A 47,443-nucleotide genomic window follows, 5' to 3' on the forward strand; every position below is an offset into this window, starting at 1 on the left:
GCCGCCGCAGCTCCGCCCGGGACAGCGCGAACACGTCCTGGTCCTCGAAGCGCACGGAGCCGGAGGTGGGGCGTTCGAGGGCCATGAGCAGCTTGGCGAGCGTGCTCTTGCCGCAGCCGGACTCCCCGACCAGGCCGAGCGTCTCGCCCCTGCGCAGCCCGAAGGACACGCCGTCGACCGCCTTGACCTGGCCCACCTGGCGCTTGAACACGACCCCCTGGGTGAGCGGGAAGTGCTTGACCAGGTTCTCGACCTGAAGGATCTCCTCAGCCACCGAGCACCTCCTCCGCGTAGTGACAGGCGCTCCAGTGCGCGGTACCGGTCACGTCGCGCAGCGCGGGCACCTCGTTCGGGCAGCGCTCCTCCCGCGCCCTCGGGCAGCGCGGGTGGAACGGGCAGCCGTCCGGAATCGCCGCGAGGTTCGGCGGCGACCCCTTGATCGGGGTCAGCGCCCGGTCCCGTACGTCGACGCGCGGCACCGACGCCAGCAGACCCTCGGTGTACGGGTGCGCGGGCCGGGCGTACAGCTCCTTCACCTCGGCCTGCTCGACGACGCGGCCGGCGTACATCACGACGATGCGGTCGGCGACGTCGGCGACGACGCCGAGGTCGTGGGTGATGAGGATCAGCCCCATCGCCATCTCGTCCTGCAGGTCCCGCAGCAGCTTCATGATCTGCGCCTGCACGGTGACGTCGAGGGCCGTCGTGGGCTCGTCGGCGATCAGCACGTCCGGCTCCAGGGCCAGCGCCATCGCGATCATCACGCGCTGGCGCATGCCACCGGAGAACTGGTGCGGATAGTCGCCCGCCCGCGCGGCGGCCGAGGGGATCCGCACCCGGTCCATGAGCTCGACCGCCCGCTTGCGCGCGTCGCCGCGGGACATCCCCCGGTGCACGATCAGCATCTCGGCGATCTGGTCGCCGACCCGGTGCACCGGGTTCAGCGCCGACAGGGCGTCCTGGAAGATCATCGCGATCTTCGCGCCGCGGTAGATCCGGCGCCTCTTCTCCGGCAGGCCGAGCAGCTCCGTGCCCCGGAACCGTACGGCGCCCCCCGTGACGTACGCCGGCGGGCTGTCGAGGATGCCCATCACGGCCTGCGCGCTGACGCTCTTGCCGGACCCGGACTCGCCCAGGATCGCGAGGGTCTCGCCCTCGGCGAGCGTGTAGGAGAGCCCGTTGACGGCGTTCACCGTCGAGCCGCGCATGCGGAACTCGACGTGCAGGTCCTCGACCTGGAGCAGCGGTGTCCCCGGAGCGGGGTCGGGTGTGTTCATCAGCGCAGTTTCGGGTCCAGGGCGTCGCGTACGGCGTCGCCGAGCAGCAGGAAGCTCAGCACGGTCGCCGTCAGGAGCACCGCGGGATAGATCAGGAGGTACGGGTAGTCGGTGAAGACGTCCTGAGCCTGGCTGAGCTGCAGCCCCCAGGAGACGGTGGGGTACCGCAGGCCGACACCGAGGTAGTCGAGCGTCGCCTCGTACCCGATCACCACGCCGACGTTCAGCATGGCGTAGACGAAGACCGGCGCGACGGCGTTCGGCAGGATGTGCCGGACCATGATCCGTACGTCGCCCGCACCGAGCATCCGGGCGGCCTGGACGTAGTCGGCGTCCCGGACCGCCAGCACCTGGCCGCGCATGAGGCGGGTCATGGTCGGCCACCACAGCACGCCCAGCACCAGGGACATCGACCAGACACCGTGGTCCGGGAAGGCGGTCAGGATGACCAGCGCGCCGAGCACGAGCGGCAGCCCGAAGAAGATGTCGGTGATCCGCGAGATCAGCGCGTCCAGCCAGCGGCCGAAGTAGCCGGACAGCGAACCCAGCGTGATCGACAGGGTCAGCGCGATCCCGGTCACGACGAAGCCCACGATCATCGGGGCGCGGGCCCCGTGCACGATCTGCGCCCAGTAGTCACAGCCGTGGGTGTCGTAGCCGAACGGGTGGCCATCGGCGCTGAAGGGGTTCCACGACGACGGCTTGTGCTTGGCGAACCGCACGTCGCACCGGTCGTTGACCCCACGGCCGGTGAACAGCGCCGGGAAGACCGCCATCAGGCCCATCACGAACAGGATGGCCACCGACACCCAGAAGATCACCCGGCGGCGCAGGTCGCGCCAGGCGTCGCTCCACAGCGACGCGGACGCTCCCACGACCTCCGATCCGGTCTGGGCGACGGCGAGGGTGTCGGTGGTGGTGGTCGGCTCACTCATAGCGGATCCTCGGGTCCAGGGCGCCGTACAGGATGTCGACCACCAGGTTGGCCAGCAGGAAGATCAGCACCAGGAAGGTGGAGATGCCCACGACCGTCGGACCGTCCTTGATCTGGACCGCCTGGAAGATCTGCTGACCGATCCCGGGCAGGTTGAAGATGCCCTCGATGACGATCGCGCCGGCGAGCAGGTTGCCCAGGTCGACCCCCAGGTAGGTGACCACCGGAATGAGCGAGTTGCGCAGCGTGTGCCGGACGATGACCCGCCGCCGCGGCAGACCCTTGGCCCGCGCGGTGCGCACGTAGTCGGCGCGGGTGTTCTCCACCAGGCTGGTGCGCGTCAGCCGGGCGATGTAGGCCAGGCTCAGCGAGCCGAGGATCATCCCCGGCAGCAGGTAGCTGTACGGCCAGCCGTCGTCGGTACCGGCCGTCGGGAACCAGCCGAGCTTCAACCCGAAGATCAGCTGCGCCGAGTAGGCCAGCACGAAGGCCGGGATGGCGATGACGAAGGTCGTGCCGCTCAGCACCAGCGAGTCGATGATCCCGCCCTTGCGCAGGCCGGCGAGCACGCCGAGCCCGATGCCCACGACCAGTTCGAAGATCCAGGCGGTGAGGGCGAGCTGGACCGTCACGGTCCAGCCCGTCGCCATCAGGCCGGCGACGGACTGGCCGTTCAGGGTCTCGCCGAAGTCCCCGCGGACGATGCCGAGCAGATACCGGCCGTACTGCGTGATCAGCGGCTCGTCGAGGTGGTAGTGGTGCCGGAGCGCCTCGTAGACCGACGGCGGCATCGGCTTGTCGCCGCCCAGTGCCCGGATCGGGTCACCGGGCAGCGCGAACACCGCCACGTAGATCAGGAACGTCGTGCCGATGAGCACGGGCACCATCTGCAGCAGGCGCCGGAGGACGAAACGCCACACGCTACTTGACCGTCACCTGGTCAAGGTGGACCAGCGGCTGCACGTACGGGTCGACGTGCACGTCACCGACGTGGCTGGAGTAGCCGGCCTGGTCCTGCCAGTTCCACAGCGGGGTGAGCGGCAGGTCCTTCAGCACGAGGTCCTCGGCCTGCTGGTAGTACTTCTGGCCCTCCTCGGGCGTGCTCGCCGCGTTGCCCTTCTGGATCAGCGCCTCGCACGCCGCGCCGTCGTACCCGCTGCGGGTCGGCTTGGAGCACCGGGGCGTGAGGTAGTCCTCCGCGCTCGGGTAGTCCATCGTCCAGTTGCTGCGGTACGGGCCGGTGGCCTTGTGGTCGACCAGCTTGGAGATGTAGTCCGACGCCTGGATCTTGTCGAACGTGATGTCCTTGATGCCGAGGTTCTGCTTGAGCTGGTTGGCCACGTCGGTCATCCACTGCTCGTACGTCGGGTCGGCGTTGGAGAACAGCAGGTGCAGCGTGCCGTTGAAACCGCCGGCCTTGTCGAACAGCTGCTTGGCCGCCGTCGGGTTGTACGTGCAGGCCTCCCCGCACGCGTCGGCCCGGTAACCCGGCACGATCGGCGCCAGCAGCGAGCCGGTGGGCTTGTAGATCCCGTTGAAGACGGCGTTCACGATCGACTGCCTGTCGATCGCCATCGAGATCGCCTTGCGCAGGTCCGGGTTGCCGAACCGGCTGTCGTAGAGCGGGAACTCCAGGAAGTCCATCGTGCCGCTCGGCACGCTGAGGTACCGGTTGCCCAGCAGCCGCTTCGCCTGGGGCACCTGGGCCGCCGGGATCTGGGTGTCGAAGTCGACCCGCCCGGCCCGCAGGTCGGTGTAGGCGGCGTCGCGGCTGGCGTACGTCTTGAAGATGACGCCGCCGGACTTGGCCGGCCGCGGTCCCTTGTATCCGGCGAACTTCTTGGTCTTGATCTGCCGGTTGTGCTCCCAGGAACCGTCCATCTCGAACGGGCCGTTGCCGATCGGCTTCTCCTCGTACGCCTTCAGATCCGTGAAGGCCGCCTTGGGCATCGGCGCGGTGCCGAGGAAGGACAGGATGTACGGGAACTGGCTGAACGGCTGCGACAGCGTCACCTGCAGCGTCTGCGGGTCGACGACCTTGAGGCCCTTGAGCGTGTCGACCTTGGGCTTGCCCTTGTCGGGGTTGAGGTCGGCGTAGCCGTCAATGGTGGAGAAGTAGGCGTTGTTGCCCCAGCCGTTGGCGCCGTTCGCGGTGTGGTTCCAGGCGTCGGCGTAGCTCTGCGCGGTCACCGGCTCGCCGTTGTGGAACGTCAGGCCCGGCTTGATCTTGATCGTCCAGACCTTCTGGTCGGACGTGTCGACCGACGCCGCCTCCTGGGGCACCGGCTTGCCGTTCGCGTCCAGCGTCATCAACGTGTCGAACAGCGCGCTCTCCACGTTGAGGCCGTACGCGTCGTTGGTGTTGCCGGGGATGAGGTGCTCGGGCTCGATGTTGGCGAAGGTGAAGACCTTCGGCTTGTCACCGCCACCGCCACCGCCGCCGCAGGCGGACGCCGCGAGCGCCACCGCGGTCAGGGAGATGAGCCAGCGGCTCTTTTTCACGGTCATCAGGCCGTCCACCTCCGGGATCGTACGGGGATCGGCCCTAGCCTGGAGCAATACGGCCACGCTCCGGTAGATGTTAACGTCAACCGTTTCGATATTGAAATATACCTACCAACATGCACGGTCGGTGACCGGCAGGTCGGCCGGTGGCCGAACGCACGCCTCCTGTCCCCGGACGGAAAGCGCGCTGTGATCTTCCTCTCCGCAACACGCCGGGGCCTCCGGACAAGAAAGGGGGAAGGCATCCGCTGACGAAAGGACACCGAAGAATGCCCGGCCCTTACGAGACCGAGGGTGACGCGAGCGCCGACGTGCGCGACATCTACGCGGCGTATCACAAGCGAGGTGTCATGGCGGCGAAGACCCTCGACCGGCTGACCACCGTGTGCGCCGAACACGGCGTGAAACTCGGCGAGTTCGACCGCGACGTCCTGCGGTGGCTCGCCCGGCAGAAGCCCGAAAGAGCACAGGTGATCGTCGGCCTGGTCGAGCGGGCCACGGCCGGGAACGGTAGGTCCGGCACCGGACCGGTATGAAGAAGAGGGAGGGAGCGTCGGTGGCCCGGGAGCCCGGGCCGCCGCCCGCCCCGGCACGGGCGTCCGACCGGCTGGCGTGGCTGGACGCGCTGCGCGGGCTGGCGGTGCTGTCCGTCGTCACCGATCACCTGACCTACCACCTGCTCACCGGGCTCAGGCCCAGCGTCCTGCCCTGGTTCGACAACGGCGCCTACGGCGTGATGATCTTCTTCTTGGTCAGCGGCTACATCGTGCCGGCGTCGCTGGAACGCCGAGGAGACATCAGGGGTTTCTGGCTCGGCCGCCTCTTCCGGCTGTATCCGCTGTGGGGGCTCGCCCTCACCGCGACGTTGGGGCTGGCGGCGACCGGTGCCGGCACACTGCGCCAAGGCCTCGCCGACCGTCCGGCGCAGGCCGCCATCGCCCACCTCACGATGTTGCAGGACCTGCTGGACGTCACCAATGCGATCAACGTGTTGTGGACGCTGTCGTACGAGATGGTGTTCTACCTTCTGACCACGGCGTTGTTCGTGTTCGGGCTGCACCGCCGCAGCAGCGGTGCCGCGCTCACGTTCGTCCTGGCCGCCTGCGGGGCCGGAGGCGTGCTGTCTCCCCTGTGGCTGTCCCGATCCGTCGGCACCGGCACCGTCATCCTCCTGGCGACCGCCGCCCTGGCCGCCGGGCTGGCCGGTGTCGTCCGCCGATCACGAGCCGCCCGTGTGGTCGGGGCGGCGATTCTCACCGTCCTCTCACTCTGCCTCGTGACGGTCAACAGCCGGCTCCCGGTCTGGCACAGCCTCGTCATCCTGGCGACGATGTTCTCCGGGACCGCGCTGTACCGGTTCGAGCAGCACCGGCCCCGCCAGTGGGGACTCGTGGCCCTGGTGCCGCCGCTGTCGATCGCGTGCGGTCTCGCGCACGGGCCGCCCGCCGAGCGATGGCGGTGGGCGCTGACCGTGGCGGCGGCCTGGGCGACCTTCGCCGTCGCGATGCTTCTCCGGCATCGGCGCCTGCCGCCGATCCTGCCCTGGATCGGGGTCCTCAGCTACTCGATCTACCTGCTCCACCCGCTGCTGCTGGACCTGCTCGACGCCGCCTGCGGCGACCGCCGCGACGACACGCTGCTCCTCCAACTCGCCTGGGTCGCGCTCTTCCTCGCCGCCCTCCTCGGCGCGAGCCACCTCGCCCATCGGTACGTGGAAGTACCCGGGCAGCGACTCGGTCACCGGATGAGAGCGGCCGGTCCCGCGGCGAACCCTGCGGCCGGAACGGTCCTGCGGAGCGCGGACCGCCGGTGCCCGGGTCCTTCCCGTCCGGTCGACGCACCGTAGTCCGCGAAGATGTCCACGGCCCGGGAGGAGAAGGGGGGACGTACCTTCTCTCCCGGGCCGTGAAGCCTGTTCGGGGCGGTGATCAGCCTCGGGACGCCTTGAGCAGGTCGGCGTTGAGGCGGGAGATGGTCTCGAAGGGGATGCCCTTCGGGCAGACCGCGGTGCACTCGCCGGTGTTCGTGCAGCCGCCGAAGCCCTCGGCGTCCATCTGGTCCACCATCGCGGTCACCCGGTCGTACCGCTCGGGCTGGCCCTGCGGCAGCAGGCCGAGGTGGGTGATCTTCGCGGCGGTGAACAGCATCGCGGAGGCGTTCGGGCACGCCGCCACGCAGGCCCCGCAGCCGATGCAGGTGGCGGCGTCGAACGCGTCGTTCGCGTCGGCCTTCGGCACCGGGATGGCCGCCGCCTCGGGGGCCGAGCCGGTCGGCGCGCTGACGTAGCCGCCGGCCTGGATGATCCGGTCGAACGCCGACCGGTCCACGACCAGGTCCTTGATGACCGGGAACGCCCGCGCCCGCCACGGCTCGATCGTGATGACGTCGCCGTCCTTGAAATGCCGCATGTGCAGCTGGCAGGTGGTCGTGGCCTTCTCCGGGCCGTGCGGCGTGCCGTCGATGACCAGCGAGCACATGCCGCAGATGCCCTCGCGGCAGTCGTGGTCGAACGCGACCGGGTCCTCGCCCTCCAGGATGAGCCGCTCGTTGAGGACGTCGAGCATCTCCAGGAACGACATGTCCGGCGAGACGTCGTCGACCTCGTACGAGGCCATGCGGCCCCCGTCGGCGGCGTTCTTCTGCCGCCAGATCTTCAGCGTGAGCTTCATTACTTGTACGACCTCTGGGTCATCTTGACGTACTCGTACTCGAGGTTCTCCTTGTGGAGGACGGGCGCGTGGCCCGTGTACTCCCAGGCCGCCACGTAGGCGAACCTCTCGTCGTCACGGAGCGCCTCGCCGTCCGGGGTCTGCGACTCGGCGCGGAAGTGGCCGCCGCAGGACTCCTCGCGGTGCAGGGCGTCGATGCACATCAGCTCGGCCAGCTCGAAGAAGTCGGCGATGCGGCCGGCCTTCTCGAGGTTCTGGTTGAGCTCCTCGTTCTCACCGGGGACCTTGACGCGGGTCCAGAACTCCTCGCGCAGCTCGCGGATCCGGTCCAGCGCCTTGCGCAGGCCCGCGTCGGTCCGCTCCATCCCGCAGTACTCCCACATCACCGCGCCGAGCTCACGGTGAAAGGAGTCCGGCGTACGGTCGCCGTCGATCGACAGCAGCTTCTCGATGCGGCCCTCGACCGCCGCGCGGGCCTCGACGACGGCCTCGTGGTCCTCGCCGATCTTCGGCAGCGGGCCCTTGGCGAGGTAGTCGCTGATGGTGTTCGGCAGCACGAAGTAGCCGTCGGCCAGGCCCTGCATCAGCGCGGACGCGCCGAGCCGGTTGGCGCCGTGGTCGGAGAAGTTCGCCTCGCCGATCACGAACAGGCCCGGGATCGTGGACTGCAGGTCGTAGTCGACCCACAGACCGCCCATCGTGTAGTGCACCGCCGGGTAGATGCGCATCGGCACCTCGAACGGGTCCTCGCCGGTGATGCGCTCGTACATCTCGAAGAGGTTGCCGTACTTGGCCGCGACCGCGTCCCGGCCCAGCCGCGCGATCGCGTCGGCGAAGTCCAGGTAGACGCCCAGGCCGCCGGGGCCGACGCCGCGGCCCTCGTCACAGACGTTCTTGGCGGCGCGGGAGGCGATGTCACGCGGGACCAGGTTGCCGAAGGACGGGTAGATGCGCTCCAGGTAGTAGTCGCGCTCGTCCTCGGGGATGTCGGCCGGCCTGCGGGTGTCGCCCTTCTTGACCGGCACCCAGACCCGGCCGTCGTTGCGCAGCGACTCCGACATCAGGGTCAGCTTGGACTGGTGCTCGCCGCTCTGCGGGATGCAGGTCGGGTGGATCTGCGTGTAGCAGGGATTGGCGAACAGCGCGCCCTTGCGGTGCGCCCGCCAGGTCGCGGTGACGTTGCAGCCCTTGGCGTTGGTCGACAGGAAGAAGACGTTGCCGTACCCGCCGGAGGCCAGCACGACGGCGTCGGCGAGGTGCGTCTCGATCTCGCCGGTGACCATGTCGCGGGCCACGATGCCGCGCGCCACGCCGTCCACGACGATCAGCTCGAGCATCTCGTGCCGGGCGAACATCGTCACCGTGCCGGCCGCGATCTGCCGCTCGAGGGCCTGGTACGCGCCGAGCAGCAGCTGCTGGCCCGTCTGGCCGCGGGCGTAGAACGTCCGGGAGACCTGCACGCCGCCGAACGACCGGGTGTCGAGCAGGCCGCCGTAGTCGCGGGCGAACGGCACGCCCTGCGCCACGCACTGGTCGATGATCTCGACGCTGACCTGGGCGAGACGGTAGACGTTCGACTCGCGGGACCGGTAGTCGCCGCCCTTGACCGTGTCGTAGAACAGGCGCTGGATGCTGTCGCCGTCGTTGCGGTAGTTCTTCGCCGCGTTGATGCCGCCCTGCGCCGCGATGCTGTGCGCGCGCCGCGGGCTGTCCTGGTAGCAGAACGACTTGACCTGGTAGCCCAGCTCGCCCAGGGTCGCGGCGGCCGAGCCGCCGGCCAGGCCGGTGCCGACGACGATGACCGACAGCTTGCGCCGGTTGGCGGGGTTGACCAGCTTGCCGCCGAAGCGCCGCTTGTCCCAGCGCTCCTCGATCGGGCCGGCCGGCGCCCTGGTGTCCTCGATCGGGGCGCCCTCGGTGAACAGTTCGCTCATGGCTAGTTCAGCACTCCGATCGTGACCATGACGGGAACGGACACGAAGCCGATCACCAGCAGCGCCGCGACGACGTCGGCGACCAGCCGGACGGCGGGGTACCGGCGCTGCCGTCCCCAGCCGAGCGTCTGGACCGCGCTGAACAGGCCGTGCCGCAGGTGCAGGCCCATGAGGATGACGGCGACGACGTAGAAGAGCGTGATGTACCAGCGGGACGGGTCGAAGTCCGCGATGACCTTGTCGTACGGCTGGGCGTCGCCGCCCTTCGGGTTGACGGCGCCGAACGTCAGGTCCAGCAGGTGCCAGATGACGAACAGCAGGATGACGATTCCGCCGTACCGCATGACGTGCGTGGCGTACCGGTTCTCGTGCGCCTTCGGCCGCGCGGCGTACCGGACGGGACGCGCCTGCCGCGCCTGGCGGGCCAGGGACACCGCCGCCCAGATGTGCAGGAGCACCGCGACGGTGAGGACCACCTCCAGGGCGGTCAGGAAGACGCGGTGCGGGATCGCGGGCTCACCCACCGACCGCAGCCAGTGCGAGTAGTGGTTGAAGTCCTGGCGGCCCAGGAAGACCTTGAGGTTGCCGATCGCGTGGGCGATGAGGAACAGGACGAGGATGGCGCCGGTCACCGCCATGACGGCCTTCTTGCCGACGGAGGAGCGGTACCGCTTCAGCGGACCGGTCGCCGGCGAGGGCGTCTTGGGGCGAGGGCGGGTGGCCACCGGCGTGGATCGAGACACGGACGACACATCGCGGAAGTTATGTCCGTTTCCATGGTGGCGTCCAAGACATGATGACGCTCGTTTCCATAGCCGTAGGCTATAGAGGTGCAGTTGCAGCAGCTTTCGTACTTCGTCGCGGTGGCAGAGGTGAGGCACTTCACACAGGCGGCGGAGAAGCTCCGGGTCGCCCAGCCGTCCCTGTCCAAGCAGATCCGGACGCTGGAGGCGGAGCTGGGCGCCCCGCTGTTCAGCCGGGCCCGGGGCAACATCACGCTGACGCCGGCCGGCGAGGCGCTGCTGCCCCTCGCGCGGCGGATCCTCGCGGACGTCGAGACCGCCCGGCGGGAGATCCAGGATCTGACCGGCCTGCGGCGCGGGCGTGTACGGCTCGGCGCGACCCCGTCGCTGTTCGCCGGGCTGCTCGCCGACGCGCTGATGCGCTTCCGCACCCGCTATCCGGGCATCGAGCTGCGCGTCGAGGAGGGCGGCTCCCGGGACCTGGTCCGCGACCTGGCCCGCGGCCAGCTCGACCTGGCCCTGATCATCCTGCCGCTGCAGAGCACGGACCCCGCCCTGGAGACGACGCCGATCCTGCGGGAGGACCTCGTCGTCGTCTCCCCGCACACCGACGCGCCGGAGCGGTCCTCGCTGCGGATCGAGGACCTGCGGTCGCGGCCCCTGGTGATGTTCCGCCGGGGGTACGACCTGCGGGAGGCGACCCAGGCGGCGTGCCGGCAGGCGGGGTTCGAGCCGCGGTTCGCGGTCGAGGGCGGCGAGATGGACGCCGTGCTGCGGTTCGTCGAGGCCGGGATGGGGTCGGCCGTCGTGCCGTCGATGGTGCTCGCCGGGCGTCCCGGGCTGGTGGCCACTCCCCTGGCGCGTCCCGGGCTGCAGCGCACGATCGCGCTGGCCCACCGTAAGGACGTCGACCCGACGCACGCCGCGCGGGCGTTCCGCGAGACCCTGCTCGGGTTCCTCCGCGACGCGGAGGCCGACGCCGCGCTGCCGCCGGGCGTCACGCGGCTCGACTGAACCGGAACGTCACCTCAGCGGATCAGTTCGACGTGCGGGGCGAACTCGCGCAGCGCTCTGACCAGGCGGCGCCGGCCGATCCGCCAGCCGCCGAGGCGCGTGGAGACCAGGCGCGGCCGCTCTTCCTCCTCCGGCGGGGCGTACCCGCGCAGCGCCACGGCGCCGTGGCCGGTCGAGCCGCCCTCGGCCGCGTGGAACTCGATCGCCGCGACGTCGTCCCAGGAGAACCACTGCCCCTTGGCGCCGTCCCCGGAGGGACACCAGTAGACGCCCTTGCGCGCGACCGCGAACGCCACCCGCCCCCGTACGACACGGCGCAGGTAGACGACCGCGAGGACGAACAGCCCGAGAGCGATGAGGGGCATCAGGCAGCGGGCCGCGAAGTTCACCCAGTCGTCGATCCCCGGATGCGCGGCGGGCCGCCAGCGCGCGTTCGCCGGGCGGCGCAGCTCTCCGATGACGAAACCGGCGACGAGCACCGCGCCGACGACGGCGGGAACGAGCGGGCTCCACCAGGCGTACCGCACGACGTACGCCCCCGGGCCGAAGCTCGACCGTGACCGCTGTCCCATCTTTACACTCCTGTCCACCCTGTCCCAGGAGTCGCATCTTAGGCCGTCTCAGAAGAATGCAATCGGACACTGGCGGACCAAGCGCTCATTAGGTAGCATAGTTAGCAAATGTGGATTTCTTCCACATTAGGCACATAATTAGCGTGGTTACTCGCCAGTAAGTGGGCAGTTTCACATTCGGTGACCGCGCCTCGTATCTTGCTCGTGACAACTCCCTAATAACGTGGAGCGCCCCGCAGAGGAGAGGCTGGAGTATAGGCGGCCCTCCCAGGCGATGTGCCTTCGATGGAGACTCCGGATGACGCAGACGACGGTGGACGCGCCGGCCAAGGATCGGGCCCGGATCCCGGCGCGCACCCTACGTACGGACCGCTGGTGGAACTACCCGCTGACCACGTTCATCGTGTTCACGGCCTGGGTGATCTACGCGACCGTGCGCTCGATGATGGGCAGCAGTTTCTGGGTCGAGAAATATCACTACCTGACGCCGTTCTACTCGCCGTGCGTCAGCAAGGCGTGCCCGGCCGAGGCTGCGGACTTCGGCAGGTTCGTACCCGACCACCTGCCGTTCTTCATCCCGTACGCCCTCATCTCGCTGCCGTTCCTGCTCGGGTTCCGGCTGACCTGCTATTACTACCGCAAGGCGTACTACCGGTCGTTCTGGCTGACCCCCTCGGCGTGCGCCGTGCCGGACAAGAGCCCGGTCCGCAAGACGCCCGGCGGCTACTCCGGCGAGACGCGGTTCCCGCTCATCCTGCAGAACGCCCACCGCTACTTCTGGGTGATCGCGGGGCTCATCTCCATCGTCAACACGTGGGACGCCATCAACGCCTTCCACGGCAAGGACGGCGGCTTCGGCATCGGGCTCGGCACCATCATCCTGTGGATCAACGTGATCCTGCTGTGGGGCTACACCCTGTCCTGCCACTCGTGCCGGCACGTCATGGGCGGGCGCCTGAAGAGCTTCTCCAAGCACCCCGTCCGCTACTGGCTGTGGACGCAGATCAGCAAGCTGAACACCCGCCACGGGCAGTTCGCGCTGATCACGCTCGGCACGCTGGCGCTGACCGACGCGTACGTCGCGCTCGTCGCGCACGGCTCATTCTCCGACCTGCGGATCTTCAACTAAGGACGACCACAAGTGACTGACATCGAGAGGCTGCAGTACGACGTCGTCGTCATCGGCGCCGGCGGCGCCGGGTTGCGCGCCGCGATCGAGGCGCGGCTGCAGGGCAAGAAGACCGCGATCATCTCCAAGTCGCTGTTCGGCAAGGCCCACACGGTCATGGCCGAGGGCGGCGCGGCGGCCGCCATGGGCAACGCCAACCCGAACGACAACTGGCAGGTCCACTTCCGCGACACCATGCGCGGCGGGAAGTTCCTCAACAGCTGGCGGATGGCCGAGCTGCACGCCAAGGAGGCCCCCGACCGCATCTGGGAGCTGGAGGCCTGGGGCGCGCTCTTCGACCGCACCAAGGACGGCAAGATCAGCCAGCGCAACTTCGGCGGCCACGAGTACCCGCGCCTAGCCCACGTCGGCGACCGCACCGGCCTGGAGCTGATCCGCACCTGCCAGCAGAAGATCGTCGCCCTCCAGCAGCAGGACCACGCCGAGTTCGGCGACTACGACGCCCGGCTGAGGGTCTTCGCCGAGACGACGATCACCCGGCTCCTCAAGGACGAGCAGGGCCGGATCTGCGGCGCCTTCGGCTACATCCGGGAGACCGGGAAGTTCGTCGTCTTCGAGGCGCCCGCCATCGTGCTGGCCACCGGCGGCATCGGCAAGTCTTTCAAGGTGACCTCCAACTCCTGGGAGTACACCGGGGACGGCCACGCGCTCGCGCTGCTCGCCGGCGCGTCGCTGATCAACATGGAGTTCGTGCAGTTCCACCCGACCGGCATGGTCTGGCCGCCGTCGGTCAAGGGCATCCTCGTCACCGAGTCCGTACGCGGCGACGGCGGCGTGCTGAAGAACTCCGACGGCAAGCGCTTCATGTTCGACTACATCCCGGACGTCTTCAAGGACAAGTACGCCACGTCCGAGGAAGAGGCCGACGGCTGGTACGACGACCCGGACAACAACCGGCGTCCGCCCGAGCTCCTGCCCCGTGACGAGGTCGCCCGCGCGATCAACTCCGAGGTGAAGGCCGGCCGTGGATCCCCCCACGGGGGCGTCTTCCTCGACATCGCCTCGCGGCTCAAGCCGGAGCAGATCATCAAGCGGCTGCCGTCGATGCACCACCAGTTCAAGGAGCTGGCCGACGTCGACATCACGGCCGAGCCGATGGAGGTCGGCCCGACCTGCCACTACGTCATGGGCGGCGTCGAGGTCGACCCCGACACCGGGGCGGCGCTGGTGCCCGGCCTGTTCGCGGCCGGCGAGGTGTCCGGCGGCATGCACGGGTCGAACCGCCTCGGCGGCAACTCTCTGTCCGACCTGCTGGTCTTCGGCCGCCGGGCCGGGCTGGGCGCCGCCGAGTACGCCTCCGCGACCACCGTCTCCGTCCCGGACGCCGAGGTCGAGGCCGCGGTGGCCGAGGCCCTCGAGCCGTACGAGCGGGAGGCCGGTGAGAACCCCTACGCGGTCCACCAGGAGCTCCAGCAGACGATGAACGACCTCGTCGGCATCATCCGCCGCGAGGACGAGCTGGAGCAGGCGATCGAGGCGCTCGGCAAGCTCCGCGACCGCGTCAAGAACGTCGCGGTCGCGCCCTCGGCGGGCGCGACGGTCACGGAGGGGCAGGGGCCCGCCTACCACCCCGGCTGGCACCTCGCGCTCGACCTGCGCAACATGATGATCGTCTCGGAGTGCGTCGCGCGCGCCGCCCTCGAACGCCAGGAGAGCCGCGGCGGCCACACCCGCGACGACTACCCGAAGATGTCCGCCGACTGGCGCAAGGTCAACCTGGTGTGCTCGCTCCGCGACGGCGTCGTCGAGCTGAAGCGCCAGGAGATGGAGCCGATGCGCGATGACCTCCTCTCGCTCTTCGAACTCGACGAGCTGAAGAAGTACCTGACCGAGGGCGAGCTCCCCGCTGAGGAGAAGAACTGAGATGGGCTACAAGGCGAAGTTCCGGGTCTGGCGCGGCGACGCGGGCGAGGGCGAGCTCAAGGACTACACCGTCGAGGTCAACGAGGGCGAGGTCGTCCTCGACGTCATCCACCGGCTGCAGGCCACCGAGGCGCCCGACCTGGCCGTCCGGTGGAACTGCAAGGCCGGCAAGTGCGGCTCCTGTTCCGCGGAGATCAACGGCAGGCCGCGGCTGATGTGCATGACGCGGATGTCGACGTTCACCGAGGACGAGACCGTCACGGTCACGCCGATGCGGACGTTCCCCGTCATCCGCGACCTGGTCACCGACGTCTCCTACAACTACGAGAAGGCCCGCGAGATCCCGGCCTTCGACGGCGGCGACGTCAAGCCCGGCGAGTTCCGGATGCAGCAGGTCGACGTCGAGCGCTCGCAGGAGTTCCGCAAGTGCATCGAGTGCTTCCTGTGCAACAACACCTGCCACGTCATCCGTGACCACGAGGAGAACAAGGAGCACTTCTCCGGCCCTCGCTTCCTCATGCGGGTGGCGGAGCTGGAGATGCACCCGGCCGACGTCCACGACCGCCGGCAGATCGCCCAGGACGACTTCGGGCTCGGCTACTGCAACATCACCAAGTGCTGCACCGAGGTCTGCCCCGAGCACATCAAGATCACCGACAACGCGCTGATCCCGATGAAGGAGCGCGTGGTCGGCCGCCGCTACGACCCGCTGGTCTGGCTCGGCTCCAAGATCGGTGTGGTCAAGCGGGGCAAGGAGACCCCGAAGGCCTGACACCTCCCGTCCGCGCTGCGCCCCGGCCGTCGGCCGGGGCGCAGCCGTGTTCGGGGCCCGCGCGTGGCAGCGTCTTTCCGGGCGGCGGAGGGAGGGTCGGCGGCCGGGATGATCGGATTAAGCGGGCAAACGGGATCAGCACGGCCTGGTCATGTGAACTGAGACCCGCGGCGCTCTAGCCTTTGACGCGTGGAAGCCGAGGAGACAGAGATGTCCAACGCCCCTGACGATCCCGGGCACCGCCCCCCACCCCCGCGGCAGGGCGACCCTCAGCCGTACCAGGGCGATCCTCAGCCTTACCAGGGCGATCCTCAGCCTTACCAGGGCGATCCTCAGCCTTACCAGGGCGATCCTCAGCCGTATTCTCCGGCTTATCAGGGCGACCCTCAGGCTTATCCAGGTGGACAGCCGCCGTACGGCGGATACGCTCCCCCGCCACCGGACCAGCCACCGCCTCCGACCGGCCCCTGGCAGGGCCCCCCGCCGGGCTACGGCCCTCCTCAACCCGGCCCCCAGAGCTCACCCCCCTATACCCCCCGCCCCACCGGCAAGGGCTTCTTCGGCGCACTGCTCGACGCCAACTTCGACCACATGGTCACGGTCAAGCTGGCCCGATTCATCTACTTGGTCTTCCTGACGTTGATCAGTCTGTTCGCCCTGGTCATCCTGTGGTACGGGTACTCGATCCTCAAATGGAACACGATCCTGGGCATCATGGTGATCTTTGCGGCGCCACTGACCTGGATCTTCTACGTCCTCATCGTTCGGGTCTCCATGGAGTTCGTGATCAATCAGTTCAAGATCACGGAGCATCTGAAGGCGATCCGTGAGCGGGGAGATCTGCGCTGAGCGCTGTGGTCGGCCGGGGTGGGGGCGTTAGGCTCTCGAAGGCACCTACTGATGGGGCGAAGGACGGGTAGTGGCGGACATCGAAGGGCCGTCCGAGACGCGGCGCGAGGAGTACGAGACCCGCCGGGACACGGTCCCCTCCCAGCGTGACGCACCGGGTGTCACCCGCCGCGACGGCGGAGTGCCCGCACCCTCCCTCGTCCGCCTCCCCGCCGATCTCGCCGACCGGTTCACGGTGCTGGGGGAACTCCCCGCACAGGGCGCCGAGTCCGACCTGTTGCACGTCCAGGACGGCACCGGAGCGGAACTCGTCGTCAAGATCTTCCGACGGGGCTTCACGGCCGACCGCTCGGTCTGGCAGAAGCTGCCGACGCTGGACTCCCCTCATGTCGTACGCATCCTCGAGACGGGGCATGCGGAGGGCCGCGACTACGAGGTCATGGAGTACGTCCCCGCGGGCAACCTGCGGATCGTGGGGTCCCCGTTGCCGCCGGCCCTGGTCGCCGAGGTGGTGGCCCAGCTCGCGGCCGGTCTGGAACGGCTCCACGCGGCCGGGATCGTGCACCGCGACCTGAAGCCGGAGAACATCCTGGTCCGGAGCACCGCCCCGCTCCGCCTCGCCATCACCGACTTCGGCCTGAGCCGAGTGATCGAGCAGAGCGTCGTGTTCGCCTCCTCGTCGCGCACTCTCGCGTACGCCGCGCCGGAGTCGCTGTCCGGGCAGGTCTCTCCGGCGCGTGACTGGTGGTCGCTCGGCATCATCGTGCGGGAGCTGCTGACCGGCCGGACCCCGTTCGCGGGCATGAGCGAGACCGCGGTGGTCGACCACCTCGCGACCCGCACGATCGACTGTGACGACATCGCCGACCCACGGATGCGGCTGGTGTGTCAGGGCCTGTTGACCCGCGACCCGCGTCGGCGATGGGGGGGTGCGGAGGTCGGGCGGTGGCTCGACGGCGAGAACCCCGCGGTCGCCGCGCCGGCCCCGCCCAACGCGTCGCCGCTCACCGCCGGCGCCGCAGCGGGCGCCATCGCCTTCGGCGGCCGGACGTACGACGACCGCGCCGAGTTCGCGCGCGCGGCGGTGGCCGACTGGGAGTCCGCGGCCCGCTACTTCTTCGGGACCATGTACACCCCGGTGGGGCCGAGCGAGGCATGGCAGGCGCTGCGCGGCTGGCTGAACGGCTTCGACGACGACCCGGAAGGCCGCATCCGCCTCATCGACGAGCACCTCACCGGGGACGCTCCGCCCGACGTCAAGCTGCTGCACCTCATGCGCTGGTCGGATCCCACCCTCGAGCCCCACTTCCTCGGGCTCCGGATGCTCCCCGAGGACCTGCCCGTCCTCGCCGCCATCGTCGATGACGAGAGGCATCCGGAGCACCGCACCGCGTCGCGTGCGGTCCGTGCCCTCTGGGAGCACCGGTTGCTACCCGTTCTGGCGGGTTTCTCCGGGACGGAGGACCTCGTCGCCGTCGACCACCGCTGGCGGGGCCTGGTGACGGCGTGGAACCGGCAGGCGGAGTGGCTGCGGTCCCAACTGCCCCGATCGGCGAACCGCCTTCCCGACGCCGGCGCGGTCGGCCTGGACGAGCCCCCCGCGGTGCTGGCCACGCTGCTCGCGCTGGCCGGACGCCCGGAAGAGGCGCGGGAATCGCTGGCGGGAGCGGCCGGCCGGGCCCGGGACCCGGTGCGGGAATCCGTGCCCTGGTTCTCCTGGCTGTCCGACCAGGCGGGAGACGATCCCCTCCGGCTGCTCGCGATGGTCCGGACGGCGCCGGACGCCGCGTTGGAGGTCGAGGCCGCCGCTCGCCACCGGTTCGAGACCGAACAACGATCCGCCGAAGGCCACAGACGCTGGGAGCAGCGCGAGCGGCACCGGCTGACCGGCCGCCGGTCGGCGATGATCCGCGCCGTGCTGTGGACGCTCCCGCTGGCGGTCCTGTGGATCGGCGGGAGCCAGGTGATCCTGGGCATCGTGCGGCTGGCGTCTTCGGAGCGTGGTAGTCAGGCGGTCGACACCTCCGGGTTCACCGTGCCGTTCCTCCTGATCGGCGTCTTCGCCTGGCTGATCGACACCGGGGCCGAGGTCTTCCTCGCTTCCAGGCTCGGCGCCGACTACCTGAACTCCGGGCCATGGGCGCCCCTGGCGAAGGTCTTCGGTTCAACGAGCCGGGCGTTGTCCGGCGCTTCGCAGGCCGTGTCGCGAAGGAACCGGCGCACGAGCAATCGGGGCTGCGGAGTCGTGATCCTCATCTGTGTCCTACCGCTCCTCATGATCCTGATCCTGATCCCCGCCTTGATCGCCGTTTCGTGGCTGCTCTGGCTGGCGGCACTGGTCATGGTGCCGCTCGCGCACCTCGTGGTGACGGGAGTGCGCATGCAACGGTGGCGACAAGGACACGAGCAGGCACGACAGCAGACCGTGGGAGGACGACTGTGAGCAGCGGTGTGGAGGCGGACATCGCCCTGGACGCGGCGGTCATCGCGTCGCTCGGGCTCGTGCGTGTCATGGGAGGCGCGGCCGGGCTGGCCGCGACCGGTACCGGCGCGCTCGCCGCGCTCGCCGAGGGCCGCGCCGAGGCGCAGGCCGAACGCCTCCGCGAGGCGCAGCAGTTGGAGGAGACCGTCGGTGAGGTGCTGAACCGCACCGCTCGGATCGCCGCGCTGGCCCAGTCGGCTCGCGACCACGGCGTCGCCGTCGAGTTGCCGGTCCCCATCGAGGTCGCCGGCCGGTCCGCCGAGGAGCTCGCCGCCTGGATCACCGAGGCCGACGCGCGGCTGGCCGTCGCGGAGGAATCGCTGGCGGCGACGATCGCCGAAGCGGCCACCGGGCGCATCTTCGAGGCCGCCGCGCGGTCACTCCGGGCGACGCCGGAGAACGGCCGGTCGGCCGCCGCTCCGCGCCCCACGGCCTCCCCGGACGAGCTGACCCGCCTGCTCAGGCGGTTGGCGCCGGACGCCGCCGACGCGGACCGGCGGGCGGTCACGGAGGCCGCCGAACAGGCCGCGCACGCACCGACGGCGTCGGAGGCGGAAGGGCGGCTCACGGAGGTCCGGATCCGTATCCAGGACGCCAACGAACGCGCCCGAGAGCGCCGCGACGGCCGGGCCGCCGCCCTGCGGTTCCTGCGGGAGCTGGAGGGCCACCCCGCCGCGGATTCCGTACGGCCGCGGCTCGGCGAGGTGGCCGACGGCGCCCGCCCCTTCGACCAGGGGTTGCGCGCCGAAGCGGCGCGTCTCGTCGAGGAGGCGCAGCGGCAGGCCGAGCAGCGATACGTGGCCGAGGTCCTCCGCGCGGCGTTCGGGGAGCTGGGCTACGAGGTCGGCGAGGGTTTCGAGACGTTGACCGCCCAGGACGGAGAGGCGGTGCTGACGCGAGGCGACTGGCCGCAGCACGCGGTCAAGGTGCGCGTCGACGGGACGCGGCAGGTGCGCATGGCCCTGCTGCGGACCGAACCGGCGGAGAGCGACGAGCAGCGCCGTCTCGACGTCGAACGCGAGGAGCAGTGGTGCGCCTCTTTCGACGCCGCCAGAGAGCGCCTGGCCGAGGCGGGCGTCCACGCGGACGTACGGTGGCGGGTCGAGCCGGGCACGCAGCGACTGCCGGTGACGGAACGGCAGCGGTCGGGCCGGCAGCAGAACGAACGCCGCCGCGAGCTCGGCGGGTGAAGCGGGGCACCGGGCGGCTGCTCGGTACCCCGCCGTACGTCGTCGGGCCCGGTACTGATGACCCGGACCGGGAGGTCGGCCAAGGCCGCACCCGGTGCGGCCCCGGTCTCAGGCCTGGCCGCGCTTGGCGCGGGCCCGGGCGCGCTCCCGCTCCTTCGAGTCGAGGATGACCTTGCGCAGCCGGATCGCGTTCGGCGTCAGCTCGACGCACTCGTCGTCGGCGACGAACTCCAGCGCGGCCTCCAGGCTCAGCACGCGCGGCGGCGTGAGCCGCTCGAACGTCTCCGCCGTCGAGGACCGGATGTTCGTCTTCTGCTTCTCCTTGGTGATGTTGACGTCCATGTCGTCGGCGCGGGAGTTCTCCCCGACGATCATGCCTTCGTACACCTCGGTGCCGGGCTCGACGAAGAGCGAGCCGCGTTCCTGCAGGTTGAACATGGCGTACGCGGTGGCGGCGCCGGCGCGGTCGGACACGAGCGAACCGGTCGGCCGGGTGCGCAGCTCGCCGAACCACGGCTCGTAGCCCTCGAAGACCTGGTGCGCGATGCCCGTTCCGCGTGTCTCGGTGAGGAACTCGGTGCGGAACCCGATCAGGCCGCGGGCCGGCACGATGAACTCCATCCGGATCCAGCCGGTGCCGTGGTTCGTCATCTGCTCCATGCGGCCCTTACGGACGGCGAGCAGCTGGGTGATCGCTCCGAGATACTCCTCCGGGGCGTCGACGGTCAGGTGCTCGACGGGCTCATGCAGCTTCCCGTCGATCTCCCTCGTCACGACGCGGGGCTTGCCGATCGTCAGCTCGTACCCCTCCCGGCGCATGGTCTCGACCAGGATGGCGAGCGCCAGTTCGCCGCGCCCCTGGACCTCCCAGGAGTCCGGACGGTCGGTCGGGAGCACCCTGATGGAGACGTTGCCGACGAGCTCACGGTCCAGCCGGTCCTTGACCAGCCGCGCGGTGACCTTGGTGCCCTTCTCCCGGCCCGCCAGCGGCCCGGTGTTGACGCCGAGGGTCATCGAGATGGCCGGCTCGTCGACGGTGATGAACGGCAGCGGCCGCGGGTCCTCCGGGTCGGCGAGCGTGTCGCCGATCATGATGTCCGGGATGCCGGCGATGGCGATGATGTCGCCCGGGCCCGCCTGCTCGGCCGGCTTGCGCTCCAGCGCCTCCGTCATCATCAGCTCGGTGATCTTGACGCGCTCGATGGTGCCGTCATGCTTGCACCAGGCGACCTGCTGGCCCTTCTTGATCTGTCCGGCGTGCACGCGGCACAGGGCGATACGGCCGAGGTAGGAGCTGGCGTCGAGGTTCGTGACGTGCGCCCGCAGCGGCGTGTCCGGGTCGTAGGCCGGCGCCGGAATCGTCTCCCGGATCACCTGGAAGAGCGGTTCGAGGTCCTCGGAGTCCGGCAGGCCGCCGTCCTCCGGCTTGGTCAGGCTCGCCCGGCCGGCCTTGGCCGAGGCGTACACGATCGGGAAGTCGATCTGGTCCTCGGAGGCGTCGAGGTCCATGAACAGCTCGTAGGTCTCGTCGACCACCTCGGCGATCCGCGCGTCCGGCCGGTCGACCTTGTTGACGACGAGGATGACCGGCAGCTTGGCGGCCAGGGCCTTGCGCAGCACGAAGCGGGTCTGCGGCAGCGGCCCCTCGGAGGCGTCGACGAGCAGGACCACGCCGTCGACCATCGACAGGCCTCGCTCGACCTCGCCACCGAAGTCGGCGTGCCCGGGCGTGTCGATAATGTTGATCGTCATGCCGCCGTGCCGGACGGCGGTGTTCTTCGCGAGAATGGTGATGCCCTTCTCGCGTTCGAGGTCGTTGGAGTCCATGACCCGCTCGTCGACGTCCTGGTTCTCACGGAACGCGCCGGACTGCCAGAGCATGGCGTCGACGAGCGTTGTCTTGCCGTGGTCGACATGGGCGACGATGGCGACGTTACGGAGATCGTCCCGGGTGGCGATGGGCATACGTGCGGGTCTCGCTTCGTGGTGTGGGATTCGCCGCGGGATCCACGCGGCATCCCCCATTCTACTTGGCCCGGGGATCGACCAGCATCAGGACGAAAAGTCGCGTTAGGCGAGCGTCCGGGGCTGACGTTGGCGTGACTTCTCATTCCGAGGCGGGCGGCTGGTGAGCATCGCCTCGAGGAGCGATGGGTTTTCTACGGCACCGCGGGGCTGCGGCGTTCGATGAGGACCAGTCACGCCACCAGGGTTCGCGCGCGGGTGTGGGCGGCGAGGCGAGGGGGCGAGGTCCGTGTCGCCAGCCGCAAAGTAGAGCGTTCATCCGGGTCACGGACGTCGTTGAACCGTCTCTCAGAACGCATGGTTCTGGTCGCGAGATCCGACCGCAGTTGTTCGTGGCGAGCGACCGCGCCGTCACCTCGGCGAGCCTCATGTTCGTCAGTTCTGAGCGCACCCAGCCGCCATGCGCAAGGAAGCCGCTGACCTCGGCCGATGACCAGCTTCTCGTTGCTGCCTATCGGCCTGGGCCCGCGACTGCGGTCACGCCTCGGGGAGGGCGCCTCCGGAGCATCTGGTGCTCCGGAGGCGCGGACGGACTACTTGCCGGCCTGGCTTTCGGCCTCGTGCTTGAGGTTGTTGACCCAGTTGTGGAGGGAGTTGTCCAGGGCGGCTTGCAGGGCGGCCTGGTTGGCGGTGACGGGGTCGCCGGTCCAGGACTCCTCGGTGTGGACGAGGACGCCGTCGGAGGTCGGGGTGAAGGTCCACACGTGGATGGCGGTGATGCCCTGGGCGGGGCCGCCCCAGGCCAGGCGCTTGCCGTAGTCGACCTGCTTGACGGTGGAGGTGATGCTCAGTCCCTCGGTGGTCCAGTGAAAGATGGAGCCGGGGCGCAGGCGTCCGGGGGTGTCCTTGACGACGACGTCGACTTTGGGCTGCCAGGTGGGCCAGTTCTCGACATCGGTCTGGATCTTCCAGATGGTGTGCAGGGGGGCATCGATGAGGATGTTCTCCCGGGTGATGACGGGGGCGTCGTGGTCGATCTGCACGTCGCGGGTGTGAGCCGCGGCGCGGGCCGGGGTGGCGCAGGTGGTGGGCTTGTCATCGCTGAAGGCGTAGGCGGTACCGGTGGCGAGGAGGAGAGCGCTGGTGGTGGCGGCGGCGAACTTCGCCGCGGTGAGGATGCGCACGGGTATCGGGCCTTTCATCACTGGAATGGTGGTGTGTTGTTTCCCGGGGCCGTAGGACGGCCAGGGAAGGGAGCGGGTCAGGCGCGGGGGTCGTCGGTGTCGGGGATCCAGGAGCCGTGGATGCCGCCGGTGACGCGGCGCGGGAGGTGGACGGTGGCGATCCTGTCGAGGCCGGAGGCGTCCAAGACCAGGAGCTGTGAGACGTCCTGCTTGAGGTCGGAGATGACGGTGAGCAGGTAGCCGTCGTCCTCGCGGGTGGCGCCGGCGGCGGGGACGAAGACGGCTTCGCTGGGCAGGCGGGCGTCGCCGACCTGGTGGATGCGGCGGGCTCCGGTGGTGCGGTCGTACTTGACGACGCCGTAGCCGCCGAAGCCTTCCTGGTCGGGGAAGGCGACCGCGTACTGGTAGCGGTGCTCGGCGCCGAGGAGGTCCTCGTTGAGGGTCGGGAACTCGACGGCGAGGTCGTCGATGATCTGCTCGTCGACGCTGCCGGTGGTCAGGTCGATGACCCAGCGGCGGGTGTAGGAGCGGGTGTTGGGTTCGGTGCCGCGGCCCGGGGCGCCGACCCACCAGTTCCAGGACAGCTGGAAGCCCTCCTTGTCAACGGTGGGGCCCTCCAGCACGATGCGGCCCTGGGCGTCCTCGTAGGCATTGGCGGCGTGCAGCATGTTGCCCGGTTCGATGGAGAACCAGCGGATCTGGTCGGTGCCCTGCGGGCCGCGGGGCATGACGCCGATCCGGGCGGGCTGGGCGTCGTTCCAGCCGTACGGGATGCCGGAGTGCTCGTTGGGGTCGAAGGTGACGGTGCCCTCGATGAAGACCACGTGGTGGCGGGTGATCGCGAAGTCGTGCTTGAGGGAGGCGCTGGCGCCGGGGATCTCGGCGCTGTGCGTGATCTGCCCCGTGGCGTCGGCCACGTAATACATCAGGTAGGGCGGGAACGGGGAGGAGCCGAAGAAGTGTAGTTCCCCGGTGACCGGGTCGGTCTTCGGGTGGGCGGTCATGGCGCTGCGCAGCTTGCCGTCGAAGTCGAAGGCGCCGACGGTGTCCAGCTCGGGGGTCAGCTCGAAGGGGAAGTTCGCCTCGCACAGGGCCAGCAGGCGGCCGGCGTGCTCGATGACGTGGGTGCCTGCGGTGCTGGCGGTCAGATCCGGGCCGTGGTCGGTCATGTAGGGGGCGCCGTCCAGGGCCGGGGTGTGCACCCAGCGGTTGCGGTACCACTCGGCACGGCCGGCGCGCAGGCGGATGCCGTGGACCATGCCGCTGCCCTTGAACCAGTGGGTGGGGGTGACGCCGGGCTTGGGGTTGTGGCTGTTGCGGATCAGGCGGCCGGTCAACTCGGGCGGGAGGGTGCCCTCGACGGTCAGTTCGGTGGCGGTGATCTCGTCGACTGCGGGCGTGTAGTGGCCGGTCAGGTAGGGCTTGCTGGTCATGGCAGGAACCTCTCCGGTGTGTCGGTCGTCGGTGTCTTGCGGCGTAGGGGGTCAGTCGGCCTGCTCGGCGCGGGACTTCAGGCAGGCGAGCCAGGCGGTCAGGGACTGCTCCAGGGCCTGGCCCAGCTGCTCGGGGGCGGCGTCGACGGGGGTGCCGCTCCAGGACTCCTCGGTGCGGACGGTCACCTGGCTGCCGGTCTGCTCGAAGGTCCACACGTGGACGCCGTCGATGCCGTTGGCCGGGCCGCCCCAGACCAGGCGCTCGCCGGGGACGATCTCGCGGATCGTGGAGGTGATGTCCAGGCCGTGGGTCTTCCAGTAAAAGGAGTTCCCGGGCAGCAGCGGGCCGTCGAGCTCGGCCTGGTCGACATCGGTGTTCCAGTCGGCCCAGGCGTCGATGTCGGTGTGCAGGGCCCAGACGCGCTCCAGCGGGGCGTCGATCACGGCGGTCAGGCGGACGATGACGGGGGCGGTCTCGTCAATGGTGAACATTCCGGTGGTTCCTCTCGGGTGACGTGGCGTCGGGTGTGGTGTGTGTCGAAGCGGTTCGGGTGGTCAGTGGTGGCGTGCCGCGGGCTGCGCGACGAATCGGCCGGTCGGCGGCGCGACGGTGGTGCGCCGGCGGGACAGCAGGAGCGCGAGGGCGGCGGTGGAGGCCAGGACTGCGGAGCTGATTCCAAAGGCGGTGCGGTAACCCGCGGTCAGCGCCTCCAGGCGCGGCTGGTGGGTGGCCGCGTGGGTGGTGGCGGTGCCGGCGAGGGTAGCCAGGATGGCCAGGCCGATCGCACCGCCGACCTGGCGGGTGGTGTTGACCAGGCCGCCGGCCAGTCCCGCGTCCCGTGCGGGGACGCCTTCGACGGACAGGGCGGTCAGCTGGACGAAGGCGACGCTCAGACCGACGCCGATCAGGACGCTGGGTCCGAAGATGTCGACCGTGTAGCTGCCGTGGGCGCTGATCCGCGACAGCCACAGCAGTCCGGCGGCCTCGGTCAGCAGCGCACCGGTGACGGTGGCGGTGGCACCGATACGGCGGGACAGGCGCGGGGCGAGGGCGGAGCCGAGCATGTTGGCGAAGGCGAGCGGGAGTTGACCGAGCCCCGCGACCAGCGGGCTGGAGCCGAGGACCTGCTGCTGGTAGAGCGGCAGGAAGAAGAACAGGGCGATCCACACCGATCCCAGCAGCGCCATCAGAAGGTTGCCGGCGGCGACCCGCCCGGTCCGGAACAGGCGGGGCGGCAGCAGCGGGCTCGGGTGGTGGCGCTCGATCAGGACGAACGCGGTCAGCAGTGCGCCCGCGGCGGTGAAGCCCCCCAGGACGGCGGGATCCGTCCAGCCCGCACGGCGGGCCGTGGTCAGGCTCCACACCAGCACGGTCAGGGCCAAGGTGACGGTGGCGGTGCCGAGGATGTCGAAGCGACCGCTGTCCTGGGCCTGCGTCGTGGGGACGCTCGCGGCCGCGGCGGCCAGGACGAGGACGGCGCCGATCGCGACCGCGTAGAAGATCCACGGCCATCCCCAGGCCTGGGTGAGCACCCCGCCGAGGAGGACCCCGGCCGCGCCTCCCGCTCCCGACACCGCGCCCCAGATCCCCAGCGCCTTGCCCCGGCCGGGCCCTGGCGGGAACAGGTCCATCACCAGCGCCAGCGCGGCGGGGGCGATCGCCGCCGCTCCCAGGCCCTGCGCCGCCCGCGCGGCGATGAGCACCGGGGACGAACCCGCGAGCCCGGCGGCCAGGGACGACGCCGCGAACAGCGCGAGGCCCGCGAGCAGGACACGCCTGCGGCCCAGCAGGTCCGCCGCCCGGCCCCCGGCCAGCAGCAAGGCCCCGAAGGCCAGCCCGTAGGCGTTGACCACCCAGGTGGTGCCGCCGTCCGACAGCCCGACGCCCGACCGGATCTGCGGCAGGGCCACGTTCACGATCGAGGTGGCCAGCATGACGGTGAACTGCGCCCCGGCCAGCGCCGCGAGAGCGGCCGCAGGGCTGCGGATGATTCCGGTGGTGCGCACAGCAACACTCCTTGTGTGGTTAATCACTCACAACAGATGGCTGAAGAAGGCGGGGCTGCGCGCCCCGCCGACGGCCCGGTCGCTTCGCGCGGGCCTCAGTAGTGCCTGATGCCTGCCGACAGCGTCCGGATCCAAGGGGCGTCGACCTCGTCGGCGCCCATCGAGACGATGAGGTGGCACAGCATGCCCAGCGCGAAGAACTCCTGCACCTGCTGCTCGGTGCCACCGGAGGCGCCGCGCACGTACTCCACCAACCGGGCGTAGCCCTGCCGCACGGCATCACGCACCGCCGGCTCGGACACCGCCGCCGCCTGCGCATGCAACTGGATCAGCATCAGATCGTTGTCGCTGATCAATCGGGCGTACGCGTCGCCCATGGCTTTCAGGACCACCTCGGAGGAACTGCCCTCGGCCTCGGCCGCGGCCCGCTCCAGGGCGGCCCGCACCTGCACGAAGCAGTACCCGACCACCGCCGTGAACAGCAGTTCCTTGCTCGGGAAGAGGCGGTAGACATACGCCTGCGAGATGCCCGCCGCCTTGGCAACCTCGGTCGTGGTGGTGCCCCAGTAGCCCCGGGCGGCGAAGGCGCCGATGGCCGTGCGCAGGACCGTCTCGCGGCGCTCCTCGGCGGTGGACAGTTGGCGGGGACGTTCGCTCATCATGTGAGTATTTAACCACTCACACTTTTGGGTGTCAATCCGTCTTCGCTGCCGACTCTTTGCCCGGCGGCGTCGGGTTCCGCCCCGAAGGCACCGACGGGCCCTTGCGCCACCGCTCCAGATCCGAGGTCCGCGCCCCTCGGGCACCTCCAGCAACAGTTCCAGGACGGCCCGCTCGCGAAATCACCTCGCGAAGCAACCGATCCCGTGGCAACCGAAAACCAGGGTCGGGCGTCGAATCATGGGCGGGACGTCTCGATCCTGGCCGGAGCATTCAACGAGGCGTCCCGCCCACGATCTTGCGCCCCCGGCGCCGGGGTCACATGATGTGCCCTCGACGGCATCGAGGAGCACACAGTGAGCCAGTGGACACTCCCCGGTTACACGGAGCTGCGCGAGCTGGGTTCCGGCGGTTTCGGGCGCGTCGTGCTCGCACGCGACGGCGCGTCCGGCAGCCTCGTCGCGATCAAATACCTGTTCACCGACCGACTCGGCGGAGACGCCTTCCTGACCGCGTTCCGGGACGAGGCCCGCGTGCTGGCCATGCTGGACAGCCCGTACATCACGCGGCTGTACGGATACGTCGAGGAAGGCGACCACGCGGCCATCGTCATGGAGGCCGTCGACGGCGCCTCCCTCCGCGCGGTGCTCGACGAACACGGCCCGGCAGGACCCGAGGCCGCCCTCGCCGTACTGAGGGGATCCCTGCTGGGGCTCGCCACGGCACACGCCGCCTCAGTGATCCACCGCGACTACAAACCGGCGAACGTCCTCGTCCGGCAGGACGGCCAGAGCAAGGTCGCCGACTTCGGCATCGCCGTGCGATCCGGGCGATCGAGTGCGCCCGCTGGTACGCCGTCGTACATGGCGCCGGAGCAGTGGGCCGGCGAACCGGCCGGCCCCGCGACCGACGTCTACGCCGCGACCTGTGTCTTCTTCGAGTGCCTCACCGGCCACCGACCGTACGACGGAGACCAGGCGGCTCTTCGGATCGCGCACCTGACCGCGCCGGTTCCGCTGGACGAGTTGCCCGAGCCGGTACGGCCGCTCGTCGCCCGCGGGATGGCCAAGGACCCGGCCGACCGGCCACCGGGAGCGTCGGCCTTCGTGGCCGAGCTCGAGGAGGCCGCGAGGGCGGCCTACGGACCGGACTGGGAGCGCAACGGCTGGAAGCGCCTCGCCGAAGCCGTCGCGGGACTGGCCGCGTTGCTGCCTTTGTCCGTGCTGCTCGGGACCGCTCCGGGTGGCGCCGGCGGAGCGGGAGCCGGCGCCTCGGGCGCGGGCAGCGGTGCCGGCGCGGGCGGCTCGGCGGGTACCGGGGCGGGCGCCACCACCGGGGCGGGCGGATCCGCCGGTCGTGCGGTGGGCGGAAGGCTGCTCGGCAGGACCGGTGTCAAGGTCGGCGCCGGCGCCGGCGCCGCCGGAGCGATCGCCGTCGGGGTGATCGGGACGATCGCGGTGCTGCCGCACGGCGGGGGCCACGAGACCCGGCCCGCGCCGGTCGCCGCGCGGACGCCCTTCACCATCTCCTACGGCTCGGTGGAGCGGACGTACACGGATCCGGCGCTCACCGTCGCGGGCAGCTACGTCCGTGTCGGCGGGCTACGGGATCCGGCGATCGAGCAGGCGGTCAACCGGGTTCTGCGGCTACCGCTCGACCAGCAGCTGCGCCGATACGAGAGCGCCCGGCAGTCGGACGGACCGACCTCGGGGCGCCCTCGGGTCACCACCACCGTCGAGCTCGGAGTGGGCGGTCCTCGGCTGCTGTCGGCCCGGTACCGGTTCACCGCGCGCCAGGCGCCCCTGACCGCGTTCGACTCGGGTGGCACGCGCGCGGTGACCGTCGACCTGGTCACGGGTCGGCGGCTGAGAGCCATAGACATCCTCCGCGACACCGTCTTCACCCGATCCGGCCTGCGAGATCTCGAGCGGCGGGTCGGCGCGGCGGCTCCCGGCGGGGCGTTCTGCGACGGGGAGCAGAAGATCGACCCGATCACGCTCACGGCATCGGCGATCGACACCGATGACAAGGACAAGCGGGCGATGGATCTGATGCCGACCAGGGACGGGCTCGAGTTGGACGTCGTACCGCCCTTGCTGGGTTACGTCTGGGCGTGCGCCGACACCGTGGTCACCGTGCCGTACGGCAGGATCTCCGACCTCGTGCGGCCGGAGATCCTCGCGCTCATCCGCGCCGCGTCGCCCGCGCCCACGCCGTCATGAGTCCGTCCTCAGGTGACGTTCGACGGTCTCGACCTTGCTCGTCAGTCCGTCCGTGACTCCCTCACGGATGTCCGCCTTCAGGACGAGGCTGACCCTCGGACTGTGGGCGGCGACCGCCTCGACGGCGCGCTTCACCACGTCCATCACCTCGTCCCACTCGCCTTCGACGCTGGTGAACATGGCGTCCGTACGGTTGGGCAGGCCGCTCTCCCGGACGACGCGTACCGCCTCGGCGACGGACTCCCCCACCGACTCGCCGATGCCCAGCGGTGAGACCGAGAAAGCGACGATCATCGATACTCCTTGAGGTGCTCACGTACGGCCTCGACGACGGGTACGTCGGCCGGCAACCACGAGACGTCGAACAGCTCGGCCGTGGTCAGCCAGCGCAGCGCGGAGTGCTCTCGAGCCTCCGGCTCTCCGCGCAGGATCGCGGCCGTCCAGACCCGCATCACCAGTCCATTGTGCAGCGGGCAGTCCGCCCCGATCCGGGCGCCCACCGCCACGTCGACGCCGAGTTCCTCGCGGCATTCCCGAACGAGCGCGTCCTGTTCCGTCTCGCCGGGTTCGACCTTGCCACCGGGGAACTCCCACCCGCCGGCCAGCTCCGGCGGGTCGGCGCGCTGCGCCGCCAGGAGCCGCCCGTTGTGGATGATCGCCGCGCCCACCACCAGAGGCGGGCCCGTTCTCGCGAGTCCCACTCAGAGCCTCTTCGTCGGTCCGTTGTGACCGTTGTGCGCGGTCGGACGGGTGAAGCCGACCGCACCACCGGGGTAGGTCTTGTAGTTCTGCAGTTTGACCACGTCGCCGGTGTGCGGCGCCACGATCATGATTCCCTTCTGCGGGTTGTAGACCATGCCGACGTGACCGGGACCGGTGTGCCCCGGCAGGTACTCGAAGAACACGAGGTCGCCCGGTTGTTCCTGCCCTCTCGGTACCGAGGCGCCCCACCAGTACTGAGCGTCGGACAGCCGCGGGATGGTCACCCCCGCGCTCTTGTAGGCGGTCATCGTCAGGCCGGAGCAGTCGAAGCTGTTCGGCCCGGTCGCGCCGTAGACATACGGCTTGCCCAACTGCGCCTTGGCGAAAGAGATCACCTTGGCGGCGACCGCGTTCGGCGCGAGGGGCGCTCCGTTCATGTCATTGCAGTCCGGGGCGTTCGCCTGGACGACGTTGAAGCTGCCGGAGGCGTACTTCTTCGCCCAGGACAACACGTTGTTGACGTAGGACGTGAGGTGGTTGTACGCGAAGATGGCATCGCGCATCCGGTCCGGCGCGCCGCTGGCCTTCAGGTAGCGAGCGGCGGCGGGGATGGCGTCGGCCGGGTCGTAGCGGCTCTTCTTGCCGTCCCCGTTGCCGTCCACGCCGTACGTCGCCCACGTGCCGGGGATGAACTGCATCGGCCCACCGGCGTGCGCGTAGTTCTCACCGCTGGAGACGCCGGGCGCCTTGAGCTGACCGTGGTGGGTCTCCACGTAGCCGATGCCCGCGAGCACGTTCCACGGGATGCCGTACTGCTGACCGGCCTTCTTGTAGAGCGCCAGATAGTTCGACGGGATACTGCTCGCGTCGCCGGACTGCTGGGGCTGCGATGCCGCCCCGGACGTGTCAGTGCAGTTCGCACCGTTCGTCGCGTTCTGGAAGAACTGGTTGGCCCCGAAGAACAGCGGGATCGACACCAGACTCATGAAGAACAGCGCCGCGGCGCCTCCGGCGATGATGATCGGCAGCCGGACCGCGCCTTGGTCCGACCGCGTGAAATGAAGAAGAGAGACGATATGACGGCCTTCGTTCCGGCCCCCCGAGCCGACGCCGAGCCGCAGGTGCCGGCGAAGCCTCATCTCATTCCTTTCACTTGTCACCTACGTTGGCCTGGGCGAACGCGTAGACGACCCAGCCCCCACCGGACCTCGTCACCGTGACGGCGTACTGCTGGCTGGTGTCGCTGGAAGCTCCTCCCTTGCTGATGTGCTGGGTTCCGGTGACGAGGAAGATGAACTGGTCCTTCTCCATGTCGCGGAGCGAGTCCAGATGCGCGTCGGAGGTCGAGACCTCCCTGTCCTGCTTCCGCTGGTCCAGCAGACCCGGCGCCGACGAGTCGCGCTGCAACTGCGCCGTGACATCGGCGGTCACCAGGCCCTGCATCCGTCCGAGATAGGCGCTCGGCTGCTCGTCGTAGCGATAGGTGCCGTAGGCGATGGTGAAACGACGGGCGACGTCCGCCGCCGTGCTGAAGTCCTTCTGTGTGAACGGCAGCAGCGAGTAGATGTCGTACGTGCCCCCGCTCGGCGGTGGACCCGTCAGTCCCGGCGCGGTGAAGGACGGCGCGGACGGCGACGGAGCGGAGGTCACCCGCTGAGCCGAACCCTTGTGCCGGCCGCTTCCGCTGCCGATGGTCAGGATCACTCCCGCTGCGGCGAGGAGCACCACCAACGCGGCGAACAGGATCTTGCGCTGGCGATCGGTCAGGTCCATCGGCTCCTCATCGCTCGTCCCCGTCCTCGCGCTTCACCGGACGCAGCCAGAACGGCATGGACGGACCGTCCTCGCGCGACCTGCCCGACCACAGCGGCGGCGGCGCCTTGCCGTCCGGGCTGCCGTCATCGCGCCCCCCGGACGTCGAGGCGGGGCCGGGCCTTGCTCCCGAGGAGCCGCCACGCGCCGGAGGACTCTTCCTCGAGCCGCCGGAGTCGGACCCCGGAGCCGTACGACCGCCGGATCCGCCGCTGAACCAGCCTCGGCGACCGCCGCCGTTGGAGGCGCCGCCCTGCTCACCACCGCCGCCGGACCGGCCGCGGCCTCCGCTCTCGCCGCCACCGGCCGGTCGCCGCGGTGGCGTGCGGGTGCCGGACCCCTGCCCCGCGCCGGTCTTCCCGGCGGCACCCCAACTGGCTCCGGTGGGCGCGGCGGGCGGACGCGAACCGCCACCGGCGGCACTCGGTCGGCGTTCCTCGCCGGGCGGGGAGTCGGCCGGTGGTCGAGGAGCCGGCGGGCGGGCTGCTCCGCCCGATCCGGACGGGCGTGGGCTCCAGAGCCCACCGCCGTTCGTCCTCGGGGTGGGCGCCGCGGCCTGCGCGCGCGGCGACAGGTTCAGCGGTGGAGCACTGCCCCGCGTCGCCCCGGCGGCCTTCGCGGCGAGCTGTGCGGCGCGTCCACGCCGGTCGGCGGCGCCGACCACCTCACGGCCGGCCGTGTCGAAGTCGGCTCCGTCGTCGCTCCTGAGGGTCGGGGCGCCGGCCAGAGTGCTGGAGTCACGCTTGCCCCAGCGACCGAGCCGGTAGCCCGCGGCGCCGGGGACGGCCGCGGTCGCGATCGCGGTGGTCCGCTTCCGCGTCTCCCGGATCGCCTCCTCGACCTGTTGTTCCCCCTTGCGGGAGCCGACGGCCGAGTAGCCGACCGCGGCGAACAGGTGCTGGAACGGCTTCCGGTAGACGAAGGCCGCCAGGGTGACGAGAGAGATCAGCAGGATCTGCAGGCCCCACGGCAGGCTCTCGGCCATGACCAGGCCGTAGCACCACAGCAGGAGGGCGAGCACGCCGATCAAGGCCGCCTGCTTCAGCAGGGTCGACAGGAGGAGTTCGAACCAGCGGACCGCGATGACCCGCCCGATGCCCGGATGGATGCCGATGCCCAGGAAGATCGGCCCCGCGACGAGTAGCAGCAGGAACGAGATCTTCAAGATGATCAGCATGACCGAGACGACCAGCACCAGCAGTCCGGCGACCAGGGCCGCGAGCAGGGCTCCGAACCCCACCGCCAGCCGCGATGTCCAGTCCTTCCCCTGGAAGAGGGAGTACGCACCGGGGAAGTTGTCCTTGATGTTCTTGGTCACGCCCTTGTAGGCGTCGGCCTTCTTCCCGAGGTCCGGTTTCTGCCCGTTGGTGCTCTCGGAGAGATCGACCGCTTGGGAAGCCAGGAGCGTGCCCGCGTTGTCCTGGACGATCTTCGCCTTCGGGTCGTCGGTCCCGAACTCGCCCATCAGCCAGGGTTTGCAGACGAGCGTCACCCACAGGCCGTTGGCGTTGCGGGTGACCGCGTCGTTCGTCGCCGGCTGCGGCGGCTTTCCCTTCTGCGGAATGCACGTCGTGGTGTCGGCGTCGCTCTGCGGAAGAGCGGCGTTGAAAGCCGCGGTCGCCCCGTTGGAGACCTTCGTCCCCAATGTCGTGAAGTCGCCGGGTCTGCCGATCAGCCAGATCAGTGCGACCATCGCCAGCACCATCCAGATGGTGCCTTCCGCCACCCGGCTCGCGCGCCGGCGGATCAGTCCCCACCAGGCCAGCCACAGGGCACCGAGGATGACCACCCACGACCAGTACTTGGCGCCGAAGGTGTTCCCCATGCTCCGGATCACGCCGTCGACCGTCTTCTTCAGCCACCCGAGGAGGGACTCGGACGCCGCCGCCTGGTAGATGGTGATGGTCGTCCGGTCGATCGCCTGTGCGAAGACGAAGACGGTGTTCGCGATGTTGTTGCCGATCATCGCGGGCATGTCGGAACAGCCCATGTCCACCGCGTGCCACGACTGACCGCGCGTCCCGTACCGGTCGTAGTACGTGAGCTGCTCCGGTGTGTCCTTCGCCGTCTTCTGCAGCTGCTCGCTGGGATAGTTCGGCGGCTTCACCATGCCGTCGATACCCGAGCCGTACTGCTCCGGCGCCGGGTGATCGGCCGGCGCGCAGGCGTCATTCGGGTTCGAGCCCGGCGCCGTCGGAATGGGATCGGCGCTTGCGAAGCCCAAGGGACTCAGGACCAGTAGCGCCATGAGCGTGAGAATGAGAAGCGACCGGCGCTTAGCCCGGGGTCTGCCCTTCGCCGGTTGTCGTCGTCGGCGGTGGCGGACGCCTGACACCCTCATCGGGGGACCTCCTGGGTGACCTCTGTGGCGGGGTCGCGGGGGGCGGTGGAGGGACGGGATGGTCGCTCGTTCCCACTATGCGGGTCCGACGCTTTGTCCGCACTCATTTCGTCGGGCTTGGAACGTGTCGGGTTGGTGTCGAGCCAGCGGAGGAGCTCCTCGGAGATGAGGTCCACGCCGATCCGGCCGGCGCGGCCGTCGAGGTCGCGGAAGATGCACTCGCCGTTGCCGAGGTTGCGCAGCACGGCGCGGTGCTCGTCGGAGTTCTCGACGCCGAGGAGGGCCATCACGTTGCCGACCTCGTTGCGCTCGGTCGAGCGGAACGAGTAGACGGACGAGAGGCAGTTCGTGACCTGCTCGTTGAGGAGGTCGCCGGCGTTCTGTGAGACGAGGATCAGGGCGGTGTTCCGGGAGCGGCCCATGCGGGAGACCTCCGGGATGAGCTTGGCGCCCTCAGGCGTCTGCGTGATCGCCCAGGCCTCGTCAAGGAAGATCGTCTTGGGCAGGTGGCGATCGAGACCGTGCATCAGGCGACGGGCGAACTGCGACACGAGGTACATCAGGGCGACGGAGAGCCGCTGCTCGTACGAGTAGTCCTCACGGTTGATCGCCACGTCCGGCAGGGTCAGGCCGCCGAGCGTGAAGACCGTCGTCCAGCCGGCGGTGTCGATCCGCTCGCCGCCGGACGGGTCGAAGCACAGGCGGGCGAGCCGCATCTCCGACATCGAGCGCAGCACGGCGCCGAGGTTCTTCGACGCCGGGTCATCGGAGGCGTCCAGGTAGTCGACGACCTTGCCGAGGGAGGGCTGCGGCTGGTTGGCGACCGCGCCGACCGCCTGGATCATGGCGGACTCGCGCTCCTCGGACATACGCGGCAGCAGCAGGCGCAACGTCTCCGTGGCCATGGTCTTCTTGGCCGCGAGGTCGTCGCCGAAGCTGAACGGGTCGAGGAGGCCGGGGGCTGCGGAGCCCAGCGGCAGGACGCGGGCGCGGCGCCCGCGCCGGCGCAGCAGCTCGACGAGGGACTCCGCGTCGCCCTTGGGGTCGATGGCGGCGATCGTGACCCCGCGCAGCGCCATCTGGTACAGCAGCAGCAGCGCCAGGGTCGTCTTGCCGCCGCCGGGCTCACCGGTGATCGCGACCGCGGTGGGGCGGTTGCGCGCGGCGGCGACGAGCGGGTCGAAGTGCACGATGGACCGGGCGCGGCCGAGCGTCTCCCCGATGTAGGGCCCGACCCAGCCGGCGGACGTGTCGTCCCGCCGGTCGCCGAGGTCGACCGTCGCGGTGGGCATGCCGCCGGCGATCGTCCGCAGCGGCTGCCGCTGGGCGTACGCGTTGACGCGGATCCGGTCGCCGGGCAGGGACTCGCAGAACAGCGAGAACTGGTCGCCGGTCGAACAGACGATGTCGATGCCGAGGTCGCGGTAGTGCTCGACGACCGCGTCGACGCGCTGCTGCAGCAGGTCCTCGGTCGGCGCGGAGACGATGAGCCGGTGCCAGCCGTACACGAACGGCAGCCGCTCCTTGGTGATGCCGTGCTCGAGCATGCGGGCGGCGTCGATCTGCTCGGCCAGCGCGATGGGCGCCTCGGCTCCGGCCTCGCGGATGTGCTGGTCCATGTCGCGGGCGTGCGCGAGCTTGCGGGAGACGTCCTTGGACGCCTTGGCCGGCGGCACGAGCTTCATCCGCGCCGACACCTCCACCGGGAAGGGCAGGGCGTCGGCGAAGTGCATCCACGGCTCGCCGTCCGGGAACGGCATCAGATCCGGGAAGCGGGCGAACGACAGATACGCGACGTACGACGAGCCGTCCGGCTGCTCCATGCGGAGGTTCGACCGGCCGTTGACGATCGTGCCCTCGACGAGGCTCTCGATCTCGCCGGCGCCCCAGGTGCGGCGCGGGGTGGCCGAGGGCGGCGGATCGGTCAGGGCGCCGCTGGCCGCGTGCTGGAACAGCCAGGCGATCTCCGTGGACGACGCGTGCCGGGCGTACAGGGCGCTGCCTCCGAGGGAGCGGCCGAGCCGCTCGGCCTGCTCGGTCCAGCGGGCGATCTCCTTCGCCGGGATCGCCTCGTCGTGCAGCCCGAGGACCTCTTCGCTGCGCTTGTACAGGCCGAAGAGCTGCTTGAAGGCGCCTCCGGACAGCTGGGCTCCAACGCCGCGCTGACCGAGGCGCACGCCGAGGTAGACCTCCTTGGTCCAGAAGTCCTTGGACCAGACGTGGGCGTACATCTCCTCGAGGTACTCGCGCCAGCCCGGGCCTCCGTCGGAGGTCTCGTCGAGGGCGAGCGCCCACTCGGCCGCCGGATACGTGCGATGCACGATCCGCAGGTGGATCTCGGCGTCCTGCATCCGGATGCCGGCGAGCGCGATGGTGATGTTGGTGGCGAGCGCCTCGCGCTCTTCGTTCGTGGTGAACTCGTACGAGACGGTCGGCAGCCGGAAGTACGCCCAGGCGGCGTTGTCGGTGAGGAGGATCCGATCGTCGAAATACCGTACGGCCAGCCGGCTGCGGGCCTTGGACGCCCTGCTCATCGGTTACTCCTCGTTCTTACTGAACACTTGGTCACGCGCTGTCGGACGCCGGCCGCTCATCGGGAGACCTCCTGCTGGGGATAGCGTCCCGGCGTCTGGACGAGACCGCCGGCCACGACGCCGCCGAGCGCGATGTACGCCTTGCGGGTCGGGGCCCGCAGCGAGCGCAGCTCGTTGCGGGGAGCGCGGTCGAGGCTGAGGTGGTCGTCCCAGGGGATGCGCACGAGCGCCCGGCAGCGGCCCCTGGCGACCGACTCGGCCTGCTCGACGTCGTCCATGCTGCGGCGGCTCACCCCGTTGATCACGGTGACGGCCCGGGACCGCAGGTCCTCATATCCGTGGCCGTCGAGCCACTCGAACGTCATGGCCACCGCCCGCGGCGCGTCGGAACTGGCCGGTGCGACCAGCACGATCTGGTCGGCGTACGGCAGGACCCGCGCGACCACGGCCGCCGCGGCGTCCAGCAGCGTGATCGAGTAGAACCGGTCGAGGGTCCGCATCGCGAGGGCGTAGTCGCGGTCGTCGAGGGCCTGAACGGGGTTCTTGCCGGCCGCCACCACCTCCAGTCCGGACTTGGAGATGGAGGTGTACCGGCGCATCATCTGGTAGCCGGTGACCTGCTCGGCGTGGGCGATCAGCGAGGTGAGCGTCTCCCGGGTCTCGGTCCGGGTGCGCCGCGCCATGGCCCCGGGGCCGGGGTTCACGTCGACCGCGACGATCCGGTCACCGCGGTGCTGGGCGAAGGTGTGCCCGAGCATGAGCCCGGTCACCGTCTGACCGGCGCCGCCGGTGCAGCCGAGTACGACGACGCGCCGAGCACCCGCGAAGGCGGTCCGTACGCGCTCTTCGTAGTCGCCGTCACCGTTGCCGCCGCCCGAGAAGATGCGCCTGCGGCCGCGGCCGTCGTCGTGCCGTCCCTCGTCCTCGTGAGCCGCCTGAGGCATCGGTCCGGGACGCACGGGCGAGGCGGGACCGGACCGAACGGCGCGCGCCGGCGACTCCGGCGGCGCACCGGCCGCCGCCTCCGGCCGCCCCTGCCAGGGCTGCTGCCCCGCACCCTGCCGGGACGGAGCCGACGGGCGGGCCGGCCGGGCCGCCGGAACCTGCGCGGGCCTCGCCGGCTGCGTCCGAGGGGGCTGCGCAGGCGACTGGGCCGGCGGTTGGGCGGGGGCGTGCGGTGATGCCTGCGGTGGCGAGGTGCGCGACGACGGGTGTCCGGCGGCCGGGGCGCGCGGGGGTACCCCCGGCGCCGCCGGTAGCGGAGGGGCGGGTGGCGTCGCCGGACGGCCGGGTGCCGGTGGCGTCCAGTTCGGCGCCGGCGACCCGGTGTCCCGGGCGGCCGCCGGCCGCGCCTCGCGGGACGGCGTGGCCTCATCGCCGTGTGAACGACCTCGTGCGGGGGTGGCGGGCCGGGCCGGGCGACCACCTGAGGAGGTGTCACGCGACGGGGCGGCACCGGCGTCCGGTCGCGAGGCCGAGGGGCGCCGCGACGGGGTCGGCCACACGATCTGGTCGGTGCGGGCCGCGGCGATGTCCTGCTCCTCGTCGGCCGGCGCCGCCGGACCGTGCTCGGCCGTCCCGGCGCCGTCCGCCGCCGTGCGTCGCTCGCTCGCCGCGCCGGGGGTCGCCTTCTCGCCCTCCGCCGCGCCGGGGGCCGACGCCCCGTGCTCTGCGGCGGCGGGAGCCGCCGGGGCCACACGCTTCGCCGCGTCCGAAGCCGGCGTCTCGCGCTGCACCCCGCCGGCGGCCGACGCCTCACGGTCCGCCGCGCCCGAAGCCGCCGGCGCACCACGCTCCGCCACGCCGGCGGCCGGCGCCTCCGTGCCCGAAGCGGCCGGTGCCTTGTGCTCCGCCGTGCCGTCCGCCGGCGGTCGGCCGACGGGACGGGCCGGATCGTCATTGCCGGTCGGCGGCTCGGCGGAGCGTGCGGCCGGGGAGTCCTCGGCGGGTTTGGCGTGCCGTCCGTGCGGCAACGGGATCACCGATGCGGGCCGCGAGCCCTCGTCGGCCTGTCTCGAAACCGCCGGCCGGACCGGCGGGCCGCTGTCCGCGGGCTCGCCGGGACGGCCGGTGGCCGACGGCGGCGCGGCGGCCGGTCGAGCGGCCGGCGGCTGAGCGGCTCCGGACCGGGCGGGCGTCGGGCCGCCCGGCCGCGGGGTGCTCCCTTCCGCGGGAGCGGACGCGGGCGAGGCGTCGGGGTGCGCGACGGGCCGAGCGGGAGCCGCGTGCCTGCCGACGGGGCCGGCCGGGCCCGCCGCGGCCGGCTTGGCCGGAGCGTCCGAACGAGCGGGCGTCTCCGGGCGGGGTGGGGCGGTCGGGCCGGTGGGCCTGGCCGCGGGCGGCTCCGCCGGCCGGCCGAGCGTGGGCGGGACCGGCCGGGGGTTCGCGGCGGGCGTCTCCGGCTCGTGGGAGATGTTGCGCGGTCGCGTCGGGCGACGCGGCGCGTCGAGGTCGCGATCCTGTCCCCGCGCGGGGGTGGTGTCGGGTCGCTGCTCACCGGGTCGGCCACGCTCGCCGGCGCGCCGATCCACGGCCTCTCCGTCCGCCGGCGTCGGACCGGCGGCGGGCACGGCCGGGGTGGCGGGCGTTGGCGAGGTGGTCGGCGCGGCCGAGGCGGCGGGGGTGGCCGGGAGCTCCGGCCTCTCCGGGCGGCCGGGCCTGGGCACGCCGGGCGAGGCGGGCGCGCCCGGGGTCGTCGAGGGGTCCACGGACGCGGGGAAACCGGGGACGGCCTGCGGCGCCGTCGGCTGCGGACGGGCGGGCCGTGCCGCGGCCGGCGGCGAGGCCGGCTCCGAACGCACCGGCTGCGGTCGGGTCGGCTCCACGGCGGGCGGGGTGAGACGTCGTTCGCCGGGTGCGGCCGGCGGCACGACCGTGCTGCCGTCGTGCGGCGTTGGCTGCAGGCTCGGCGCCTGTGGACGCTGGGCGGTGGCTGGCCTGCGGGGCGCGCCGGTGGGTGCCTGCTCGGCGCCGTTGCCGGTGTACTCCAGGACGGGTGGCGCGGCCGCGACCGGTGTCGCGGCCGGCTCGGGGGCGGACGGGTGCTCGACGGACTGTTCCGCGGCCCGCGCGACGTGCAGCCGGTCGCCCGCGAGGCGGCCGTGCCGCCAGACCCGGCCGACGATGACGACCTCGCCGGGCTCCCGGATCGGCGTCAGACGGGCCCACGTACGCGCCTCGGTGAGGTAACGGACCTGGGAGATCAGCAGCTCGGTGAGGCGTTTGCCCTCGATGACGGGACGGGTGGCCAGCCAGGTGAGCAGGCCGGGTGGGACGAGATAGACGACGTGCCAGGGCGCGTGGAAGGGCACTCCGACGACCTGGAGCAGGATGATCCAGGGCAGGAAGACGCCGACGAACACACCGATCTGCACCAACGGCAGTGGCATCGGAAGCCGCAGGTCGTAGAGCTTGTAAAGCCGCTTCTCGATGCGCCAGATATTGGTGTACGTAGGCAGATCCACCCGGGCCCCACTCCCCTAATTGAGACCAGCCATGACTAGACCAGCATGACACCGGTGATGTTCAGGATGTTTTGATTCCAAGGGCGGTCGCGATCGCCTTGGCCGTCGTCTCGATGATATTGGGGACGTAAAATATGACTCCGATGCCGATCGCGAGCAGGATGAATTGCACAAATCGCGTGATCTCCCGCGTGAACAGGAAGAAGATCGCGACGATGGAGACAACGACCAGGAACAACGGCCCGAAGATGTCGCGCAGCCATTTGGCCAGATTGTCGGTGTCCAGGCCGTTGTTAGGCGCCGCCTCCACATGATGCGGCAGCATCGCCAGCATGTGTTGCATCATCGGGCTGGCCTTCCTTGGTCGGGGAGTGAATCGTAGCGTTCGGGACGAGTCGGCAGTGACCTCACGATCCCGCCGGAAGTGTAGAAGCCTGGATGTCCCTGACGAACCAATATCCGCCCTTCTTCACCATTGTGAGCTGGTAGGTCTGCTCGAGCGTGCCACCCGACGTCTTGGGCTGACCAGCGGGAATCTGCCACACGACCGTCGAGGTGACGGTCCGCGACGCGGCGTCGCCGCGCGGGGCGATGATCTCCTTCAGCTGGCCGAAGGTGACGCTGGCGCCCAGCCCGGTGACGGGCGGGTCGGAGTACCGCTGGAGGGAGCCGGCGTCACTGGCCGCGTACGCCTTGAAGAAGTCCGTCAGCGGTTGCTGAAGCTCGGTCTCCAACGCGGAGTCGCGGTCCTGGGCGACCGCGGGGACCGACGCGGTCGCGGGCGGCGGGAGCGTGGCGGGGCGACCGGTTATCGCCATCGCCCCGTCCTTCGCGTAGACCGGAACGGCCAACTGGAACAGCCGGCCGTTGGCCCGCGCGAGAAGGGTCACGACGCCGTGCTCGGTGTCGTCCGCGCGCACCGACGCCACGTACGCGGACTGCAGCACGGATTTCCCGGTGCCGTCCCAGCCGAGTTGCGGGTCGAGCCCTCCGGCGAGGAACGGGGCGAGCAGTTTCGGCCGGTCCGCGGCCGTCGCCTGGTCGTAATTGAGATAGACCTCGGCGAATGACAGGGCGTAGGCCGAAGCCGCCGCCTCCGGGAACTTCGGTTTGGTCGTATCGCCGGTCGTGGTCGGATTGGACCGGTCCGCGGTGAACCGGTCGAAGGGCGCGCGGACGCCGTTGACCAGCACGACGATGAGGAAGGCCCAGAGGATGACCCGCCCGACATAGATGAACCAGCGGCCGCCGGAACCGCCCCAGCCACGGCGGTCGCCATCACGTCCGCCGGAGCCGCCGCCGCGCTTGCCACGGCGCCCCTTCTCGTCCGGAGAGTCCCAAGGGTCTGCGGGCGAGAATCCGCCCGGTGGGTAACCGGACGCACCGGCGTCTACAACGCCGGACGACCTGCGAGCCATCATGCCTCCGCTCGCGCCTTCCCCCCGGATCGGCGCGCCGTCTATCCGTCTATCCGTCTGGTCGAGTTCGGTTTACCACCTTAACCACGGCGGTCAATTGTTCCAGTGTCGAGCGAGGATGCACAGTCCCGCCGCGCGGTTGTGGACAACTCGGTAGCCGATGGAGCATTACCGGACAGCGAGGTTCGTCTCCCCTGCTAGACGTTGAAGCGGAACTCCACCACGTCGCCGTCCTGCATGACGTACTCTTTGCCCTCCATCCTGGCCTTTCCGGCCGCACGGGCGGCGGCGACCGAGCCCTCGGCCACCAGGTCCCCGTACGAGACGATCTCGGCCTTGATGAAGCCCTTCTGGAAGTCGGTGTGGATCACACCCGCGGCCTCCGGGGCGGTGGCGCCCTTGCGGATCGTCCAGGCGCGGGCCTCCTTGGGCCCGGCGGTGAGGAATGTCTGCAGCCCCAGCGTGTCGAAACCGACGCGGACCAACTGCAGCAGGCCGGGCTCCTCCTGCCCGGTGGACTGCAGGAGCTCCAGGGCCTCCTCGTCGGGCAGTTCGATCAGCTCGGACTCGATCTTGGCGTCCAGGAAGATGGCCTCGGCCGGGGCGACCAGCTCCTGCAGGCGGGCGCGCAGCGCCTCGTCGCCGAGCTCGTCCTCGTCCACGTTGAAGACATACAGGAACGGCTTGGCGGTCAGCAGGTGCAGCTCGCGCAGCGGCGCCGGGTCGAGGTCGGAGGCGTAGAGCGTCACGCCGTCGTTCAGCGTCTTCTGCGCCGCCCGGGCCGCCTCGACGACGGCGAGCTTGTCGCGGTCCTTGGTCGTCCGCGCCTCCTTCTCCAGGCGCGGCAGGGCCTTCTCCAGCGTCTGCAGGTCGGCGAGGATCAGCTCGGTGTTGATGGTCTCGATGTCGCGCGGCGGGGCGACGTCGCCGTCGACGTGCGTGACGTCCGAGTCCTCGAACACCCGGATGACCTGGCAGATCGCGTCGGTCTCCCGGATGTTCGCCAGGAACTGGTTGCCGAGCCCCTGCCCCTCGGACGCGCCCTTCACGATGCCGGCGATGTCGACGAACTGCATGGTCGCGTGCACGATCTTGGCCGAGTCGTACAGCTTGGCCAGCTCGTCGAGGCGCGGGTCGGGCACCGCCACGACGCCGACATTCGGCTCGATCGTCGCGAACGGGTAGTTCGCCGCGAGAGCGGTGTTCTTGGTCAGCGCGTTGAAGAGGGTGGACTTGCCCACATTGGGCAGCCCGACGATTCCGATGGACAGGCTCACGGACGCAGAGTCTACGGGCCCGCCGGGACCGCCCGTACGGTCCGGATGCGCCGATGAACGGGCCGTACGCGCCGCCTCCACCGCCGTCCCGCGTCGCCTTCCCGCCGCACCTCGCCGTCCCCCGTCGTACCGCGCGACGTGAGCCGGCGGCTGCTCCGCGCGACGCCGGTGAGCGGGCCGTACGCGCCCCGTCGTCCCCGCCGCGCGGACGGGGTGACGGCTCGTCCGCGCGTCGGGCCGACATTCTCGTACTGCTTTGTCACGATGCGGACATGGACGTTCTGCTCGGCCTCGTGATCGGCCTGGTGTTGGGTACGGTGCTCGGGATCGCCTGGGCCCGGAGCCGGACCGCCGTGGTGACCGCGCGGGCCAAGGCGGCCGAGGAGAAGCTCGCCTACGTCGAGCAGGGACTGGCCGAGCGTTTCCAGTCCCTGTCGGCGCAGGCGCTGGACGCGAGCAACCAGCGCTTCCTCGAACTGGCCGACACCCGGCTGGCGACCGCCAACGCCGAGGCCGCCGGAGAGCTGGACAAGCGCATCGCCCCGCTCAGGGACACGCTGAGCAAGGTGGAGGCGCAGCTTCGCGAGGTCGAGACCGGGCGCCGCGAGTCGCACGCCATGCTGGCCAAGCAGGTGGAGTTCGTCCGGCAGAGCTCCGACCAGCTCCGCCAGGAGACCCAGACGCTCGTACGGGCGCTGCAGCGGCCGGAGGCGCGCGGGCGGTGGGGAGAGCTCCAGCTGCGCCGCGTGGTCGAGATCTCCGGCATGACCCGGCACTGCGACTTCGACGAGCAGGCCGTCGCCGGGAACGGGCTCCGGCCCGACCTGGTCGTACGGCTGGCGGGTGGCAAGAACATCGTCGTCGACTCGAAGGTCTCCCTGGCCGCGTACCTGGACGCCGCCGGCGCGGACGGGCCGGGAGTCTGGGAGGCCCGGCTGGACGCGCACGCCCGGCATCTCCGCGAGCACGTGGATCGGCTGGCGGCCAAGTCGTACTGGCAGTCCTTCAGCCCGGCGCCGGAGTTCGTGGTGCTGTTCGTGCCGGGCGAGGCGTTCCTGGCGCCGGCGCTGGACCGGGACCCCGGACTGCTGGAGTACGCGATGCGGCGCCGGGTGCACATCGCCACACCCACGACGCTGATCAGCCTGTTGCGCACGGCGCACTACGCCTGGCAGCAGCAGGCGCTGTCGGAGAACGCCCGCGCGGTGTTCGAGCTGGGCCGGGACCTGTACGACCGGCTCGGGACGCTCGGCCGCCACGTCGACCAGCTCGGCAAGTCCCTCACCAACGCCGTCGTGGCCTACAACCGGACGATCGGGTCGCTGGAGAGCCGGGTCCTGGTGACCGCCCGCAGGCTGAACGAGCTGGGCGTGACCGACGCCGAGCTCGACGCCCCGACCCCGGTCGAGGAGCCCGCCCGCGCGCCGTCCGCGGCGGAGCTCGCGGACGACGCCGAGCGGGAGCGCCAGATCCGCCTGCTGCCCTGACGCCGTGTCGCGAGACGCGGCAGGCTCAGGCGGGCTACCGTGGAGCAAGGCACTGTCGACTCTGGGACGGGCTGGTGGCAACGGACACGCGCGGGGACCCTGAGACGGCCCCCGCTCCGAGCGGTCGGTCGAAGCGGCGTCCGGCCGCGTCTCCGGCGGGACGGTCACGAGCGCGTTCGGCGGTGACGCTGACCGGCCGGGGCGGCGCGGTCGTGGTGTTCGCGTGCACGCTGCTCGGCGCGCTCGTCGGCGGGCTGTTCGGACCGCGGTCGGCGCAGGGCGTGCTGTTCGTCGCGGGATGCCTGCTGGCGGTGTCGATGACCCGTCGCACGGACCTGCTCACGCTCGTGGTCAGCCCCCCGCTGCTGTTCTTCCTGGTGAGCCTGCTGTCGGCGGTCACCGGGTCGATCGGGGAGAAGTCCTTCCTGGTGAGCGTCGCCGTCACCCTGGCGGCCAAGCTCACCTCGAGCGTGCCGTGGCTGTTCCTCGGCGCGGTGCTCGTCGTGCTGATCGCGGTGCCCCGTGGCCTGCCCGCCAACCTGCGGGAGCTGCGCGCCCGGGTCGCGGCCGACAACCCGTTCCGCGGGCGCACCACTCTGGGCGCCCGCAGGCGCGGCAGGACCGACGAGGACGACGATCCGGTCCGGTGGGACGACGGGCCTGGACGGCTCCCGGCCGCCAAGGCCCCCTCCCCGGAGGACTGAGGCCGGGCTACGCCGACCGCAGGTCGCGGCGGAGTTCGTGCGGGAGCGCGAAGACCATCCGCTCGCGTACCGACTCGACCTCCTCGACCGTGTCGAAGCCGAACTCGGCGAGGCGGGCGAGCACGCCCTCGATCAGCTCCTCCGGCACCGACGCGCCGCTGGTGAGGCCGACCGTGTCGACGCCCTCGAGCCAGGCGGGGTCGATCTGCTCGGCGTAGTCGACGAGGTGCGAGGCCTGGGCGCCGTGGTCCTTGGCCACCTCGACGAGGCGCTTGGAGTTCGAGGAGTTCTGCGAGCCGACCACGATCACGAGCTGCGACTCGGCGGCGATCTCCTTCACCGCCACCTGGCGGTTCTGGGTGGCGTAGCAGATGTCGTCCGACGGCGGGTCGACGAGCTTGGGGAACCGCGCGCGGAGGGCCTCGACCGTCGCGTTGGTCTCGTCGACCGACAGCGTGGTCTGGGAGAGCCAGACGACCTTCTCCGGGTCGCGTACCTGGAGCTTGGCGACGTCGTCGGGACCGTCGACGAGCTGGATGTGCTCCGGGGCCTCGCCGCTCGTGCCGATGACCTCCTCGTGGCCTTCGTGGCCGATCAGGAGGATGTCGTAGTCGTCGGCCGCGAAGCGCCGGGCCTCCTTGTGGACCTTGGTGACCAGCGGGCAGGTGGCGTCGATCGTACGGAGGCTCCGCCCGGCGGCCTCGTCGTGGACGACCGGGGCGACCCCGTGCGCGGAGAACACCACGATCGCGCCCTCCGGCACCTCCTCGGTCTCCTCGACGAAGACGGCGCCTCGTTCTTCGAGGGTCTTCACCACGTGGACGTTGTGCACGATCTGCTTGCGGACGTAGATGGGCGCGCCGTACCGCTCGAGCGCCAGCTCCACCGTCTGCACGGCGCGATCCACACCCGCGCAGTAGCCGCGCGGCTTGGCCAGAAGAACCCGACGAGTCATGTGTCCCATGGTAGGTGTGATCGGGGGGCACCGGTTTCGGGCGCAGAAAAACCCGGCCACGGCGCGTGAACGGTGCTGCACCGTAGGGCAGAGTGGTGGATAACAGATTCGTCATACCGACCAGTCCGCGCCCGCGAGGCTGGAGGGAGCTGAAGCAACGATGACATCATCGCCGCGCCGCCTTAAGGACCAAGTCCGGGAGACCGTCAGCGAGCTCCCCATCCATGCCGCACGGCTCGCCGTGATGGGCGTCGGCCAGGCTCTCCTGCTCACCGACCGGGTTCGCAAGGACTACAAGGAGGCCCGGGAGTCGGGTCTGGCGCCGGTGCTCGGCCGGCTGATCGACGACGCGGAGGACCTGACCGGCCGGCTCGTGGGCAAGGTCACGAGCCGGGTCACCCCTGACGGGCGTACGGGGGCCGAGGAGGGCACGGCGGCCGCGCAGAAGGGCCCGGAGATCGCCGTCGGAAAGCCGGCGTCCGCCGCGGGCCGTACGCGACCGGCGACGGCGCGCCCGAAGCCGGCCTCCCGTTCCACGGCCGCCCCGGGCAAGGGCCGGCCCGCCGCCCCGTCCCGGGCGAAGGGCGCCACGCCCGGCGCGCGGCCGGGCGCGGCCGGGCGCCGGGCCGAGACGGCGGAGTCGAAACCCGCGAAGCCGGGGGCCGGACCGGCCGGGTCGTCCGAGTCCGCCGCGGCGCCGGCGGAACCCGCCTCGTCGGCCGCCGTCGAGCGCACGCGGCCGGCGCCCAAGGGGACGCCGCGTGCCAAGGCCGCTCCGGCGAAGGCTCCCGCGTCGTCCACGGCTCCGGCCAAGGAGCAGAAGACCTCTCCGGCCAAGGCCACGCCCGCAACCCGCACCCCGGAGCAGGCATCCCCCACGCGGACCACGGCTTCAGGGGCGACCGCGAGCGCGCCGAGCGCCGAAGCGGGAACGACGGCCGGCCGGGACCTGCCCATCGCCGACTACGACCACGCGACCATCGCCTCCGTACGGGCCCGGCTGCGCAACCTGAACGCGCGCCAGGTCAACGAACTGCGCGACTACGAGCGGGCGCACGCGGCGCGCGCCGAGTTCCTGCGCATGTACGAGAACCGCATCGCCAAGCTGCGTGGCCAGGCCTGACCCGCGACACCGAGGCGAACGCGAACAGGTTCGGGGCGACGAGCGCTCCGGAGCCTGGAGCCATGACGACGACGGCCGTGGCCGGGGCGGCGATGAGCAGCAGCCCGATCCCGCTGCGCACGGCCGACGGCTCACGCGGCTCGGCCCGCGACTCGGCGACGG

General features: G+C 70.7%; 39 protein-coding genes (1 of these 39 cut by a window edge). 13 read left to right on the plus strand and 26 right to left on the minus strand.

Annotated elements, in window-relative coordinates:
* The 5 genes in view from AB0K82_RS24820 to AB0K82_RS24840 are tightly spaced (at most 1 nt apart) and all read right to left on the minus strand, a layout consistent with a single transcriptional unit that may run on beyond the window.
* Positions 1-274: the 5' portion of a dipeptide ABC transporter ATP-binding protein gene (locus tag AB0K82_RS24820; protein WP_364400901.1), read on the minus strand. Its footprint begins 755 nt before the window's first position; only the first 274 of its 1,029 coding nucleotides appear in the window; the start codon lies at positions 272-274; its stop codon lies beyond the left edge, outside the window.
* Positions 267-1,277 carry an ABC transporter ATP-binding protein gene (locus AB0K82_RS24825; RefSeq protein ID WP_364400902.1) on the minus strand — a complete coding sequence of 337 codons (1,011 nt, stop codon included), beginning with the start codon at positions 1,275-1,277 and terminating at the stop codon, positions 267-269. Before AB0K82_RS24825 ends, AB0K82_RS24820 begins: the two co-directional genes overlap by 8 nt.
* Positions 1,277-2,212: an ABC transporter permease gene (locus AB0K82_RS24830; protein WP_364400905.1), complete on the minus strand. Its 936-nt coding sequence runs from the start codon at positions 2,210-2,212 to the stop codon at positions 1,277-1,279. Before AB0K82_RS24830 ends, AB0K82_RS24825 begins: the two co-directional genes overlap by 1 nt.
* A complete protein-coding gene (locus AB0K82_RS24835; RefSeq protein ID WP_364400906.1) occupies positions 2,205-3,131 on the minus strand; it encodes an ABC transporter permease in 927 nt (308 codons plus the stop codon). Before AB0K82_RS24835 ends, AB0K82_RS24830 begins: the two co-directional genes overlap by 8 nt.
* Position 3,132: 1 nt before the next feature.
* Positions 3,133-4,731 (minus strand): ABC transporter substrate-binding protein, encoded by a 1,599-nt coding sequence (locus tag AB0K82_RS24840; RefSeq protein ID WP_364400909.1) that lies wholly within the window; start codon positions 4,729-4,731, stop codon positions 3,133-3,135.
* A gap of 254 nt (positions 4,732-4,985) precedes the next feature.
* Here AB0K82_RS24840 and AB0K82_RS24845 point away from each other — a divergent pair, with 254 nt between their 5' ends.
* Both AB0K82_RS24845 and AB0K82_RS24850 read left to right on the plus strand, forming a co-directional pair.
* A complete protein-coding gene (locus tag AB0K82_RS24845; protein WP_364400911.1) occupies positions 4,986-5,252 on the plus strand; it encodes a hypothetical protein in 267 nt (88 codons plus the stop codon).
* Positions 5,249-6,562: an acyltransferase gene (locus AB0K82_RS24850; RefSeq protein WP_364400914.1), complete on the plus strand. Its 1,314-nt coding sequence runs from the start codon at positions 5,249-5,251 to the stop codon at positions 6,560-6,562. The genes AB0K82_RS24845 and AB0K82_RS24850 overlap by 4 nt, the downstream gene beginning before the upstream one ends.
* 82 nt (positions 6,563-6,644) lie before the next feature.
* Here the strand turns inward: AB0K82_RS24850 and AB0K82_RS24855 are convergent, their stop codons facing one another.
* Genes AB0K82_RS24855 through AB0K82_RS24865 form a run of 3 tightly spaced genes read right to left on the minus strand, consistent with a single transcriptional unit; the run spans position 6,645 to position 10,062 of the window.
* Positions 6,645-7,385, minus strand: a complete 741-nt coding sequence (locus AB0K82_RS24855) for a succinate dehydrogenase/fumarate reductase iron-sulfur subunit (protein WP_364400917.1) — start codon at positions 7,383-7,385, stop codon at positions 6,645-6,647.
* Positions 7,385-9,319: a fumarate reductase/succinate dehydrogenase flavoprotein subunit gene (locus tag AB0K82_RS24860; RefSeq protein WP_364400918.1), complete on the minus strand. Its 1,935-nt coding sequence runs from the start codon at positions 9,317-9,319 to the stop codon at positions 7,385-7,387. Before AB0K82_RS24860 ends, AB0K82_RS24855 begins: the two co-directional genes overlap by 1 nt.
* A gap of 2 nt (positions 9,320-9,321) precedes the next feature.
* Positions 9,322-10,062, minus strand: coding sequence for a succinate dehydrogenase cytochrome b subunit (locus AB0K82_RS24865; protein ID WP_364400920.1), 741 nt, complete (start codon positions 10,060-10,062; stop codon positions 9,322-9,324).
* Between the two features lie 87 nt (positions 10,063-10,149).
* Here AB0K82_RS24865 and AB0K82_RS24870 point away from each other — a divergent pair, with 87 nt between their 5' ends.
* Entirely contained in the window at positions 10,150-11,076 is a 927-nt protein-coding gene (locus AB0K82_RS24870) for a LysR substrate-binding domain-containing protein (protein ID WP_364400923.1), read from the plus strand.
* A 14-nt stretch (positions 11,077-11,090) separates the two neighbouring features.
* Here the strand turns inward: AB0K82_RS24870 and AB0K82_RS24875 are convergent, their stop codons facing one another.
* Positions 11,091-11,648 carry a hypothetical protein gene (locus tag AB0K82_RS24875; RefSeq protein WP_364400926.1) on the minus strand — a complete coding sequence of 186 codons (558 nt, stop codon included), beginning with the start codon at positions 11,646-11,648 and terminating at the stop codon, positions 11,091-11,093.
* A 298-nt stretch (positions 11,649-11,946) separates the two neighbouring features.
* Between AB0K82_RS24875 and AB0K82_RS24880 the strand changes: the two genes are divergently transcribed.
* The 6 genes from AB0K82_RS24880 to AB0K82_RS24905 all read left to right on the plus strand — a co-directional run bounded on the left by AB0K82_RS24880 (position 11,947) and on the right by AB0K82_RS24905 (position 19,993).
* The gene (locus AB0K82_RS24880) at positions 11,947-12,777 is read left to right on the plus strand and encodes a hypothetical protein (protein ID WP_364400928.1); all 831 of its coding nucleotides are present in this window, start codon (positions 11,947-11,949) and stop codon (positions 12,775-12,777) included.
* A 12-nt stretch (positions 12,778-12,789) separates the two neighbouring features.
* Entirely contained in the window at positions 12,790-14,700 is a 1,911-nt protein-coding gene (locus AB0K82_RS24885; protein ID WP_364400930.1) for a fumarate reductase/succinate dehydrogenase flavoprotein subunit, read from the plus strand.
* A gap of 1 nt (position 14,701) precedes the next feature.
* Entirely contained in the window at positions 14,702-15,472 is a 771-nt protein-coding gene (locus AB0K82_RS24890; RefSeq protein WP_345354316.1) for a succinate dehydrogenase/fumarate reductase iron-sulfur subunit, read from the plus strand.
* A 189-nt stretch (positions 15,473-15,661) separates the two neighbouring features.
* Positions 15,662-16,321 carry a DUF4282 domain-containing protein gene (locus AB0K82_RS24895; protein ID WP_364400933.1) on the plus strand — a complete coding sequence of 220 codons (660 nt, stop codon included), beginning with the start codon at positions 15,662-15,664 and terminating at the stop codon, positions 16,319-16,321.
* Positions 16,322-16,391: 70 nt separating this feature from the next.
* Entirely contained in the window at positions 16,392-18,764 is a 2,373-nt protein-coding gene (locus AB0K82_RS24900) for a serine/threonine-protein kinase (protein WP_364400936.1), read from the plus strand.
* Positions 18,761-19,993, plus strand: a complete 1,233-nt coding sequence (locus AB0K82_RS24905) for a response regulator receiver protein (RefSeq protein WP_364400939.1) — start codon at positions 18,761-18,763, stop codon at positions 19,991-19,993. The genes AB0K82_RS24900 and AB0K82_RS24905 overlap by 4 nt, the downstream gene beginning before the upstream one ends.
* Before the next feature lie 108 nt (positions 19,994-20,101).
* Here the strand turns inward: AB0K82_RS24905 and typA are convergent, their stop codons facing one another.
* The 6 genes from typA to AB0K82_RS24935 all read right to left on the minus strand — a co-directional run bounded on the left by typA (position 20,102) and on the right by AB0K82_RS24935 (position 27,241).
* The gene (gene typA / locus AB0K82_RS24910) at positions 20,102-21,958 is read right to left on the minus strand and encodes a translational GTPase TypA (protein WP_364400942.1); all 1,857 of its coding nucleotides are present in this window, start codon (positions 21,956-21,958) and stop codon (positions 20,102-20,104) included.
* Positions 21,959-22,551: 593 nt separating this feature from the next.
* Positions 22,552-23,160 carry an SRPBCC family protein gene (locus AB0K82_RS24915; RefSeq protein ID WP_364400944.1) on the minus strand — a complete coding sequence of 203 codons (609 nt, stop codon included), beginning with the start codon at positions 23,158-23,160 and terminating at the stop codon, positions 22,552-22,554.
* Positions 23,161-23,219: 59 nt separating this feature from the next.
* Complete coding sequence (locus AB0K82_RS24920; protein WP_364400947.1) at positions 23,220-24,575, minus strand: carotenoid oxygenase family protein; 1,356 nt, start codon at positions 24,573-24,575, stop codon at positions 23,220-23,222.
* Between the two features lie 51 nt (positions 24,576-24,626).
* Positions 24,627-25,067, minus strand: a complete 441-nt coding sequence (locus AB0K82_RS24925; protein ID WP_364400950.1) for an SRPBCC family protein — start codon at positions 25,065-25,067, stop codon at positions 24,627-24,629.
* A 63-nt stretch (positions 25,068-25,130) separates the two neighbouring features.
* Positions 25,131-26,582 carry an MFS transporter gene (locus AB0K82_RS24930; RefSeq protein ID WP_364400953.1) on the minus strand — a complete coding sequence of 484 codons (1,452 nt, stop codon included), beginning with the start codon at positions 26,580-26,582 and terminating at the stop codon, positions 25,131-25,133.
* A gap of 95 nt (positions 26,583-26,677) precedes the next feature.
* Positions 26,678-27,241: a TetR/AcrR family transcriptional regulator gene (locus tag AB0K82_RS24935; RefSeq protein ID WP_364400955.1), complete on the minus strand. Its 564-nt coding sequence runs from the start codon at positions 27,239-27,241 to the stop codon at positions 26,678-26,680.
* Positions 27,242-27,598: 357 nt separating this feature from the next.
* Here AB0K82_RS24935 and AB0K82_RS24940 point away from each other — a divergent pair, with 357 nt between their 5' ends.
* Positions 27,599-29,464 carry a serine/threonine-protein kinase gene (locus AB0K82_RS24940; protein WP_364400958.1) on the plus strand — a complete coding sequence of 622 codons (1,866 nt, stop codon included), beginning with the start codon at positions 27,599-27,601 and terminating at the stop codon, positions 29,462-29,464.
* Here the strand turns inward: AB0K82_RS24940 and AB0K82_RS24945 are convergent.
* From AB0K82_RS24945 to ychF, 10 genes are all read right to left on the minus strand, one after another.
* On the minus strand, positions 29,459-29,758 hold the full coding sequence (locus tag AB0K82_RS24945; protein ID WP_364400960.1) for an MTH1187 family thiamine-binding protein: 300 nt from the start codon (positions 29,756-29,758) through the stop codon (positions 29,459-29,461). The two genes, AB0K82_RS24940 and AB0K82_RS24945, sit on opposite strands and share 6 nt — an antisense overlap.
* Positions 29,755-30,165 carry a (deoxy)nucleoside triphosphate pyrophosphohydrolase gene (locus AB0K82_RS24950; protein ID WP_364400963.1) on the minus strand — a complete coding sequence of 137 codons (411 nt, stop codon included), beginning with the start codon at positions 30,163-30,165 and terminating at the stop codon, positions 29,755-29,757. Before AB0K82_RS24950 ends, AB0K82_RS24945 begins: the two co-directional genes overlap by 4 nt.
* A complete protein-coding gene (locus AB0K82_RS24955; RefSeq protein ID WP_364400965.1) occupies positions 30,166-31,305 on the minus strand; it encodes an NlpC/P60 family protein in 1,140 nt (379 codons plus the stop codon).
* 10 nt (positions 31,306-31,315) lie between these two features.
* Complete coding sequence (locus AB0K82_RS24960; RefSeq protein ID WP_364400968.1) at positions 31,316-31,939, minus strand: hypothetical protein; 624 nt, start codon at positions 31,937-31,939, stop codon at positions 31,316-31,318.
* Positions 31,940-31,946: 7 nt separating this feature from the next.
* Complete coding sequence (locus AB0K82_RS24965) at positions 31,947-34,226, minus strand: type IV secretion system protein (RefSeq protein ID WP_364400970.1); 2,280 nt, start codon at positions 34,224-34,226, stop codon at positions 31,947-31,949.
* Positions 34,227-34,315: 89 nt separating this feature from the next.
* Positions 34,316-36,853 (minus strand): ATP-binding protein, encoded by a 2,538-nt coding sequence (locus tag AB0K82_RS24970; RefSeq protein WP_364400973.1) that lies wholly within the window; start codon positions 36,851-36,853, stop codon positions 34,316-34,318.
* Between the two features lie 56 nt (positions 36,854-36,909).
* Positions 36,910-40,317: a TcpE family conjugal transfer membrane protein gene (locus AB0K82_RS24975; RefSeq protein WP_364400976.1), complete on the minus strand. Its 3,408-nt coding sequence runs from the start codon at positions 40,315-40,317 to the stop codon at positions 36,910-36,912.
* Between the two features lie 61 nt (positions 40,318-40,378).
* The gene (locus tag AB0K82_RS24980; RefSeq protein WP_345355914.1) at positions 40,379-40,642 is read right to left on the minus strand and encodes a hypothetical protein; all 264 of its coding nucleotides are present in this window, start codon (positions 40,640-40,642) and stop codon (positions 40,379-40,381) included.
* Positions 40,643-40,724: 82 nt separating this feature from the next.
* Positions 40,725-41,735 (minus strand): conjugal transfer protein, encoded by a 1,011-nt coding sequence (locus AB0K82_RS24985; protein WP_364400979.1) that lies wholly within the window; start codon positions 41,733-41,735, stop codon positions 40,725-40,727.
* Between the two features lie 197 nt (positions 41,736-41,932).
* On the minus strand, positions 41,933-43,012 hold the full coding sequence (gene ychF, locus AB0K82_RS24990; protein ID WP_364400982.1) for a redox-regulated ATPase YchF: 1,080 nt from the start codon (positions 43,010-43,012) through the stop codon (positions 41,933-41,935).
* A gap of 272 nt (positions 43,013-43,284) precedes the next feature.
* Between ychF and AB0K82_RS24995 the strand changes: the two genes are divergently transcribed.
* The gene (locus AB0K82_RS24995; RefSeq protein ID WP_364400984.1) at positions 43,285-44,499 is read left to right on the plus strand and encodes a DNA recombination protein RmuC; all 1,215 of its coding nucleotides are present in this window, start codon (positions 43,285-43,287) and stop codon (positions 44,497-44,499) included.
* 182 nt (positions 44,500-44,681) lie between these two features.
* A complete protein-coding gene (locus AB0K82_RS25000; protein ID WP_364400987.1) occupies positions 44,682-45,203 on the plus strand; it encodes a DUF6542 domain-containing protein in 522 nt (173 codons plus the stop codon).
* Positions 45,204-45,210: 7 nt separating this feature from the next.
* Here AB0K82_RS25000 and AB0K82_RS25005 read toward each other — a convergent pair whose 3' ends face one another.
* Positions 45,211-46,158: a 4-hydroxy-3-methylbut-2-enyl diphosphate reductase gene (locus tag AB0K82_RS25005; protein WP_364400990.1), complete on the minus strand. Its 948-nt coding sequence runs from the start codon at positions 46,156-46,158 to the stop codon at positions 45,211-45,213.
* 160 nt (positions 46,159-46,318) lie between these two features.
* Between AB0K82_RS25005 and AB0K82_RS25010 the strand changes: the two genes are divergently transcribed.
* Positions 46,319-47,281: a hypothetical protein gene (locus AB0K82_RS25010; protein WP_364400993.1), complete on the plus strand. Its 963-nt coding sequence runs from the start codon at positions 46,319-46,321 to the stop codon at positions 47,279-47,281.
* Positions 47,282-47,443 lie beyond the last annotated feature (162 nt).

The sequence above is a fragment of the Actinoallomurus sp. NPDC052274 genome, from assembly GCF_040679475.1.
Taxonomy (GTDB): domain Bacteria; phylum Actinomycetota; class Actinomycetes; order Streptosporangiales; family Streptosporangiaceae; genus Actinoallomurus; species Actinoallomurus liliacearum.

Coding starts and splice junctions, on each gene's coding strand:
- AB0K82_RS24825 (WP_364400902.1), bottom strand. CDS start 1,277: ATGAACACACCCGACCCCGCTCCGGGGACACCGCTGCTCCAGGTCGAG.
- AB0K82_RS24830 (WP_364400905.1), bottom strand. CDS start 2,212: ATGAGTGAGCCGACCACCACCACCGACACCCTCGCCGTCGCCCAGACC.
- AB0K82_RS24845 (WP_364400911.1), top strand. CDS start 4,986: ATGCCCGGCCCTTACGAGACCGAGGGTGACGCGAGCGCCGACGTGCGC.
- AB0K82_RS24850 (WP_364400914.1), top strand. CDS start 5,249: ATGAAGAAGAGGGAGGGAGCGTCGGTGGCCCGGGAGCCCGGGCCGCCG.
- AB0K82_RS24855 (WP_364400917.1), bottom strand. CDS start 7,385: ATGAAGCTCACGCTGAAGATCTGGCGGCAGAAGAACGCCGCCGACGGG.
- AB0K82_RS24860 (WP_364400918.1), bottom strand. CDS start 9,319: ATGAGCGAACTGTTCACCGAGGGCGCCCCGATCGAGGACACCAGGGCG.
- AB0K82_RS24875 (WP_364400926.1), bottom strand. CDS start 11,648: ATGGGACAGCGGTCACGGTCGAGCTTCGGCCCGGGGGCGTACGTCGTG.
- AB0K82_RS24880 (WP_364400928.1), top strand. CDS start 11,947: ATGACGCAGACGACGGTGGACGCGCCGGCCAAGGATCGGGCCCGGATC.
- AB0K82_RS24890 (WP_345354316.1), top strand. CDS start 14,702: ATGGGCTACAAGGCGAAGTTCCGGGTCTGGCGCGGCGACGCGGGCGAG.
- typA (WP_364400942.1), bottom strand. CDS start 21,958: ATGCCCATCGCCACCCGGGACGATCTCCGTAACGTCGCCATCGTCGCC.
- AB0K82_RS24915 (WP_364400944.1), bottom strand. CDS start 23,160: ATGAAAGGCCCGATACCCGTGCGCATCCTCACCGCGGCGAAGTTCGCC.
- AB0K82_RS24920 (WP_364400947.1), bottom strand. CDS start 24,575: ATGACCAGCAAGCCCTACCTGACCGGCCACTACACGCCCGCAGTCGAC.
- AB0K82_RS24925 (WP_364400950.1), bottom strand. CDS start 25,067: ATGTTCACCATTGACGAGACCGCCCCCGTCATCGTCCGCCTGACCGCC.
- AB0K82_RS24935 (WP_364400955.1), bottom strand. CDS start 27,241: ATGAGCGAACGTCCCCGCCAACTGTCCACCGCCGAGGAGCGCCGCGAG.
- AB0K82_RS24945 (WP_364400960.1), bottom strand. CDS start 29,758: ATGATCGTCGCTTTCTCGGTCTCACCGCTGGGCATCGGCGAGTCGGTG.
- AB0K82_RS24955 (WP_364400965.1), bottom strand. CDS start 31,305: ATGAGGCTTCGCCGGCACCTGCGGCTCGGCGTCGGCTCGGGGGGCCGG.
- AB0K82_RS24960 (WP_364400968.1), bottom strand. CDS start 31,939: ATGGACCTGACCGATCGCCAGCGCAAGATCCTGTTCGCCGCGTTGGTG.
- AB0K82_RS24965 (WP_364400970.1), bottom strand. CDS start 34,226: ATGGCGCTACTGGTCCTGAGTCCCTTGGGCTTCGCAAGCGCCGATCCC.
- AB0K82_RS24970 (WP_364400973.1), bottom strand. CDS start 36,853: ATGAGCAGGGCGTCCAAGGCCCGCAGCCGGCTGGCCGTACGGTATTTC.
- AB0K82_RS24980 (WP_345355914.1), bottom strand. CDS start 40,642: ATGCTGCCGCATCATGTGGAGGCGGCGCCTAACAACGGCCTGGACACC.
- AB0K82_RS24985 (WP_364400979.1), bottom strand. CDS start 41,735: ATGGCTCGCAGGTCGTCCGGCGTTGTAGACGCCGGTGCGTCCGGTTAC.
- AB0K82_RS24995 (WP_364400984.1), top strand. CDS start 43,285: ATGGACGTTCTGCTCGGCCTCGTGATCGGCCTGGTGTTGGGTACGGTG.
- AB0K82_RS25005 (WP_364400990.1), bottom strand. CDS start 46,158: ATGACTCGTCGGGTTCTTCTGGCCAAGCCGCGCGGCTACTGCGCGGGT.
- AB0K82_RS25010 (WP_364400993.1), top strand. CDS start 46,319: ATGACATCATCGCCGCGCCGCCTTAAGGACCAAGTCCGGGAGACCGTC.